The sequence below is a fragment of the Amycolatopsis sp. NPDC005232 genome (assembly GCF_040607795.1).
In the GTDB taxonomy this organism is placed as follows: Bacteria; Actinomycetota; Actinomycetes; order Mycobacteriales; family Pseudonocardiaceae; genus Amycolatopsis.
Window position 1 is genome coordinate 115,343 of record NZ_JBEXHL010000019.1, and the last position, 49,971, is coordinate 165,313.

The 49,971-nt window shown below is 71.2% G+C and carries 57 protein-coding genes and 1 riboswitch (1 of these 58 running past the window's edge); of the genes, 34 read left to right on the forward strand and 23 right to left on the reverse strand.

Annotated elements, in window-relative coordinates; translation table 11 throughout:
• The 5 genes from ABZU76_RS31720 to ABZU76_RS31740 form a co-directional block, all read left to right on the forward strand.
• On the forward strand, window positions 1–439 hold the 3' portion of the coding sequence (locus tag ABZU76_RS31720) for an MBL fold metallo-hydrolase (RefSeq protein WP_354875886.1). It extends 272 nt beyond the left edge of the window; only the last 439 of its 711 coding nucleotides appear in the window; its start codon lies off the left edge, out of view; its stop codon occupies window positions 437–439.
• A gap of 263 nt (window positions 440–702) precedes the next feature.
• Window positions 703–1,536, forward strand: a complete 834-nt coding sequence (locus tag ABZU76_RS31725) for an ABC transporter permease (protein ID WP_354875888.1) — start codon at window positions 703–705, stop codon at window positions 1,534–1,536.
• Window positions 1,521–2,249, forward strand: a complete 729-nt coding sequence (locus ABZU76_RS31730; protein ID WP_354875890.1) for an ABC transporter ATP-binding protein — start codon at window positions 1,521–1,523, stop codon at window positions 2,247–2,249. The genes ABZU76_RS31725 and ABZU76_RS31730 overlap by 16 nt, the downstream gene beginning before the upstream one ends.
• Window positions 2,250–2,274: 25 nt before the next feature.
• Complete coding sequence (locus ABZU76_RS31735; RefSeq protein WP_354875978.1) at window positions 2,275–3,270, forward strand: ABC transporter substrate-binding protein; 996 nt, start codon at window positions 2,275–2,277, stop codon at window positions 3,268–3,270.
• The gene (locus tag ABZU76_RS31740; protein ID WP_354875892.1) at window positions 3,267–4,451 is read left to right on the forward strand and encodes an LLM class flavin-dependent oxidoreductase; all 1,185 of its coding nucleotides are present in this window, start codon (window positions 3,267–3,269) and stop codon (window positions 4,449–4,451) included. Before ABZU76_RS31735 ends, ABZU76_RS31740 begins: the two co-directional genes overlap by 4 nt.
• On the opposite strand, the gene ABZU76_RS31745 is transcribed toward ABZU76_RS31740, so the two are convergent.
• The 4 genes from ABZU76_RS31745 to ABZU76_RS31760 form a co-directional block, all read right to left on the reverse strand.
• Window positions 4,427–5,038, reverse strand: a complete 612-nt coding sequence (locus tag ABZU76_RS31745) for a class F sortase (RefSeq protein WP_354875894.1) — start codon at window positions 5,036–5,038, stop codon at window positions 4,427–4,429. The genes ABZU76_RS31740 and ABZU76_RS31745 overlap by 25 nt on opposite strands.
• Window positions 5,028–5,888, reverse strand: coding sequence for a DUF4397 domain-containing protein (locus ABZU76_RS31750; RefSeq protein ID WP_354875896.1), 861 nt, complete (start codon window positions 5,886–5,888; stop codon window positions 5,028–5,030). The genes ABZU76_RS31745 and ABZU76_RS31750 overlap by 11 nt, the downstream gene beginning before the upstream one ends.
• Before the next feature lie 21 nt (window positions 5,889–5,909).
• On the reverse strand, window positions 5,910–7,754 hold the full coding sequence (locus tag ABZU76_RS31755; RefSeq protein WP_354875898.1) for a phospholipid carrier-dependent glycosyltransferase: 1,845 nt from the start codon (window positions 7,752–7,754) through the stop codon (window positions 5,910–5,912).
• Between the two features lie 111 nt (window positions 7,755–7,865).
• Window positions 7,866–8,624, reverse strand: a complete 759-nt coding sequence (locus ABZU76_RS31760) for an IclR family transcriptional regulator (protein ID WP_354875900.1) — start codon at window positions 8,622–8,624, stop codon at window positions 7,866–7,868.
• 41 nt (window positions 8,625–8,665) lie between these two features.
• On the opposite strand from ABZU76_RS31760, the gene ABZU76_RS31765 reads away from it, so the two are divergent.
• Window positions 8,666–9,568, forward strand: a complete 903-nt coding sequence (locus tag ABZU76_RS31765) for an acetaldehyde dehydrogenase (acetylating) (protein ID WP_354875902.1) — start codon at window positions 8,666–8,668, stop codon at window positions 9,566–9,568.
• Window positions 9,565–10,617 (forward strand): 4-hydroxy-2-oxovalerate aldolase, encoded by a 1,053-nt coding sequence (gene dmpG / locus ABZU76_RS31770; protein ID WP_354875904.1) that lies wholly within the window; start codon window positions 9,565–9,567, stop codon window positions 10,615–10,617. Before ABZU76_RS31765 ends, dmpG begins: the two co-directional genes overlap by 4 nt.
• An 11-nt stretch (window positions 10,618–10,628) precedes the next feature.
• Here dmpG and ABZU76_RS31775 read toward each other — a convergent pair whose 3' ends face one another.
• Complete coding sequence (locus ABZU76_RS31775) at window positions 10,629–11,225, reverse strand: TetR/AcrR family transcriptional regulator (protein ID WP_354875906.1); 597 nt, start codon at window positions 11,223–11,225, stop codon at window positions 10,629–10,631.
• Window positions 11,226–11,314: 89 nt separating this feature from the next.
• Here ABZU76_RS31775 and ABZU76_RS31780 point away from each other — a divergent pair, with 89 nt between their 5' ends.
• The 5 genes from ABZU76_RS31780 (at window position 11,315) to ABZU76_RS31800 (ending at window position 18,752) form a co-directional block, all read left to right on the forward strand.
• Window positions 11,315–12,241, forward strand: a complete 927-nt coding sequence (locus ABZU76_RS31780; RefSeq protein ID WP_354875908.1) for an oxygenase MpaB family protein — start codon at window positions 11,315–11,317, stop codon at window positions 12,239–12,241.
• Window positions 12,242–12,256: 15 nt separating this feature from the next.
• On the forward strand, window positions 12,257–13,282 hold the full coding sequence (locus ABZU76_RS31785) for an LLM class F420-dependent oxidoreductase (protein ID WP_354875910.1): 1,026 nt from the start codon (window positions 12,257–12,259) through the stop codon (window positions 13,280–13,282).
• 134 nt (window positions 13,283–13,416) lie between these two features.
• Window positions 13,417–14,736 carry an MFS transporter gene (locus ABZU76_RS31790; RefSeq protein ID WP_354875912.1) on the forward strand — a complete coding sequence of 440 codons (1,320 nt, stop codon included), beginning with the start codon at window positions 13,417–13,419 and terminating at the stop codon, window positions 14,734–14,736.
• Window positions 14,733–16,151 (forward strand): aminotransferase class V-fold PLP-dependent enzyme, encoded by a 1,419-nt coding sequence (locus ABZU76_RS31795; protein WP_354875913.1) that lies wholly within the window; start codon window positions 14,733–14,735, stop codon window positions 16,149–16,151. Before ABZU76_RS31790 ends, ABZU76_RS31795 begins: the two co-directional genes overlap by 4 nt.
• A 180-nt stretch (window positions 16,152–16,331) precedes the next feature.
• On the forward strand, window positions 16,332–18,752 hold the full coding sequence (locus ABZU76_RS31800; RefSeq protein ID WP_354875915.1) for a hypothetical protein: 2,421 nt from the start codon (window positions 16,332–16,334) through the stop codon (window positions 18,750–18,752).
• A 29-nt stretch (window positions 18,753–18,781) separates the two neighbouring features.
• Here ABZU76_RS31800 and ABZU76_RS31805 read toward each other — a convergent pair whose 3' ends face one another.
• From ABZU76_RS31805 to ABZU76_RS31840, 8 genes are all read right to left on the reverse strand, one after another.
• Window positions 18,782–19,054 (reverse strand): DUF6295 family protein, encoded by a 273-nt coding sequence (locus tag ABZU76_RS31805; RefSeq protein ID WP_220240918.1) that lies wholly within the window; start codon window positions 19,052–19,054, stop codon window positions 18,782–18,784.
• Window positions 19,055–19,081: 27 nt separating this feature from the next.
• The gene (locus ABZU76_RS31810) at window positions 19,082–19,825 is read right to left on the reverse strand and encodes a dienelactone hydrolase family protein (protein ID WP_354875917.1); all 744 of its coding nucleotides are present in this window, start codon (window positions 19,823–19,825) and stop codon (window positions 19,082–19,084) included.
• Window positions 19,822–21,549, reverse strand: coding sequence for an MFS transporter (locus tag ABZU76_RS31815; RefSeq protein WP_354875919.1), 1,728 nt, complete (start codon window positions 21,547–21,549; stop codon window positions 19,822–19,824). The genes ABZU76_RS31810 and ABZU76_RS31815 overlap by 4 nt, the downstream gene beginning before the upstream one ends.
• Window positions 21,546–21,989, reverse strand: a complete 444-nt coding sequence (locus ABZU76_RS31820) for a MarR family transcriptional regulator (protein WP_354875921.1) — start codon at window positions 21,987–21,989, stop codon at window positions 21,546–21,548. Before ABZU76_RS31820 ends, ABZU76_RS31815 begins: the two co-directional genes overlap by 4 nt.
• A 215-nt stretch (window positions 21,990–22,204) precedes the next feature.
• Window positions 22,205–23,299 (reverse strand): GTP-binding protein, encoded by a 1,095-nt coding sequence (locus tag ABZU76_RS31825; protein WP_354875923.1) that lies wholly within the window; start codon window positions 23,297–23,299, stop codon window positions 22,205–22,207.
• Window positions 23,296–23,454: a 50S ribosomal protein L32 gene (gene rpmF / locus ABZU76_RS31830; RefSeq protein WP_220240910.1), complete on the reverse strand. Its 159-nt coding sequence runs from the start codon at window positions 23,452–23,454 to the stop codon at window positions 23,296–23,298. Before rpmF ends, ABZU76_RS31825 begins: the two co-directional genes overlap by 4 nt.
• Window positions 23,454–23,717: a type B 50S ribosomal protein L31 gene (locus ABZU76_RS31835; RefSeq protein WP_220240908.1), complete on the reverse strand. Its 264-nt coding sequence runs from the start codon at window positions 23,715–23,717 to the stop codon at window positions 23,454–23,456. Before ABZU76_RS31835 ends, rpmF begins: the two co-directional genes overlap by 1 nt.
• Window positions 23,714–24,973 carry a GTP-binding protein gene (locus tag ABZU76_RS31840; protein ID WP_354875926.1) on the reverse strand — a complete coding sequence of 420 codons (1,260 nt, stop codon included), beginning with the start codon at window positions 24,971–24,973 and terminating at the stop codon, window positions 23,714–23,716. Before ABZU76_RS31840 ends, ABZU76_RS31835 begins: the two co-directional genes overlap by 4 nt.
• Window positions 24,974–25,051: 78 nt before the next feature.
• On the opposite strand from ABZU76_RS31840, the gene rpmB reads away from it, so the two are divergent.
• Genes rpmB through cobA form a run of 6 tightly spaced genes read left to right on the forward strand, consistent with a single transcriptional unit; the run spans window position 25,052 to window position 27,691 of the window.
• Entirely contained in the window at window positions 25,052–25,288 is a 237-nt protein-coding gene (gene rpmB / locus ABZU76_RS31845; protein ID WP_220240905.1) for a 50S ribosomal protein L28, read from the forward strand.
• Window positions 25,289–25,456, forward strand: coding sequence for a 50S ribosomal protein L33 (rpmG, locus tag ABZU76_RS31850; protein ID WP_220240903.1), 168 nt, complete (start codon window positions 25,289–25,291; stop codon window positions 25,454–25,456). It begins immediately after the preceding gene.
• Entirely contained in the window at window positions 25,456–25,761 is a 306-nt protein-coding gene (gene rpsN / locus ABZU76_RS31855; protein WP_354875928.1) for a 30S ribosomal protein S14, read from the forward strand. Before rpmG ends, rpsN begins: the two co-directional genes overlap by 1 nt.
• Before the next feature lie 5 nt (window positions 25,762–25,766).
• A complete protein-coding gene (gene rpsR / locus ABZU76_RS31860; RefSeq protein WP_354875930.1) occupies window positions 25,767–26,003 on the forward strand; it encodes a 30S ribosomal protein S18 in 237 nt (78 codons plus the stop codon).
• A 40-nt stretch (window positions 26,004–26,043) separates the two neighbouring features.
• Window positions 26,044–26,436, forward strand: a complete 393-nt coding sequence (locus ABZU76_RS31865) for an ankyrin repeat domain-containing protein (RefSeq protein WP_354875932.1) — start codon at window positions 26,044–26,046, stop codon at window positions 26,434–26,436.
• Between the two features lie 28 nt (window positions 26,437–26,464).
• Complete coding sequence (cobA, locus tag ABZU76_RS31870; RefSeq protein WP_354875934.1) at window positions 26,465–27,691, forward strand: uroporphyrinogen-III C-methyltransferase; 1,227 nt, start codon at window positions 26,465–26,467, stop codon at window positions 27,689–27,691.
• Window positions 27,692–27,701: 10 nt separating this feature from the next.
• Here the strand turns inward: cobA and ABZU76_RS31875 are convergent, their stop codons facing one another.
• On the reverse strand, window positions 27,702–28,577 hold the full coding sequence (locus ABZU76_RS31875; RefSeq protein WP_354875936.1) for an alpha/beta fold hydrolase: 876 nt from the start codon (window positions 28,575–28,577) through the stop codon (window positions 27,702–27,704).
• A gap of 113 nt (window positions 28,578–28,690) precedes the next feature.
• Between ABZU76_RS31875 and ABZU76_RS31880 the strand changes: the two genes are divergently transcribed.
• Both ABZU76_RS31880 and ABZU76_RS31885 read left to right on the forward strand, forming a co-directional pair.
• Entirely contained in the window at window positions 28,691–29,533 is an 843-nt protein-coding gene (locus ABZU76_RS31880) for a crotonase/enoyl-CoA hydratase family protein (protein WP_354875937.1), read from the forward strand.
• A gap of 34 nt (window positions 29,534–29,567) precedes the next feature.
• Window positions 29,568–31,292 (forward strand): AMP-binding protein, encoded by a 1,725-nt coding sequence (locus ABZU76_RS31885; protein ID WP_354875939.1) that lies wholly within the window; start codon window positions 29,568–29,570, stop codon window positions 31,290–31,292.
• Between the two features lie 27 nt (window positions 31,293–31,319).
• On the opposite strand, the gene ABZU76_RS31890 is transcribed toward ABZU76_RS31885, so the two are convergent.
• The gene (locus ABZU76_RS31890) at window positions 31,320–31,826 is read right to left on the reverse strand and encodes a hypothetical protein (protein WP_354875941.1); all 507 of its coding nucleotides are present in this window, start codon (window positions 31,824–31,826) and stop codon (window positions 31,320–31,322) included.
• 324 nt (window positions 31,827–32,150) lie between these two features.
• On the opposite strand from ABZU76_RS31890, the gene ABZU76_RS31895 reads away from it, so the two are divergent.
• The 6 genes from ABZU76_RS31895 to ABZU76_RS31920 all read left to right on the forward strand — a co-directional run bounded on the left by ABZU76_RS31895 (window position 32,151) and on the right by ABZU76_RS31920 (window position 35,693).
• Window positions 32,151–32,402 (forward strand): hypothetical protein, encoded by a 252-nt coding sequence (locus ABZU76_RS31895; RefSeq protein ID WP_220240887.1) that lies wholly within the window; start codon window positions 32,151–32,153, stop codon window positions 32,400–32,402.
• A 222-nt stretch (window positions 32,403–32,624) separates the two neighbouring features.
• Entirely contained in the window at window positions 32,625–33,218 is a 594-nt protein-coding gene (locus tag ABZU76_RS31900) for a CDP-alcohol phosphatidyltransferase family protein (protein ID WP_220240885.1), read from the forward strand.
• A 46-nt stretch (window positions 33,219–33,264) separates the two neighbouring features.
• The gene (gene gcvH, locus ABZU76_RS31905) at window positions 33,265–33,648 is read left to right on the forward strand and encodes a glycine cleavage system protein GcvH (protein ID WP_354875943.1); all 384 of its coding nucleotides are present in this window, start codon (window positions 33,265–33,267) and stop codon (window positions 33,646–33,648) included.
• A 132-nt stretch (window positions 33,649–33,780) separates the two neighbouring features.
• Window positions 33,781–34,248: a glycogen accumulation regulator GarA gene (gene garA / locus ABZU76_RS31910; RefSeq protein WP_033287853.1), complete on the forward strand. Its 468-nt coding sequence runs from the start codon at window positions 33,781–33,783 to the stop codon at window positions 34,246–34,248.
• The gene (locus ABZU76_RS31915) at window positions 34,245–35,003 is read left to right on the forward strand and encodes a MerR family transcriptional regulator (RefSeq protein WP_220240881.1); all 759 of its coding nucleotides are present in this window, start codon (window positions 34,245–34,247) and stop codon (window positions 35,001–35,003) included. The genes garA and ABZU76_RS31915 overlap by 4 nt, the downstream gene beginning before the upstream one ends.
• A 216-nt stretch (window positions 35,004–35,219) precedes the next feature.
• Window positions 35,220–35,693, forward strand: a complete 474-nt coding sequence (locus ABZU76_RS31920; protein ID WP_091613264.1) for a bifunctional nuclease family protein — start codon at window positions 35,220–35,222, stop codon at window positions 35,691–35,693.
• Between the two features lie 61 nt (window positions 35,694–35,754).
• Here ABZU76_RS31920 and ABZU76_RS31925 read toward each other — a convergent pair whose 3' ends face one another.
• Window positions 35,755–36,390 (reverse strand): TetR/AcrR family transcriptional regulator, encoded by a 636-nt coding sequence (locus ABZU76_RS31925; RefSeq protein WP_354875946.1) that lies wholly within the window; start codon window positions 36,388–36,390, stop codon window positions 35,755–35,757.
• Window positions 36,391–36,646: 256 nt separating this feature from the next.
• Between ABZU76_RS31925 and ABZU76_RS31930 the strand changes: the two genes are divergently transcribed.
• A complete protein-coding gene (locus ABZU76_RS31930; RefSeq protein ID WP_354875948.1) occupies window positions 36,647–37,228 on the forward strand; it encodes a MerR family transcriptional regulator in 582 nt (193 codons plus the stop codon).
• Window positions 37,229–37,269: 41 nt separating this feature from the next.
• A riboswitch (glycine riboswitch) is annotated at window positions 37,270–37,370 on the forward strand.
• Window positions 37,371–37,708: 338 nt separating this feature from the next.
• Here ABZU76_RS31930 and ABZU76_RS31935 read toward each other — a convergent pair.
• A complete protein-coding gene (locus ABZU76_RS31935) occupies window positions 37,709–38,071 on the reverse strand; it encodes a nuclear transport factor 2 family protein (protein WP_220240878.1) in 363 nt (120 codons plus the stop codon).
• A gap of 181 nt (window positions 38,072–38,252) precedes the next feature.
• Here ABZU76_RS31935 and ABZU76_RS31940 point away from each other — a divergent pair, with 181 nt between their 5' ends.
• Both ABZU76_RS31940 and ABZU76_RS31945 read left to right on the forward strand, forming a co-directional pair.
• On the forward strand, window positions 38,253–39,062 hold the full coding sequence (locus ABZU76_RS31940; RefSeq protein WP_354875950.1) for a helix-turn-helix transcriptional regulator: 810 nt from the start codon (window positions 38,253–38,255) through the stop codon (window positions 39,060–39,062).
• A gap of 102 nt (window positions 39,063–39,164) precedes the next feature.
• Window positions 39,165–39,989, forward strand: coding sequence for an aldo/keto reductase (locus ABZU76_RS31945; protein WP_354875952.1), 825 nt, complete (start codon window positions 39,165–39,167; stop codon window positions 39,987–39,989).
• 82 nt (window positions 39,990–40,071) lie between these two features.
• Here ABZU76_RS31945 and ABZU76_RS31950 read toward each other — a convergent pair whose 3' ends face one another.
• From ABZU76_RS31950 to ABZU76_RS31975, 6 genes are all read right to left on the reverse strand, one after another.
• Entirely contained in the window at window positions 40,072–40,770 is a 699-nt protein-coding gene (locus tag ABZU76_RS31950) for a hypothetical protein (RefSeq protein ID WP_354875954.1), read from the reverse strand.
• A 118-nt stretch (window positions 40,771–40,888) separates the two neighbouring features.
• Window positions 40,889–41,770, reverse strand: coding sequence for a 3-methyladenine DNA glycosylase (locus ABZU76_RS31955; protein ID WP_354875956.1), 882 nt, complete (start codon window positions 41,768–41,770; stop codon window positions 40,889–40,891).
• Window positions 41,767–42,810: a hemolysin family protein gene (locus ABZU76_RS31960; protein ID WP_354875958.1), complete on the reverse strand. Its 1,044-nt coding sequence runs from the start codon at window positions 42,808–42,810 to the stop codon at window positions 41,767–41,769. Before ABZU76_RS31960 ends, ABZU76_RS31955 begins: the two co-directional genes overlap by 4 nt.
• A complete protein-coding gene (locus ABZU76_RS31965) occupies window positions 42,807–44,222 on the reverse strand; it encodes a hemolysin family protein (protein WP_354875960.1) in 1,416 nt (471 codons plus the stop codon). The genes ABZU76_RS31960 and ABZU76_RS31965 overlap by 4 nt, the downstream gene beginning before the upstream one ends.
• A gap of 208 nt (window positions 44,223–44,430) precedes the next feature.
• Entirely contained in the window at window positions 44,431–44,997 is a 567-nt protein-coding gene (locus tag ABZU76_RS31970; RefSeq protein WP_354875962.1) for a TIGR03086 family metal-binding protein, read from the reverse strand.
• A 43-nt stretch (window positions 44,998–45,040) separates the two neighbouring features.
• Window positions 45,041–45,628 carry a TetR/AcrR family transcriptional regulator gene (locus ABZU76_RS31975; protein ID WP_220240866.1) on the reverse strand — a complete coding sequence of 196 codons (588 nt, stop codon included), beginning with the start codon at window positions 45,626–45,628 and terminating at the stop codon, window positions 45,041–45,043.
• A 184-nt stretch (window positions 45,629–45,812) separates the two neighbouring features.
• On the opposite strand from ABZU76_RS31975, the gene ABZU76_RS31980 reads away from it, so the two are divergent.
• The 5 genes from ABZU76_RS31980 to pip are packed head-to-tail and all read left to right on the forward strand — an operon-like array spanning window position 45,813 to window position 49,821.
• Entirely contained in the window at window positions 45,813–46,208 is a 396-nt protein-coding gene (locus ABZU76_RS31980) for a hypothetical protein (RefSeq protein ID WP_354875964.1), read from the forward strand.
• Window positions 46,209–46,249: 41 nt separating this feature from the next.
• Window positions 46,250–46,828: a DUF3558 domain-containing protein gene (locus ABZU76_RS31985; protein ID WP_354875966.1), complete on the forward strand. Its 579-nt coding sequence runs from the start codon at window positions 46,250–46,252 to the stop codon at window positions 46,826–46,828.
• The gene (locus ABZU76_RS31990; RefSeq protein ID WP_354875968.1) at window positions 46,829–48,091 is read left to right on the forward strand and encodes a hypothetical protein; all 1,263 of its coding nucleotides are present in this window, start codon (window positions 46,829–46,831) and stop codon (window positions 48,089–48,091) included.
• A complete protein-coding gene (locus ABZU76_RS31995) occupies window positions 48,088–48,837 on the forward strand; it encodes an ESX secretion-associated protein EspG (protein ID WP_354875970.1) in 750 nt (249 codons plus the stop codon). Before ABZU76_RS31990 ends, ABZU76_RS31995 begins: the two co-directional genes overlap by 4 nt.
• Window positions 48,838–48,870: 33 nt before the next feature.
• Complete coding sequence (gene pip, locus ABZU76_RS32000; RefSeq protein WP_354875972.1) at window positions 48,871–49,821, forward strand: prolyl aminopeptidase; 951 nt, start codon at window positions 48,871–48,873, stop codon at window positions 49,819–49,821.
• Window positions 49,822–49,971 lie beyond the last annotated feature (150 nt).

A 49,971-nucleotide genomic window follows, 5' to 3' on the forward strand; every position in this document is an offset into this window, starting at 1 on the left:
GCTGCTCGCGATCCAGCAAGTACCGATCCACGTCAACACCGAAGAGACCGAGTGGGTCCGCCGCGTCACAGGCGTGTCCGGCACCGACCTGCGCGCGCACGACCACGACGACGTGCTCAGCGTCGGCGCGATCGACATCCGGCTCCTGCACACGCCCGGCCACACGCCGGGCAGCCAGTGCTTCCTCGTCGGCGACCGGCTCGTCTCGGGCGACACGCTGTTCCTCGAGGGCTGCGGCCGCACCGACTTCCCCGGCGGCGACGCCGACGCGATCTACCGCAGCCTCCAGTGGCTCGCGACGCTGCCCGGCGACCCCGTCGTCTACCCGGGGCACCAGTACTCGGCCGAGCCGTCGGCCGCGCTGTCACACGTGAAGGACACGAACTTCGTGTTCCGGCCGCGTTCGCTCGACGAGTGGCACCGGATGTTCGGCGCCTGAGGCCGTCCCACTCCTCGGATCTCCCGCGCCGTTCTGAGCGGGCACAAGCGGAACAAGCGCCGCGCCGGTTCCAGTGCCTGGGAGCCGGCGCGGGCTTTGTTGACGCGGTCCGCCGGATCGGGTGAAGCTCGGGGCATGAACCTCGGCGCGCTGCTCGTGAGCCGCCTGCACGTCGACCTCCGGCAGCAGGCGAGCGCGATCTGCCGTCCGCGCTGAGCGGTTCCCCTTTCCCTGTAGCAAAAACCCGTACCCGGGAGAAATCCGTGTCGATTTCCACCACGGGTGTGCTGACGCGCGCCCGAAAATCCGAAGCCACCGGGCCGCCGAGGCCCGCGCAACAGCCGTCCCGGCGCCGAGTTTCCCTCCGCCGCTGGATCAGCCCGGTGGTGCTCGTGGCCGCGTGGCAGCTCGCGAGCTCCACCGGCGTGCTGCCGCCAGAGAAGCTCAGCGCCCCGTGGACGGTGCTGACCAGCGCGTTCGACCTCGCCCGCACCGGTGAACTGGGCAACGCGTTCGTCGTTTCGCTCGGCCGGGTCGGGGCGGGGTTCGCGATTGGCGCCGTCGCCGGCGTGCTGCTCGGGATCGTCGCCGGGCTGTCGCGGTGGGGCGAGGCGCTGGTCGACCCGCCCGTGCAGATGCTGCGGACGCTGCCGTTCCTCGGGCTGATCCCGTTGTTCATCCTGTGGTTCGGGATCGGCGAGGAGACGAAGATCGTGCTCGTGGCCCTCGGGGTCGCGTTCCCGCTCTACCTCAATGTCCACTCGGGAATCCGCACGGCCGACGCCCGGCTGGTCGAAGCCGCGCGGGCACTGGGATTCACGCGGGGCGAACGGCTGTGGCACGTGATCCTGCCCGGCGCGCTGCCGCAGGCGCTGGTCGGGCTGCGGCAGTCGCTCGGGCTCGCGTGGCTGGCGCTGATCGTCGGCGAGACCGTGAACGCCGACGCCGGCTTGGGCTACCTGATCAACAACGCCCGTGAGTTCCTGCGCACGGACGTCGTGGTGGTCGGCCTGATCGTCTACGCGATCCTCGGCCTCGCGACCGACGCGCTGGTGCGGGTTCTGGAACGGAGGGCGCTGCGATGGCTGGTCCCGTGACGCCGGTGGTCGCGGTGCGCGACCTGACGAAACGGTTCGGCGAGCGCACTGTCCTCGAGGGACTCGAGCTCGAGATCGGCCGCGGCGAGTTCGTCGCGCTGCTCGGCCGCAGCGGCTCGGGCAAGTCGACGCTGCTGCGCGTCCTTGCCGGGCTCGACACGGAAATCGACGGCACCGCGCGCGTCGAGGGCACCGTGTCGGTCGCGTTCCAGCAGCCGCGCCTGCTGCCGTGGCGCAAGGTCTGGCGCAACGTCGTGCTCGGCCTGCGCCGCGACGGCGAGAACCGCTCGCGCGACCGCCGTGTCGCCGAGCAGGCGCTGGAAGAAGTAAGGCTGTCCGGGCACGAGGACGACTGGCCGCTGACGCTGTCCGGCGGTGAGGCACAACGGGTTTCACTCGCCCGCGCGCTCGTGCGCGAGCCGGACCTGCTGCTGCTCGACGAACCGTTCGGCGCGCTCGACGCGCTGACCCGCCTCGCGATGCACCGGCTCGTCGAACGGCTGTGGCGCACGCACGAACCCGCGGTGCTGCTCGTGACCCACGACGTCGACGAGGCCCTGCTGCTCGCCGACCGCGTGCTGGTCCTCGACGAGGGCCGCATCGTCTCCGAACACGTCCTCGGCCACGTGCGGCCGAGGACGGCCACCGACCACGCCGACGTGCGCTCACGCGTGCTGGCCGACCTGGGAGTGACCGAAGGTGCACCTGCGTAACCCTGCCCGCAAAACCGCACTCGCGCTGGCCGTGGCCGTAGCGCTCGGCGGGCTCACCGCCTGCTCGTCCTCCGGGGCGGCGACCGGACCCGCTCCCGTGCCCGCCCCCGTTTCGGCGGCCGACCTGGCGAAGGTGACGCTGCGCGTCGGCGACCAGAAGGGTGGCGTGAAGTCACTGCTCACGGCGGCGAACCTGCTGTCCGACGTGCCTTACCGCATCGAGTGGTCCACGTTCACCTCCGGCCCGCCGCTGCTGGAGGCGGCCTCGGCCGGCGCGATCGACGTCGGCCGCGTCGGCAACACCCCGCCCCTCTTCGCGGCCGCGGCGAAAGCGAAGATCTCAGTGGTCAGCGTCGCGAAGAGCAACGTCGAGCGCGAGGCCATCCTGGTGCCGCCGGACTCGCCGCTGAAGGACGTGGCTTCCTTGCGGGGCAAGACGATCGCGGTGTCGAAGGGCAGCTCCGCCCACGGGCAGCTGCTGAACACGCTCAAGCGCGCGGGAATGTCCACCAAAGACGTGAAGCTGTCGTTCCTTCAGCCGTCGGAGGCGTACGCGGCGTTCACCCAGCACCAGGTGGACGCGTGGGCGATCTGGGACCCCTACACGGCTCAGGCGCAGCTCGACGCACACGCCCGCGTGCTCTCCGACGGGCGTGGCAGCTCCAACGGCCTCGCGTTCGAAACCGCGAGCACCGCCGCACTCGCCGATCCGGGACGCAACTCCGCCATCCGGGACTTCGTGAAGCGCGTGGTCAAGGCGCAGCTGTGGGCGAACACCCACCGCGACGCGTGGGCGAAGGCGTGGGCCGCCGAGACGGGCCTGGAGCCCGCTGTGGCGCAGAAGGCTGTGTCCGCCGGGCGCGACGAGCCGATCCCGCTCGACGACTCGGTCGTCGCGTCGGAGCAGCAGCTCGCCGACGCCTTCACCGAAGACGGCACCCTGCCGGGGAAGGTCGATTTCGCGGCGTTCGCCGACCGCCGCTACGGGCCTGACATCGAAGCCGTGAGGAGCAACGGATGAGCCTGAAACTGCACTGGTTCCTGCCGACGAGCGGCGACGGTCGCACGATCGTGGAACGCTTCCACGCCAACAAGTCCCTGGGCCGAGCCGCGCAGCGACCGGCGGATGTCGACTACCTCGCCCAGATCGCGCGGGCAGCCGAGCAGCTCGGATTCGAGGGCGTGCTCACGCCCACCGGCACGTGGTGCGAGGACGCGTGGCTCACCACGGCCGCGCTGATCCGCGAGACGCGCCGGCTCAAGTTCCTCGTCGCGTTCCGGCCCGGCGTCATCTCGCCGACGCTGGCGGCGCAGATGGCGGGCACCTTCCAGCGCTTGTCGTCGGGCCGGGTGCTGCTCAACATCGTGACCGGCGGCGACGCGGTGGAGCAGCGCCGCTTCGGCGACTGGCACGACCACGACGCCCGCTATGCCCGCACCGACGAGTTCCTCACGATCGTGCGCGGCGTGTGGTCGGGCCGCCCGTTCGACTTCTCCGGCGAGCACCTGGAGGTCGCGGGTGCGACGACGCTGGCCGCGCCCGATCCGGTGCCACCGCTGTACTTCGGCGGCTCGTCGCCCGCCGCGCTGCCGGTGGCCGCGCGCCACGCCGACGTCTACCTGACGTGGGGCGAGCCGCCTGCGCAAGTCGCGGAGAAGATCGGGAAGGTGCGCGCGCTGGCCGCGGCCGAAGGCCGGACCGTCCGGTTCGGCGTCCGCCTGCACACCATCGCGCGCGATACGTCGGCCGAGGCGTGGGCCGAAGCGCAGCGCCTGCTCGACGCGCTCGACCCCGCGCAGGTCGCGCAGGCACAGGCCCAGCTCGCCGCCAGTGAGTCGGAGGGCCAGCGCCGCATGGTCGCGTTGCACGGCGGCCGGCTCGACGCGGGTGCGCGCGGGCTCGAGATCCACCCGCACCTGTGGGCCGGCATCGGCCTCGTGCGCGGCGGCGCGGGCACCGCGCTGGTCGGCAGCCACGAGGAGATCGCCGACCTCATCGAGGAGTACCACGCGGTGGGCGTCTCGGAGTTCGTGCTGTCCGGCTACCCGCACCTGGAGGAGGCGTACTGGTTCGGCGAGGGCGTGCGGCCGGCGCTGGCCCGCCGCGGTCTGCTGGCCGACGAGCCTGTGTTGCGGTTCGAGGAAGAGCTCGCGCAACGGAGTGGCGGCCCAGTAGGTCACGTCCAGCGGGTCGAGGCGTAGACCACCACGTTGTCGCGATAGGACCGGGCGGCGGCGTCGAAGGCGCCGCCGCAGGTGATCAGGCGCAGCGCGGCGCCCGGGGCGGGGCCGTATACGGCGTCGGTCGGGAAGGCGTCCTTCGGGTAGCGCTGCACGGCGTCGACGACGAAGCGGGCGGCGCCACCGTCGGAGCGTTCGACGCGGACCTCGTCTCCGGGCTGAAGCTCGCGCAGGCGGAAGAACGGCGCCGGGCCGGACCGGGAGTCCACGTGGGCGGCGATGACCGCCGGCCCGGGGTCACCCGGTGCCGGGCCGGCGGCGTACCAGCCGACGTCGGCGAAGCTCTCCGGCGCCTGCAGCTCGTGCGCCGGGCCGAGGGCGAGCGGGACCAGATCGCGCACGTCGACCCCGATCGCCGGGATCGTCAGGCGGACCGGGCTCACGCTCGCCGCGGGAGGCAGCGGCCCGACGCTGCCGGCCGGTTCGGTGGCTGTTGCCGCAGGAGGGGAGACGGAGGTCGTCGGGGGGACCACTGTGGACGGTGCGGGTGTGCACGCGGCGCAGACCAGCGCGACCGCGCAGCATACCCGGATCAGGTCAGCGCGCACGGCCTTCCCGAATCCGCCGGACCAGCGGCGTGAGCACCAGCACGAGCAGGAACACCGCGACTCCGCCCGCGAACCACGGTTCGGCGTGGTCGCCGCCGGACGCCGTGCCGCCGCCCCCGGTCTCGACGCCGAGCTTCGGCGGGTTCGGCAGGTTGGCGCCGTCGGAGATCGGGGTCGCCTTCAGCGTTCCGTTGTCCTGGGTCACGAGCAACGTGGTCGACGAACCGGCCGCCACGGGGACGTCGGCGTTCGCCTTGACACTGCCGCTCGTCAGCTGGAGGGGCACGGTGCCCTCCGGCACTTCGGCGTACGGCGTGGTGTCGCCGTAGGCCGCGTTCGTGGCGAGCGTCATGCCGTCCGGCCCGCCGACGCTCACCGGCGCGGGGGTCGCCGACCCCTCGACCACGCGTACGCGGCCCTTGCCCGCGCCCGGCGCGGTGAGATCGTCGGTCACGAGGGCGCCGTGCAGCGTCCCGTCCGGACCGTTCTCGAACACCAGCAGCGAGTATGCGGTCTGCTGTGCCACGGAGATCGTCGCGCTGAGCGCGGGCGCGGTCGTCGGCGCGGCGTCGGCGGGCCGCATCGAGAGCGTGTACTGGCCCGGGTCCAGCGACGAGTACGGCGTGACGGCGCCATAGCCCGCCTTGCGGATCACCACCTTCTCGGGCTGTCCGAACGGCGCGAAGTAGATGTCGACCGGCGGCACACCCGGCGACAGGTGCCCGACGCGGATCCAGCCGACGCCGGGTCCGGGGCCGGTGGCCGCTCCCGCGGTGGGAGTGGTCGTGAGCAGCAGCAGCGCGGCGGCCGCGAGGAGACCGGTGGGTCTGAAAAGGGTTCGAAGGCGCATCGGAGGTGACCTTTCGGAGGATCAGGGTGCGGTGAAGGAGGTGAGCAGGCCGGGCGGGGCGAACGGCGGGTAGCTGACGAGCACGCCGCCGGCCGTCCGCACGACCGAGGCCGGGCGGAACACGGCGCGCTGCCCGGCGTAGAACCGGGAGGCCGCGTCGTCGGCGCCGGTGACGAGCACCTGCCGGCGCGGCTGTCCCGCCGCGTCCTCGCCGGGCACGGGCGGGAACGCCGCGATCCGCACCGGCTGCTGCGACGCGAACGCCGCCAGCGTCGAGATCAGCCGGGGATCGAGATCGCCCCGGCCGAGCACGGCACGCGTTTCCGGCACGCAGTTGATGCGCCCGGACCTGGTGAGCGCGGCACCCGCGTGGGCCCGCGCGGTCTTCTCGCCGTTCTCGTCCGGCACGAGCACGGGCGACCCGAGCCGGGCGACGGTGACCTGTCCCGCGCCGCTGCCGAAGACCGCGGCCGCGTCGGGGGAGTCCACTGTGGAGGACTGGGCCAGTGCCGGTGGGGTGAGCGCGGCCCAGTCCGGTGGCGGGTTCGCGGCGGCCGTCGTGACGAGCAGGCCGGTCGGCCAGCCGCCCGCCGCGAGCGTGGTCCAGGTGGCGTCGTCGACGAGCACGCGGGAGCCCGCCGCGTTGGCCTGCAACCAGGTGCGGGCCTCGACCGCCGGGGCCGGGCCCGCGGGCCCGGGGCGCAGCGTGGTGAACCCGTGGGCCCAGCTCAGCGCGAACATCGCGGGCAGGACCACCACGCCCACGGCGACGCCGGCCCCGGGCCGGGCGGGCGCGCGCCGGTGCTCCGGTTCGTGGTGCGCGGAAACCACGGCGTGCGCCACCCCGGCGGCGACCAGCGGCGTGAGGGGCAGCAGCAGGGCCAGCACCGCGGTGGCCGGCAACCCGGGGACCGCGAGCAGACCGGCCACGAGGAGGCCGGACACCGCGAGCGGGCGCACCGTCGCGACGAACAGGCCGGCGATCAACGCGAGTGCCGACACCGCCGTGAGGGCCGGATCGAAAACCAGCCACTTCGGCAGGGCCGGCTCGCCGCCGGTGGCGAGGGCGGGGCGTAACCACGCGGCCAGCGGCCCGAAGGCGAGGCCAAGGCCGAGGTTCACCACCACGGCGACGAGCCCGGCCCGCGCCGGAGAACGGCGCAGCAGCAGCCAGCCCGCGGCGGGCAGGAAAAGCAGCGTCAGTGGTGAGGTCAGCACGGCGGCCAGCAGGCAGCCCGCGCCCAGCAGGTCCTGGGCAAGGCCGTGGCGGGAAGGTCCACTGTGGTCGCCGGCGGAGTCGGAAGAACGGAGAGGTGCGGCGACGAGGTACAGCCCGGCCAGCGCCCACATCACCGCGAGGTGTTCGACGACCACCACGTGCTGGAGCCCGATCGCCAGCGGCGACACGGCGAGCAGCACCGCGGCGACCACGCCCGCCCAGCGCGGAAGGCCGAGCCTGCGGGCGAGCAGCCACACCAGCACCGTCGTCACCACTGTGGCGACGATCATCGCCTCGCGCACGGCGGCGACCGGCGTCGCCGCGCGGTCGAAGGCGTGGGACGACATCGTGTACCCGGCGAGCTGCAGCTGCGCGAACGGGCTGGCGCCGGCCGTGGTCGTACCGCCGTACGCCGTGAGGTGGCCCAGCGCGTAGGCGCGGGCGACGGTCGTGGCTTCTCCGGGCAGGGAAGGCGTAGTGGCCGCGAGGTAGACCACGCGCAGACCACCGGCGAGGGCGAGCAGGCCGAGCACGAGATCGAGCGACAGCAGCCGGGTTCCGGCCGCCGCGACGGGATCGCGGCGGACCCTGGAGATCGGCGTGGGGGACCGGCCCGGGAACGTGATCCCCCAGCTCTGCTGGGCCATCCGGACGATCGTAGTTACGGAGAATCACGTGACCAGACCTGTGCCTCCGACGTCATCCGAACGGCCTAACCCTCACGTAACCCGTTGTGCGGCAAGAATTTTTCCGACCGCTCAGGTCTGGACAAACGAACGTGACAACGCGAGCGCGACCGTGCGCACTGCCGGGGCGACACGCTCCGTGCGCATCCGGGTCGCCCAGCCGGTGATGGAGATCGCCGCGACCGCCGTACCCGCCGCGTCGAGCAGGGGACTCGCGGCACAGACCACTCCGACGCCGGACTCCTCTCGTTCGAACGCCACGCCCTCGGCGTGGATGCGCGCGAGCTGACGGCGCAGCAACCCCGGTGCGGTGATGGTGCGCCGGCTGATGCGGGGGAGACCGGCGTCGATCACCCGCGCCACCAACGGTTCCGGCGAGAACGCGAGGATGGCCTTCCCGACGCCGGTGGCGTGGGCCGGGAAGCGGCCGCCGATGCGGGACGGCACATCCGGGGCGTCCGGGCCACGCAGCACGTCGAGGTAGACCACCTCGGTGCCCTCCAGCACGGCGAGGTGCACGGTGTTGCGCGTGGCCTCGCGCAGGTCGGCCAGCGACGGGCGCGCGGCCTCGACCAGACCACGGCGCCGGATCGCGAGCTGGCCGATCTCGAACAGCCGCAGCCCGAGCCGCAGCGCGGTGCCGTCGGGTTCGAGCAGGCCGTTGTCGCAGAGGTGGCGGGTCAGGCGGTGCACGGTCGTCTTCGCCAGCCCCGTCCGGCGCGCCAGCTCCGACACGCCGACGGTGTCGTCGCCCGGGCGGAAGGCACCCAGGATCGCCGCGACGCGCGAGGCGACCAGGCCTTCGCCGCCGTTCCGTCCAGTGGTACGCACCGGTTGAGTGTGCACCGTCGCGGCGAGGACCGTCGGAAAACATGGCGGAACGCAAGGTGACGGCCGCGATCGTCGGCCCCGGTAACATCGGCACGGACCTGCTCGCGAAGCTGCGGCGCAGCGAGAAGATCGACGTGCGGTACATGGTCGGCGTCGACCCGGCGTCCGACGGGCTCGCCCGCGCGGCGCGACTCGGCCTGGAGACTTCGCCGGACGGCGTCGACTGGCTCCTGCGCCAAGCCGAGCTTCCGCAGCTCGTTTTCGAGGCGACGTCGGCGAAAGCGCACCTCGCGCACGCGCCGCGCTACGCCGAAGCGGGCATCCGCTCGATCGACCTGACGCCCGCGGCCGTCGGCCCGTTCACCTGCCCCGCGGTGACGCCGCCGGACCGGCTCGACGTGCCGGACCTCAACCTCATCACCTGCGGCGGCCAGGCGACGATCCCCATCGTGCACGCCGTCGCCCGCGTGACTCCGGTGCCGTACGCGGAGATCGTCGCGTCCGTGTCCTCGCGCTCGGCCGGCCCGGGCACGCGCGCGAACATCGACGAGTTCACCGAAACCACCGCACGGGGCCTCGAAGAGGTCGGCGGCGCTGCGAAGGGCAAGGCGATCATCGTCATCAACCCGATGGACCCGCCCATGATCATGCGCGACACCGTGTTCTGCGCGGTCGGCGCCGACGCGGACTTCGCGGCGATCACCGACTCGATCCACCGCATGGTCGCCGAGGTCCGCCGGTACGTGCCCGGCTACACACTCAAAGCCGATCCGCAGTTCGACCCGCCGCGTCCCGAGTGGAACGGCGTCGCGCGAGTCGGCGTGTTCCTCGAAGTGGCGGGCAACGGCGACTACCTGCCGACCTACGCCGGCAACCTCGACATCATGACGGCCGCCGCGGCCCGTGTCGGCGACCTGGTGGCCGCGGAGCTGGTGTCGGCATGAGCGCGCCCATCCGGAACCAGCCGGCGGAGAACGCGCCGGTGCGACTGGTCGACACCACCCTGCGCGACGGCAGCCACGCCATGGCCCACCGCTTCACCGAACGCCAGGTGCGCGACACCGTCCGCGCGCTCGACGACGCCGGGATCTCGCTCATCGAGGTGACCCACGGCGACGGGCTCGGTGGTTCGACCTTCACCTACGGCTTCTCCCTCACCGACGAACGCGAGCTGATCGCCGCCGCCGTCGACGAGGCGAACCGCGCCAAGATCGCCGTGCTCCTGCTGCCCGGGCTCGGCACCGTCACCGACCTGCGCGTCGCCGCGGACCTCGGCGCCGGGGCCGCCCGCATCGCCACACACTGCACCGAAGCCGACGTTTCCGTGCAGCACTTCGGCGCGGCCCGCGACCTCGGTCTGGAAACCGTGGGATTCCTGATGCTGGCGCACATGGCGGCGCCCGAGGATCTCGCGAAGCAGGCGCGGATCATGGCCGACGCCGGCTGCCAGTGCGTCTACGTGGTCGATTCCGCCGGCGCGCTCATCCTCGAAGAAGCCGCCGTTCGCGTCGCCGCGCTCGTCGCGGAGCTGGGCGACGACGCGCAGGTCGGCTACCACGGTCACCAGAACCTCAGCTTCGGCGTCGCCAACTCCGTGCTCGCCTACCGCGCCGGCGCGCGGCAGATCGACGGTTCGCTCGCCGCCCTCGGCGCGGGCGCGGGGAACTCGCCGACGGAGGTGCTCGCGGCGACGTTCGAACGCCTCGGCGTTCCGACCGGCGTCGACAAGGACGTGCTGATGGCCGCGGCCGAGAACGTCGTGAAGAAGTACCTGACCCGGCTGCCGGTGATGGACCGCTCGTCGATCGTGCAGGGCTTCGCCGGCGTGTACTCGAGTTTCCTGCTGCACGCCGAGCGCGCGGCGGAACGCTACGGCGTGCCGGTGCACGAGATCCTGTACCGCGTCGGCGCGGAGCGCTACGTCGGCGGCCAGGAGGACATGATCATCGACATCGCGTTGCGGCTGCGGGCGGAACGCGCCCCGGCACGTTGAGCTCAGTGAGCTCAGTGATCGAACTCGTCCGCTCCGAGCACCAGCCGGACGCAGTGCGCGACGAGCCGTTCCCGGCTCACCCGCAGCGTGCCGTCGAGGTAGGCGATGAACACGTTGCTCAGCGCGCCGACCAGCCCGATCGACACCAGCTGCCGGTCGGTCTCGTCGCCGTGCGAGAGCTGTTCGCCGACGAGCGCCGCGAACGCCGGCAACAGGTGCAGGCCGCGGCGCGTCAGCGCGGGATCGGTCAGCGGCGCCAGCAACAGCACCCGCCCCTGGCGCGGGTCGTCGACCAGGAGGGCCACGAACGCCCGCACCGCGCGTTCCGCCCGCTGCCGCGGATCGGGTGCGTCGCGGATCGCGTCGACCAAAGCCTGGCGCGCCCGCTCGCCGACGTGCTCGTACACGGCCGCGACGAGCTCCTCGCGGTCGGCGAAGCTCTCGTAGAAGTAGCGCTCGGTCAGGTGGGCCTGGCGGCAGACCGCGCGCACGCTGACGGCCGCGGAGCCCTCGGTGCCGAGCAGGTCGAGGCCCGCGGCGACCAGCTGGTCCCGCCGCGCCGCCTTCCGATCGTCCAGCGTCGTGCCCGCCCACGTGCGGCCCGGCATATCCACTCCCGTAGTTGACTACGCCCGTTGTCACATCCTAACCTGACAACAGGCGTAGTCAGTTCATCGACCCGACCGCAGGAGCCGCCATGCCGGGGGAGGAGCCCGAACCGCTGGGACCGGACTCGCTCACGTGGCGCTACTTCGGCGACTGGCGGGGGCTGCTGATCGCCCTGTGGGCCGGGTCGATGCAGAACATGCACCCGGGTCTCGGCGCCGGCGTCGAGCAGCACTCGCGGTTCTTCGAGGAACGCTGGCAACGGCTGTTCCGCTCGCTCTACCCGATCGGCGGCGTGGTCTACGACGGCCCGCTCGCCCACCGGACCGCGCTCGAGGTGCGCGGGTACCACGACCGCATCAAGGGCGTTGACGCGAAAGGCCGCCGCTACCACGCGCTCGACCCGGACACGTTCTACTGGGCCCACGCCACGTTCTTCGTCAGCACGATCCTCATCGCCGACCACTTCATGGGCGGCATCGGCGAAGAGGAGAAGCGCAAGCTGTTCGACGAACACGTGAGCTGGTGGCGGATGTACGACATGACGATGCGGCCGGTCCCCGAGTCCTGGGAGGACTTCCGGCGGTACTGGAAGCACATGTGCGCCGAGGTCCTGGAGGACAACAAGGCCACGCGCGACGTTCTGGATCTGCGCGGCATCGCGAAACCGCCGAACCTGGCGTGGCTGCCCGACCTGCTGTGGCGGCCGGTCTCGATGGTGATCGCGCGGCAGTTCGTCTGGCTCACGGTCGGGCTCTACGACCCGGAGATCCGCGATCTGCTCGGCTTCACCTGGACCGCCCGCGACGAACGCCGGCACCGCTTCGCCGGGCGCGCGATCAACGCCGTGTTCTCGCTCGTCCCGCACGACCGCCGCTACCACCCGCGGGCGCGCGCCGGCCGGCGCCGGGCGAGGGGTGAGGTGGCCGCGAGCGTGCCCGTGGTCGAGACTCCACGGAGGAACCTGCCGCCCGTGGGGGAACGCGGCAAGCCGGAGCACTACTCGCCGAACATCTGAAGCACGGAGGGCCGCATGAAGCTGGGTTACCACCTCGGGTACTGGGGGAGCGGCCCGACGCCGGGCGCGCTGGAGGCGGTGGTCGAGGCCGAGCGCCTCGGGTTCGACTCGGTGTGGTCGGCGGAGGCCTACGGCTCCGACGCGTTCACCCCGCTCGCCTGGGCCGGTGCGTCGACCAGCCGCGTGAAGCTCGGCACCAACATCGTGCAGATGTCCGCGCGCACGCCCACCGCCACCGCGATGACAGCGCTGACGCTCGACCACCTCTCCGGCGGCCGGTTCGTGCTCGGGCTCGGTGCGTCGGGCCCACAGGTGGTGGAGGGCTGGTACGGCCAGCCGTACCCGAAGCCGCTGGCCCGCACCCGCGAGTACGTGGCGATCATCCGCCAGGTGCTGGCGCGCGAGGCACCCGTGACGCTCGACGGGCAGTTCTACCAGCTGCCGCTGCAAGGCGGAGCGGGGCTGGGCAAGGCGCTCAAGCCGACCGTGCACCCGCTGCGCGCCGACCTCCCGATCTACCTCGCAGCCGAAGGCCCCAAGAACGTCGCGCTGTCGGCGGAGATCTGCGACGGCTGGCTGCCGCTGTTCTTCTCGCCCAAGGCCGACGCGTTCTACCGGGCCGCGCTCGCCGAGGGGTTCGCCCGGCCGGGTGCCCGGCGCAAGCCCGAGGACTTCGAGGTGCCCGCGTCGGTGCCGGTGATCGTCCACGACGACGTGGAGGAGGCGGCGAGCTGGATCAAGCCGGCGCTCGCGTTGTACATCGGCGGCATGGGCGCCAAGGCCGTGAACTTCCACCACGACGTGTTCGCACGCCTGGGTTACGAGGAGGTGGCCGACAAGGTGCAGGAGCTCTACCTCGCCGGGCGCAAGGACGAGGCCGTCGCCGCGATCCCGACGTCGCTCGTGGAGGACACCTCGCTCGTCGGCCCGGCCGCGAAGATCCGCGAGGAGCTCGCTGCCTGGGAGGACACTGTGGTCACGACGCTGCTGCTGCGCGGCGACGCGGGGTCGCTGGCGAAGGTGGCCGAAGCCCTGTCGTGAGCAGGGCACGGGGCGAGGTCGGCCCGGTACTCGCGGTGCATTACGACGGTGGCACGATTCCCTCCGACCACTACCGGGGAACGGCGAAGATCCACTAGGTATTGCGTTCGTCGGACCGCCCTCGAGGAGGACCCTTGGCGCCGCTGCCCCGCCGGACGCGTTTCCGTTACTCGCTCGGCTCGTTCGTCACCGGCTCTTTCGGCACCGTGCCGGGCTTGCTGCTCCTGCCTTACCTCACGGACACGATGGCGGTGCCCGCCGCGGCGGCCGGCGTGATCGTGTTCGTGCCGAAGGCGTGGGACGTGGTGTTCAACCCGATCGCGGGCCGGCTGTCCGACGCGGACCTCGTGCGGACCGGCAGCCGGCGGCGGTTCCTGCTGGGCGGCGGCGTCGGCGTCGCGATCCTGTTTTTCGCGTTGTTCGCGCACCCGGGCTTCGGCAAGCCGGCGATCGACGCGACCTACGTGGTGATCGTGTTCTTCCTGTGTGCCACCGCGTACGCGTTCTTCCAGGTGCCGTTCAACGCGCTGCCGGCCGAGCTCACGGACTCGGCCGAGGAACGCACGAAGCTCACCAGCGTGCGCATCGGCGTGCTGGCCGTGGCGATCCTCGTGTCCGGCGGCGCCGCCCCGGCGATCACCGACATCCTCGAAGGCGTGGCCGGCTACCGGGTGATGGGCCTCGTGATGGCCGTGATCATCCTGCTCGCCACCCTGGGCGTCTACTTCGGTCTGCGCGGCGCGCCCGTCGGTTCGCTGCGGCCCAACGCCGTGAGCTTCAAGCAGCTGATCCGCACGATCGCGCAGTGGCGCCCGTTCTGCTGGCTGATGGGCTCGTACTTCATCCAGGCGCTGGGCATCGGCACGGTGCTCGCCGCCATCCCATACTTTGCCGAGCACGTGCTGGGCGACCCGAGCTACCGCACGGTGCTGTTCGTGGGCTTCGTCGGCCCGGCGCTGATCACGATGCCGCTGTGGCCGCGGCTGGGGCACCGCTGGGGCAAGCTCGTGGGCTTCCGCATCGCGACGGTCTCGTTCACCGTCGGCCTGCTCGGGATGCTGTTCGCCAAGGACATCCCGTTCGCGGTGACGATGGTGTTCGTCGCGCTGTCGGGCATCGGGTACGCCGGGATCTCCGTGTTCCCGCTGGCGATCCTGCCCGACCTCATCAGCGCCGAAGAGGAACGCACCGGCGAGACCCGCGCGGGCATCACGGCCGGCGTGTGGACGGCGTCGGAGACGCTGGGGCTGGCGCTCGGACCGGGCCTGTTCGGGCTGGTGCTGCAGGCCGGCGGTTACGTGTCGAGCACCGACGCGACGACCGCGCAGCCGTCCTCGGCGATCACGGCCATCACCGTGGGCTCCTCGGTGTTGCCGGCGGTGCTCATCGCGCTGGCGATCCCGCTCCTGCGCCGCAAGGTGCTCGAGCCGCGGCCGGTGGAGCCGCAGCGGTGACCGACGTCCTGGCCGAGCTGCGGGCGCTGCGCGCGGGCGACCTGCCGACGCATGGCGGGCACACGCTCGCCTACGTCTACGACAGCGGTCTGTCCGAAGTGGACGAGATCGCGGCGGCCGCGCACGCGCTCGCGTCGTCGGCCAACGGCCTGGACCCCACGGCGTTCCCGAGCCTGCTGCGCCTGGAGAACGACCTTGTCGGGCGCGCGGCGGGGCTCCTGGGCGCAACCGCGGAAACGGTCGGCACGGTGACGTCCGGCGGCACCGAGTCGTGCCTGCTCGCGGTGCTGGCCGCGCGCGACGCCCGGCCGGACATCTCCGCGCCGAGCATCGTGCTGCCCGACACCGCGCACGCGGCTTTCCACAAGGCGGCGCACCTGTTCGGGCTGCGCAAGATCGTGGTGCCGGTCGACGCGAAGACCTTCCGCGCGGTGCCGGACGCCATGGCCGCGGCGATCGACGAGTCCACCGTGCTCGTCGTGGCGAGCGCGCCTTCCTACGCCCACGGCGTGGTCGACCCGATCCCGGAGATCGCGGCCGCCGCGGCCGCTCGCGGTGTGCGGATGCACGTGGACGCGTGCATCGGCGGCTGGGTGCTGCCGTACTTCGCGAAGCTGGGCGCGGACGTGCCGCCGTTCGACTTCCGCGTGCCAGGCGTCACGAGCATCTCGGTGGACCTGCACAAGTACGCCTACTGCGCGAAGGGCGTCTCGGTGCTCCTGCACGCGAACGCCGAGCTGCGGCGCACGCACTACTTCGCCAGCGCGGCCTGGCCGGGCTACACGATGCTGAACCCGACGCTGCAGAGCACCCGCTCCGGCGGCCCGCTCGCGGCCGCGTGGGCCGTGGTGAACCACCTCGGCGAGGACGGCTACTTGCGCCTCGCGGAGGTGACCCGCGAGGCCGTGACCCGGATCCGCGCGGGGGTCGAGACCCTGCCGGGCCTGCGGATCCTGGGCGACCCGGACTCGACGCTGATCGCCTTCGCCACGACCGGCACGGCCGACGATGGGTTCGACCTGTTCACGGTCGCGGACGAGATGAAGGTGCGCGGCTGGTACGTACAGCCGCAGTTCGCCCACGGCGACTCGCCGCTGAACCTGCACCTCACGATCACGGCCGCGAACCACGGCAGCGAGGCAGAGTTCCTCGCGGACCTGACCGCCTCGGTCGCCTCGGCACGCGAAGCCGGTCCGACGTCGGTGGACCCGGACGTGGCCGCGTTCGTGGCGGCCCTGGACCCGGAAACCCTGACGGCGGAGCAGTTCGCGGGCCTGCTCGCCGCGGCCGGCCTCGTCGGCGACGCCGGCCTGCCCGAGCGGATGGCACCGATCAACGCACTGCTGGCGACAGCGGCGGAACCGCTGCGGGAACGGCTGCTGCTGGAGTTCCTCGGCGCGCTCTACACGCCCTGACCGGCTGGCCCGGATGTCCGAAATCGAACCCGCCAAACCGGGTTTTGGGTGCAAACTGGTGCGGTGCCGACGCCCTCTCTAACAGATCACTCCGAGCAGGGACCGCGCCTGGGCTTCGTGCCTGCACGCAGATCGACGCTGCGTGTCCTCACGGCGGGTGGACTTTCCCTCATCCTGATCGTGACGCTGCAGGACACGCTGGGGTTCGCGTCCATCCCGATGCTCGGTCTGGGTGTCGGGTGTTGCGCCGCGTCCGGCTTTGTGACATTGACAGTCCGACGGAGCATGGCTGCGTCGGCGCGCGAAATGCAGCCGGACGACGAAGTCACGGAATCCCTGCGGAGCGTCGACTTCGACGACTTCGATGCCTGGACGGCCAGGCTCGCTCTTCTCATGCTGCTCGACGAAGCCCTCGCCGACAAAAAAGTCGTTGCGGCCTTGGCTGGTGAAGAGGTACCGCGCCAGGAAGTTCATGCGCAGTTGGTTGCCGATGATGCACTCCTGACTCGGATTCGAATCGAGCAAGATCGGTCGGTCAGTGCGGGCAAGCACCAGTTGTCGGTGACCTCGCCGCTGGCGTCTTTGCGCGGCGGCCAGTACTTCTGGCTCGCGATTACAGCGATACTCGGAGTCGGCTACATTTCCTTGATGCGGGCCGCTTGGCCCCTGCTGTCGTTGCCGATGCACGTGTTCGCGATCGTGGGGTTCTGTGCGGTTGCCGCGCTGTCGACCCGGATGTTGGCGCGGCGAGTACCGGACGTACTCGCGATCCCGCGACCGTCACATCAGACCGAGCCACATCCCGACCTTCTGCGAATCGGTGACCGCGGTGGTTACCTATTGGCTGAGGTCGTTGTGCCGGCCGTCCTGGACTACGCCCGAGTTCACCGTTCGCGCCGCCATGGCACCGCTCTCGTTCTCAACGGCGTGTCTGGCCTCCGTGAAGCTGAGAGCGCGGAGACCTTGATGACCGCCGGGGCAGAACGGCTCCGGCGGATCATCGAGCGGACGGATTCGGGGGCGGTGGCGCTCGCCGGATCGCGAGGAGTCGGCAAGACGACGGCAATCGAAGCCATGCGCCATGGTCGGTTGACCACCGCCGGCGAGCCACCGCTCGTAGTCATGGCGTCCGCTCCTGCCAACTACGAGGCCCGGGACTTCGTCCTGCATCTGCATGCGCTGCTGTGCCGGACGGTGATCGACAAGACCAATGAGGCGCTGCTGCCATTCTGGCCGCTCAGCAAACGCAGCATCGGGGCGGTGCTGCGTCAGGGTGCCGCCAGGCTGCTGAGGTTCCTCCTCTTCGCGGGTTTCGCTCTCGGCGCCGCCGTCCTGTTGTGGGGCGCGCCGTTGTCCAGATTCCCGGTGGAGATCGCAGCTCTGCTCACCACCGCGGTCGCGGACCTGCCTGTGTCCGCCGGTGTGCTGTGGGAATCTCAGCCGACAGCTCACATCATCACCTTGGCACTGATTGCCCTGGTCGCGTGGAGACTCACGCTTGCATTGGTGCTCGCGCCGTTCGACCTACTCACCCGTTCCGGGATACGCCGACGTCACCGCGACCTCTTCGAATTGCGCAGCGCTGCTGTGCGTCAGCTGGCTCAGACAAGATTTCTTCAGACGTACACCACGGGCTGGTCGGGCAAGCTGAGCCTGCCGTTGAAGGGCGAGGCCGGCCGGACCTGGTCGACGCAGCGGGCCGAGCAGCAGCTCACGCACCCGGAAGTCGTCGAGACGCTGCGATCCTTCGCCGCCGAAACGTCACGCGCGTTGCGGAAGGCCGGCCTGATCGAGCGCATGGTGATCGCCATCGACGAGCTGGACAAGATCGGCGAGCCGGAGAAAGCCCACCAGTTCATCAACGACATCAAGGGCGTCTTCGGTGTGTCAGGCTGCCTGTTCTTCGTGTCGGTGTCGGACGACGCCGTACTGAACTTCGAGCAGCGCGGGTTGGGGATTCGCGACGCGTTCGACAGCGCGTTTTCCGAAATGGTGCGGCTGGACCACTTCACGCTCGACGAGAGCAGGCGTTGGATGGCATCGCGGGTAGAGGGGATCACGGAGCAGTTCTGCTACCTCTGTCACTGCCTGTCCGGCGGACTGCCCCGAGACCTGCGGCGGTACGCCGTCGAAATGGTCGACGTGGCGGCAACGGTCCACCAGCCGAGCCTCGCGACCGTGACCGAGACGTTGGTGCGAAGGGATCTCTCCAGCAAGATCCACGCGCTGACCGCGCTCACCACCACCCTCGACACAACGCCCGAGCATGTAGCACTCACCGCTCGGCTGCTCGCCATCCCTGACACGGGGGGCCCACTCGAGCTCGCCCGCATCGCCGTGGACCTTGTCGAAGAATCAGCGGAGGGATCGGTGAACGAGACCGACGCCCTTCGCTGGAACGCGGCCTGCTTCACCCTGTTCTGCGCCACGCTCCTGGAAGTCTTCGGCAACGACCTCGACCAGGACCAGCTCTCCAGGGAATTCCACCACCTCGCCCTCGCGCGCCGGCAGATGGCGGCGCACCCGCATCTGGCGTGGCGGCGGATCGTGGATTTCCGCAAGGCCCGCGACCTTGACCCGGGCGTGCAGGTCGAGGCATGACCTGCACACCCGGGTAGCCGCGGCCGGGGTTACTGGTTACGCGAGGCCAGCCCGGCCGGCGCGGAGGCCAGCGCGGTGTGGATCGCGTCGGCGAGAGCGAGCGCGTCTTCTTCGGTCAGTTCCAGCGCGACGCGCGCGGCCGGGCCCATCGCCGGGTTGCGGAAGTCGATGTTCACGGTGTGGGCGAACCGGGCGTGCGTCGGGTGGTCGACGTAGACGGTGGCTTCGTTGACGCTGTGCCAGCCGGTCGCGCTCTTGCCGCTGCCCTCCACGGCGAACTTCTCGGTGAGATAGGTGCACATGGGAAACGTCCTTCCTGCGAAGCGGAATCAGGCCGCGAGGTGCCGGCCGTAGAAGTCGAGGATCTTGGCCCAGCCGTCCACGGCGGCTTCCGGCCGGTAGCTCGGGCGGTCGACGGCGAAGAACGCGTGGCCGGCGCCGTCGTAGGTGTGGAACTCGTGCTCCTTGCCGAGGCGGTCGAGCTCGGCGGCGAGCTTCGCGGTCTCCTCGGGCGCGGGGTACTGGTCGTCGGCGCCGAAGATGCCGAGCAGCGGGGCCGACAACTGCGGCGCGAGGCCCAGCAGTGGCTTCATCGACGCGGGCATGCCGGCCGGCGGCTCGTTCACCACGAACGCGCCGTAGCAGTCCACCGCGGCGTCGACCTGGGTCGAGCACGCGACGAGGAACGTCTGGCGGCCGCCGGAGCAGTGGCCGATCACGCCGATCTTGCCGTTGGCGCCGTCCAGCGCCTTGAGGTACGCGGCCGCACCTTCGACGTCGCCGACGAGGCGCTCGTCGGGCACGCCGCCGTTGGCGCGGACGGTCGCGGCGGCGTCGTCCGGGCTCGCGCCCGGCGCCTCGCGCGAGTACAGGTTCGGGCACAGCGCCGCGAAACCCTCGGCGGCGAAGCGGCGCACCATCTCCTTGGTCGCCGGGTCGTAGCCGGGCATGTGGTGGATCACCACGACGCCGCCGCGCGGAGCGGGGTCGAGCGGGTGCGCCAGGTACGCCTCGATCTCGTCACCGCCGTGGCCGGTGATCGTGACGGTGCCGGCGGTGAGCGTGTCGTTCATCCGTTCTCCTTGTCCGGGGTGCTGCGTTGCTCGCCCGCGCGCGGGGCGAGGTCGGGGTGGAAGTAGCGCTTGCCGCGCGACACCGAGGCGAGGCCCGCGACGAGCGCCATCACGGCGGCCGCCGTGAAGACCGTGACCAGTCCGTTGTGGAACGGGCCGGAGATGAGCTGCGGGAAGAACTCCTTGCCGGTCAGCGCCGCCGAGTCGCTCGGCGACAGTCCGGAAAGGACACCCGGGCCGAGCAGGTGCGCCATCGGGTTGCTGCCGAGGAACGCCGCGAACAGTGTGCTCACGGGCGGCAGCTGGGCGACGTTCGCCGCGACGTCGGCGGGCACGCCGTGGGCCTGCAGCCCGCCGGTGAGCGTGGCGGGCAGCGAGCCGGCCAGGCCCGCGATCATCAGCGAGAAGAACACGCCGATCGACAGCGCGGTCCCGGAGTTCTGGAACGTCGAGCGCATGCCCGACGCGACGCCGCGCTGGTGGTCGGCGACGCTGCTCATGATGGCCGAGGTGTTGGGCGCCGAGAACATCCCCTGCCCGATCCCGCTGATCACGAGCAGCAGCGCGAACACGGGGTAGGAGAAGTCGACCGGCAGCGCCAGCAGGCCGAGGAACGACCCGGCGACGAGCACGAGCCCGCCGGTGGAGAACAGCCGCGCGCCGAACCGGTCGGACAGGTAGCCGGACATCGGGCCGGCGATGAGGAACCCGACCGTGAGCGGCAGCAGGTAGATCCCGGCCCACAGCGGGGTTTTCTCGTACTCGTACCCGTGAAGCGGCAGCCAGATGCCCTGCAGCCAGATGATCAGCATGAACTGCAGCCCGCCGCGCGCGATCGACGTGAGCAGCACCGCGAGGTTGCCCGCGGTGAAGGCCCGGATCCGGAACAGCGAGAGCTGGAACATCGGTTCCTTCACGCGCGTCTCGATCACGCCGAACGCGACGAGCAGCAGCACTCCGGAACCGATGCCGCCCAGCACCCACGGGCTGCCCCAGCCGGTGGCCGCCCCGCCGTAGGGCTGGATGCCGTAGGTGATCGCGGCGAGCAGCACACCGGTGCCGAGGGCGAAGGTGACGTTGCCGCCCCAGTCGACGCGCGCCCGGCGCGGCTTGCCGATCTCGCGCAGGCTGCGGATCGACCACACCGTGCCGAGGATGCCGAAGGGCACACTCACCCAGAACACCGCGCGCCAGTCGATCTCGGCGAGCAGGCCGCCCGCGACGAGACCGAGGAACTGCCCGGCCAGCGCGGTGATCTGGTTGATGCCGAGTGCCATGCCGCGTTGTTCACGCGGGAACGCGTCGGTGAGGATCGCGGCGGAGTTGGCCGTGAGCATGGACCCGCCGACGGCTTGGATGATGCGCCAGCCGATCAGCCACAGCGCGCCCTGCCCGCCGTGGAACGGGTCGAACGACAGCGCCACCGACGCGACGCTGAAGATCACGAACCCGACGTTGTACATCTTCACGCGGCCGAACATGTCGCCGAGTCGCCCGAGCGTGACCACGAGCACCGCCGACACCAGCAGGTAGCCCAGGATCATCCAGAGCAGGTAGCCGATGTTGCCCGGCGCGAGCGGATCGAGCCCGATGCCGCGGAAGATCGCGGGCAGCGAGATGATCACGATCGACCCGTCGAGGGCCGACATGAGCACGCCGAGGGTGGTGTTGGAGAGGGCGACCCACTTGTAGCGGTCTCCGCGGTTGGTGGTTGTGGTTGTCACAGTTGGTCTGCCAGGCGTTCGAGCAGCGGGATCACCTCGAGAAGTCGGTGGCGTTCCTCGGCGGTGAAGCCGCCGGCCAGGGCTTGGGCGACGCGTTGGGTGCTCAGCGAGCGCCGGTCGGTCAGGAGCTTGCGGCCGGTCGCGGTCACGGACATCAGGACGCGGCGGCCGTCGGCGGCGTCGGGGCTTCGGCTCACGAGCCCGCGTTCGACGAGCCCGGCCAGGGTCGCGCCCATGGCCTGCGGCTTCACCCGCTCCTGCTCGGCCAGGTAGCCGGGCGTGGAGGGCCCGTCGCGGTCGAGCCGCGAGAGCACGGAGCTCTCCGAGAGCGTGGCCTCGCCCGCCACGTAACCCTGCCGCATCCGGCGCACCAGCCGCCCGAGCGCGATCCTCAGGTCGGCGGCGGCCTCGACGAGATCTTTGGTGATCCGATCCGGCATATTAGTCAACCTAGACTGATAAACCTGGATTGATCAACCTTCGCGAAACACCCCTAACCCCAACGAATCGCCCAGTTCAGACGTGGTGTGTCCGGCGTGGACCGAGCCTGATCCGCATGATCACGCGGCCAGGTGAACGATCAAGGAACTCCCGGGAACACGAAGGCCGCGCGCCCGGTGTGATCCGGGTCGCGCGGCCTTCGGTGCGTCTGTCCTCAGTGGACGTGCATGGGCTCCCAGGCGGGGAAGGGATCCGCCGTCACCGGCTCGTCGGTGAGGCACGCCTCGAGCGCGGCCAGCAGTGGACCGCCGGCGAGCCCGACGCCGATGAAGACCAGCTCCTGCCGCGGCGCGTCGGTCACCCCCTGTGGTTCGAACCGCGCCACCGAGCCCGCCTGCGACCACAGGCCGAGCACACCCGGTCGCGACGCGAGCGTGAAGAACCCCTTGGAGCGCAACACCGTGCCGAACTCGCCCGAGTCGAGGCGGGTCGTGACGAAGTCCCACAGTGGTGCCGGGTCGAACGCCCGGGTGGCGCGGAACACGACGCTGGAGATGCCGTACTCCTCCGTCTCCGGCACGTGGTCGCCGTTGAGCTCCGCGACCCAGCCCGGGGCCTGCTGCGCCCGCAGCGGGTCGTGACGACCGGTGCCGACCACCCGCCCGAGCGGCACCCGGCCGAACTCCGCCGTCACCACGTCGGCGCCCGGGTTGAGCCGGCGCAGCGCCGCCACCAGGCGGTCGGCCTCGGCGGGGGAGACGAGGTCGGTTTTGTTCAGCAGCAGCACGTCGGCGAACTCGACCTGGTCCACGAGCAGGTCGCTGACCGTGCGCTCATCGCCGTCGTACTGGTCGAGGCGGCGCTCGGCCAGGGAATCGCCACCGGCCAGCTCACGGCCGAAGTTCACGGCGTCGACCACGGTCACCATCGTGTCCAGCCGGGCGCCGGAGAGCGCCGGGCTGCCGTCGTCGCCGGGGAAGGAGAACGTGGCGGCGACCGGCATCGGCTCGGAGATCCCGCTCGACTCGATGAGCAGGTGGTCGAATCGCCCCTCCGCCGTCAGGCGCGCGACCTCGTCGAGCAGGTCTTCGCGCAGGGTGCAGCAGATGCACCCGTTGGTCAGCTCGACCAGGCGCTCCTCGGTGCGGGAGACGCTGTCACGCACGAGCGCGGCGTCGATGTTGACCTCGCTCATGTCGTTCACGATCACCGCCACCCGCAGGCCTTCGCGGTTGGCGAGGATGTGGTTGAGCAGCGTCGTCTTGCCCGCGCCGAGGAACCCCGACAGGACGGTGACGGGCACGCTCACCGGTCGAGCCGCTGGAAGTGCTTGATCAGGCGGCGCGGCACAAGCTTGCGCTCGCCGTCGACCGTGATCGGCACCAGGTCGGGCACCGCGGCCTTCCACTGCGCGCGGCGCGCGCGGGTGTTGCTGCGGGACTTCTTCCGCTTCGGCACGGCCATCAGCGCGCACCGCCCTTCTCGCGACGGCCGTAACGGCGGTGGAACTTCTCGACCTGGCCCGCGGAGTCGACGATCCGCTGGTTGCCGGTCCAGAACGGGTGCGACCACGAGCTGATGTCCACGACCACGAGCGGGTAGGTGTTGCCGTCGCTCCACTCGATCGTCCGCTCGGACGTGGCGGTGGAGCGGGTGAGGAACGCGTCGCCCGTGGACGAGTCGCGGAACACCACGGGGTGGTAGTCGGGGTGGATGCCGGGTTTCACTGCGGTTCTTCCTTTCGGTTCGCGGCGTTGACGTGCCGCTCTTCGTCTTCGTCGTCGGTTTCGATGGCCTCGCACGGGTCTTCGTGCCACTCGCCGAACGGGTCGGGGTAACTGCGCCAGGCAGCTTCTCCTTCGGCCAGCTCGGCGTCGGTGAGCAGCGCGGCGTGCAGCGCGTCCTCGATTTCCTTCGGTGCCACCAGATCCGTGACCACGACGAGCTCCTGTGCGCGGTCGCCGTGCACCGGGTGCCAGCGCAGCGACGCGAGCGTGCGGCGTTCGGGGGAGACCTCGGCCCAGTCCGGGCCGTCGGGCGAGGCGAGCCACGGCCCGGCGTGCCCGATCGCGAGGCCGCCGCCCGCCGACTCGAGCCAGAACGCGATGTCGGGCTGGCTCGCGACCCACGCGCGGCCGCGGGTGCGGATCACGCCGCCCAGCAGCGTGTCGATCGCCTCGTGCAGGCGCTCGGGGTGGAACGGCCGCTGCGAGGTGAAGGTGAGCACCTCGATCCCGCAGTCGGCGTGCAGCGGCGGCTGGCCCCGCAGGAGCGCGCCGTGCAGGTCGATCACCTCGCCGCGCCGCGATTTCGCGGGCACGGCGGCGAAAAGCAACGCGGCGTTCGCGCCCTTCAGCACGACGCGCGGGACCGACGGCGCGACGCGGTCGAGCACAGCCGCGGTTTTTGCGGCGCACCACGCATCGGGCACTTCGCCCGCGAGCACCAGCACGTCGGCGAACTCCACCTGCGCGAGCGCGACCTGCGCGACGCTGCGCTCGTCCTCGGGGCTGCCCAGCAGGCCGCGTTCCAGGAGCAGCTCGTCGCCGGACGCGTCGGCGAGCCAGGCCGCGCGGTCGACGGTGGTGAACACGGCCTCGATCTCGACGTCGTCGCTCACGGGCCGGTCACCGACGAGCACGTTGGCGATCGCCCAGCTCACCGGCTCGGGCTCCATGGCCTCGTCGAGGCGCAGCACGATCCTGTCCACCTCCGGCAGCCGGGCGAGCCGGCGAAGCAGCGGCAGGAGGTCTTCGCGCAGCGTGCAGTTCACGCAGCCGTGGGCGAGCTCCAGTGCGGTGAGCTGGTCGCGGGGGCCGAGGCGGATCCGCCTGCGGACGATGCCGCTGCCGATCTGCCGCAGGTCGTGGTGGACCACGGCGACGCCGGGGCCGGCGCGGCGCAGCAGTTCGGCGAGCTCGTCGTTGTCTTCGGCGGCGAGCCCGCTGACGAGCACGAGCGGGACACGCGGGTGTGGGGTCACTGAAGCTCCAGTCGACGGGACGGGGTACGGTTGCCAGCGTAATTGAAAACGAATATCACTATCAACTCGGGAGGGTCCGTGTCAGCCGTGTGCCAGGTCACCGGCCGCAAGCCGGGCTACGGCAAGCAGGTCTCGCACTCGCACCGCCGCACGTCACGGCGCTGGGAGCCGAACCTGCAGACCCGCCGCTACTACGTGCCGAGCCTCGGCCGGACCGTGCGGCTCAAGGTGTCGGCGAAGGGCATGAAGACGATCGACAAGCGCGGGATCGACGCGGTCGTCGCAGAACTGGCCGCGAAGGGGGTGAAGCTCTAGATGGCGAAGAGCACCGACGTCCGGCCGATCATCAAGCTGCGCTCCACCGCGGGCACCGGCTACACGTACGTGACGAAGAAGAACCGGCGCAACGACCCCGACCGGATGGTCCTGCGCAAGTACGACCCCGTGGTGCGCAAGCACGTCGAGTTCAAGGAAGAGCGCTGATGGCGAAGGAGTCGAAGATCGCGAAGAACGAGCAGCGGAAGGTGATCGCCGCCCGCCACGTCGAGAAGCGCCGCGCGCTCAAGGCTGTGATCGCCTCGCCGCACTCGTCGGCGCAGGACAAGGCCGCCGCGGTCGTGGCGTTGCAGCGCATGCCGCGCGACGCGAGCGCCACGCGGATCCGCAACCGCGACGCCGCCGACGGGCGCCCGCGCGGCTTCCTGCGCAAGTTCGGCCTGTCGCGCGTGCGGATGCGGCAGATGGCGCACAACGGCGAGCTGCCCGGCGTCAGAAAGTCGAGCTGGTGAGGCGCATGCCGAAGCACGAACGCGTGCCCCGCAAGCGGGCGAACCCGTTGCACGCCCGGGGGATCACGGCCGTCGACTGGAAGGACGTCGACCTGCTGCGGATCTTCATCTCCGACCGCGGCAAGATCCGCGCCCGCCGCGTGACGGGGCTGACGCCGAATCAGCAGAAGCAGGTGGCGTCGGCCATCAAGAACGCGCGGGAGATGGCGCTGCTGCCCTACCCGAACTCCGCCCGGGGTTGAGCACCCGGCGTCCCGGGAGCCGGCGTGCCAGACTCGGCGCATGGCTTCCGGGACGCCGTCGGACGAGGAGCTCGACCTCTGCGCCCGCGTGTTCACCATGGCGCGTGCGGGCGACACGGAGCGCCTCGCCGCGTACGTCGACGCCGGCATCCCCGCGAACCTCACCAACGACCGCGGCGACACCTTGGTGATGCTCGCCGCTTACCACGGGCACGCGGAGACGGTGGCCGCGCTGCTGGCGCGCGGCGCGGATCCGAACCGGGTCAACGACCGGGGCCAGAGCCCGCTCGCCGGCGCCGTGTTCAAGCACGAGCCCGAGGTCGTGAAGGCGCTGGTGGCGGGTGGTGCCGATCCACGGGCGGGCACACCGTCCGCGGTCGAGTCGGCGACGATGTTCGGCAACACCGGGCTGCTGGCCCTGCTGCAGCGCTGAGCGGGCCGGGCAGGCAGACTTTCGGGCTATGGACGACCCGCACTACCTCTCCGGACTCCAGCTCGCCGGCCGCCGCGTCGTGATGGTCGGGGGCGGCTCGGTCGCCCAGCGCCGCCTCCCGCGGCTCATCCGCGCGGGCGCGCGGGTGGAGCTGGTCTCGCCCCACACCACGCCGTCGGTGAGCGCGATGGCCGACGCGGGCGAGCTGGTCTGGCACGAGCGCCGCTACGCCGAGGGCGACCTCGCCGACGCCTGGTACGCGCTCGCCTGCACCGACGACCCCGAGGTCAACGCCGCCGTGTGCGCCGAAGCCGAACGCGAGCGCGTGTTCTGCGTGCGCGCCGACGAGGGGGAGTCCGGCAGCGCCGTGACCCCGGCTTCGGGCCGCCACGGCGGGCTGCTGTTCGGCGTCCTGTCCGGCGGTGAGCCGCTGCGCTCGGCCGCCGTGCGCGACAGCATCCTCGACGCCCTGCACGCCGGCACCGTCAAGGATGCTGCCGGCGGCCGCGCGCCGCGAGACTCCGACACCGAGCTGCCTGGCGTCGCCCTGGTCGGCGGCGGCCCGGGCGACCCGGACCTGATCACCGTCCGCGGCCGCCGGCTGCTCTCGCGCGCCGACGTGGTGGTCGTCGACCGGCTCGCGCCGCGCGAGCTGCTGGACGAGCTCGCGCCCGAGGTCGAGGTCGTCGACGCGGCGAAGATCCCGTACGGCCGCGCCGCGAGCCAGGACGTGATCAACAGCACGCTGATCGAGAAGGCCAAGGAGGGGAAGTTCGTCGTCCGGCTCAAGGGCGGCGACCCCTACCTGTTCGGCCGCGGGTTCGAGGAGGTCCTGGCCTGCGCCGAGGCGGGCGTGCCGGTGACCATGGTCCCGGGCATCACGAGCGCGTTCGCGGTCCCCGCCGTGGCCGACGTGCCGGTCACCCACCGCGGCGTCGCCCACGAGGTCGTGGTCGTTTCGGGCCACGTCGCGCCCGGTGACCCGCGTTCGCTGGTCGACTGGTCCCTGCTGGCCGGCCTGCGCGGCACGATCGTGCTGATGATGGGCGTCGAACGGCTGCCCCAGTTCGCGGCGGCGCTGCTGGACGGCGGCCGCCCCGCCGGCACGCCGGTCGCCATCGTCGAAGACGGCACCATGCGCACACAGCGCACCCTGCGCTCCACGCTGGGGAAGGTGGCCGGCGAAGCGGCCGCCGCCGGTGTCCGGCCGCCGGCGGTGATCGTGTTCGGCCCGGTGGCCGGCCTCGCGAAGTGACCCGGCCGGGTCAGCTTTCGTAGCAGCGCTCGGCGAAGTCGGTGATCGCCGAGGTCAAGCGTTTCGGGTCGGAGCGGAGCTCGACCGGGCTGCGCGCCTGGACGAACTCCGCACCGGGCATGTCGGCGGCCAGGGTGTCGGCGTCACCGAAGGGGTGGATCGGATCGCCTTCGTGGCCGATCACCAGCGCGGGCGTGGCGATGGCCCGGCGTACCGACTTCGGCGGCGCGATGCGGCCGAACAGCACGCCGTGCAGGAGCGCGGCCATCGGCTCGGGCTGCTGGGTCAGGGTGTCGGTGACGACGTCGACCCACTGGCTGCCGTGGGGCACGAGGTTGGCGGCCAGCGCGACGCCGCGCACGGTCACGGGCAGGAAGCGCGCGGCGAACAGCAGCGGGGCGAACGTGAGCAGCCCGGCGACGATCGCGTTGTCCAGCACCGGCATCTCCACGACCAGCCCGCGGGCGCGGGACGGCTGCGCGACCGCCACCTCGAGCGCCACGTTCGCGCCGAGCGACGTCCCGCCGAGCACGGCGTCGGGCAGGTCGAGGTGGTCGAGCAGCGCCACGGCCTGCTCCCCGAACGCCGGCATCGAGTAGCGCCACGACTCGGTCGGCCGGTCGGACTCGCCGTGGCCCAGCAGGTCGAGGGTGATCACGCGGAAGCCCGAGCGGGCGAGCCGGCGGGCCAGGGGAGCGTGCATGCGGCGGGTGAACATGATGCCGTGCATCAAGACCACCACGCGCTCGCCCGAGCCGTACTCGGTGTAGGCCAGGCGGTGGCCGTCGCAGGTGAACGAGCCGGACAGCTCGATCGGACGCGAGCGGCGCGCCGGCGGGGGATCCGCAGGCAGGTCGTCGACGGCAAGAACGGGGGCCGGGGCCATGCGCCACCTTCCTCTCGTGGTCGAGGGCCGCTTCGATCTCTCGTGGCCCTCCCAGGAAAGCATCCCGCGACCGAATTGGCACAGCGTCAACCGGATGGTTCAAGATGACAGACATGACCGGACCTGCCGACTCCCTGCCCGATCTCGTCTCGCTGAAGGTCGACCTCGACGGCCACGTCGCCGAAGTCACCCTGCTCGGCCCGGCGAAGGGCAACGCCATGGGCCCCGACTTCTGGCGCGAGCTGCCGCTGGTCTTCGCCGCCCTCGACGCCGACGCGCGCGTGCGCGCGATCGTGCTCACCGGCAGCGGCGCGCATTTCTCCTACGGCCTCGACCTGCCCGCGATGATGGGCGGCTGGGCCCCGATGCTCGCCGGCGACGCGCTGGCCGGCCCGCGCACGGACTTCCACCGCGAGGTCCGCCGCCTGCAGGAGGCCGTGAGCTCGATCGCCGAGTGCCGCAAGCCCGTGATCGCCGCGGTGTCCGGCTGGTGCATCGGCGGCGGCGTCGACGTGATCAGCGCCGCCGACGTGCGCCTGGCCAGCGCCGATGCGAAGTTCAGCGTGCGTGAGGTGAAGGTCGCGATCGTCGCCGACCTCGGCAGCCTGCAGCGGCTGGCCACGATCGTCGGCGAGGGCCACGTGCGCGAGCTCGCCCTCACGGGCAAGGACGTCGACGCCGCGCGCGCCGAGAAGATCGGCCTGGTCAACGACGTCTACCCCGACCAGGAGACCCTTCTGGCCGAGGCCCGCCAGCTTGCCGCCGACATCGCGGCGAACCCGCCGCTGGTCGTACAGGGCACCAAGCAGGTGCTCGCCGCCAACACCGAGCGCCAGGTCGCCGAGGGCCTGCGGTACGTCGCGGCGTGGAACTCCGCGTTCCTCCCGAGCAAGGACCTCGCCGAGGCCGTGCAGGCGTTCATGGAGCGCCGCGCGCCCGAGTTCAAGGGCGAGTAGAACAGGCACGTACGCGAGCACGAGGGAGCACGACGTGAGCAATGGCGCTTCGGGGAACCAGCGGGCCGGCGAGGCCTACCAGGTCTTTCGGGAGGCGCGGGACTACCTCCAGTCCCACCGCGAGGACTACGACACCGCCGTCCAGGAGTTCGCGTGGCCGCAGCCCGCGGAGTTCAACTGGGCGCTCGACTGGTTCGACGTGGTGGCCCGCGACCCGGCGAACGCGCAGCGGTACGCGCTCTGGATCGTCGAGGAGGACGGCACCGAGAACCGCTGGACCTACCCGGAGATGGCCGCCCGCTCGGACCAGGTCGCCACGTGGCTGCGCCGCCTCGGCGTCTCGCGCGGCGACCGGCTGATCCTCATGCTGGGCAACCAGGGCGAGCTGTGGGAGACGATCCTCGCCGCGATCAAGCTCGGCGCCGTGATCATCCCGGCCTCGACGCTGCTCGGGCCGGCCGACCTCGTCGACCGCGTGGAGCGCGGCAAGGCCAAGCACGTGGTGGTGCGCTCGGCCGACGCCCCGAAGTTCGCCGACGTGGCGGGCGACTACACGCGCATCGCCGTCGGCGAGCCGGTCGAGGGCTGGCACGCCTACGCCACCGCGTACGCCGAGCCGGCCGATTTCACCCCCGAAGGCGTGACGGCCGCGGGCGACCCGCTGTTGCTCTACTTCACCTCGGGCACCACGGCGAAGCCGAAGCTCGTGCAGCACACGCACGTCTCGTACCCGGTCGGGCATCTGTCTACAATGTACTGGATCGGCCTCGAACCGGGTGACGTGCACCTGAACATCTCCTCGCCCGGCTGGGCGAAACACGCGTGGAGCAACGTGTTCGCGCCGTGGAACGCCGAGGCCACGGTGTTTCTGTACAACTACACGCGCTTCGACGCCACAGCGCTCATGGCGCAGATGGACCGCTGCGGGGTCACGAGCTTCTGCGCGCCGCCCACGGTGTGGCGCATGCTCATCCAGGCCGACCTGACGGCGCTGAAAACCCCGCCGCAGAAGGTGGTCGGTGCGGGGGAGCCGCTCAACCCCGAAGTGATCGAGCAGGTCGAGAAGGCCTGGGGCGTCACCATTCGCGACGGGTTCGGCCAGACCGAGAGCAGCGTTCAGATCGCAAACACTCCCGGCCAGGAAGTGGTTCCCGGCTCGATGGGCCGGCCGCTGCCGGGCTTCGTGGTGGCGCTGGTCGACCCGGTCACGGGCGAGCGCGCCGGCGAGGGCGAGATCTGCCTCGACCTCGCGCACCGGCCGGTCGGCCTGATGACGGGCTACGCGGACGACGACGAGCGCACCTCGGAAGCCTTCCGCGACGGCTACTACCACACGGGCGACGTCGGTTCGGTGGACGAACGCGGCTACATCACCTACGTCGGGCGCACCGACGACGTGTTCAAGGCGTCGGACTACCGGATCTCGCCGTTCGAGCTGGAGAGCGTGCTGCTGGAGCACGAAGCCGTCGCCGAGGCCGCCGTGGTGCCCGCGCCGGACCCGATCCGGCTCGCCGTGCCGAAGGCCTACGTCGTGCTGGCCGCGGGCCACGAGCCCACCGCGGACACCGCGCGCGCGATCCTGGCGTACGCGCGGGAGCACCTCGCACCGTACAAGCGGATCCGGCGCCTGGAGTTCGCGGAGCTGCCGAAGACGATCTCCGGCAAGATCCGCCGCGTCGAGCTGCGCGGGCGCGAGCACGAGAACACCCGGCCCGAGGGCGAGTACCGCGAGGACGACTTCCCGGACCTCAAGGCCTGAGTCGCGCGGCCGTCGTCCCCCTCGGCTTCACTCCGAGGGGACGACGGCCGCGAACACCGTCTGCTCGCCCTTGCTGCACGTCGTGCCGCCCTGCGCCGCGGGCGGACCCGAGGTGCACAGCCAGCCCGACACGGTGTCGTTCACGGCGTCGTTGGACCCCGTGCCCTGCCGGCCGGCGATCTTCGCGTGGAAGTCGCGCACGAGCGCCATGGCCTCGGCGCACGGCACGCCGCCCGCCCGGCTGTCGAACACGTACAGGGTCAGGCCGCTCGCGGCCGTCACGGTGCCGCAGGAGCCCGGAACGGCCGCCGTGGTGCGCGGGGCCTTGGTGTGCGTGCTCGGCGGCGCCTGTGTCGTTTCAGGCGGCGGGGGAGGAACCGCCCCCGCCGACGAGGTCGTCGGCGGGGGCGTGGTCGCGGACGGTGGCGGCGGTACCGCCGCCCGGGGCTCGGGTTCCCCCGAACAGGCGGCGAGCGCCGGCAGCACGAGCCAGGCCGCGAGCAGCGGCCGCCACGCGGGCTTCGACGGGGGCACCGGGGTCCTTTCGCCAGGGGTCTTCCCCGGCATTCTGGCCCGCCGCCGGCGCTGTGACCCGGACCGACACCCGGCGCGGCGGGCGGAGGTTACCGGAACCGGGGCTTCCGCCTCGCCGGGCTCCCGCGAAAGTCTGTCTATTGTGGACGGTTAACATCGCGTTCACGCAGTGAGACACCGGGAACCGCTCGCTCATCGATCGGACGAATCTCCGGCGCGGACGTTAACGTCTGGCGCTTTCGGACCGAAATAGGTGAGGAGCGCTCCGGCGCGTTCCCGTCCCCGATCACCCGCCGACCCCGAGAGACAAGAGCACCGCACAGCATGACCACCGAAACGGCCAGCGAGCCCGCCATCCCGTCAGCGTCCGCCCTCACCGACCCGTCCGAGCGGCCCACCGAGACCACTCCGCCCACCGCGCCCTGCAGCGTCGTGTGGTGCTGCGGCCGCCCGTACGTCCTCGAAGGCCGAGCCGGCCGAGCCCGCTGGGTCGGCAACGACGACCGCGGCCGCCCCGAGCGCCTCAGCAGCGCGGAGCTGCAGCGCCGCGGCTGGAGCCACCGCCGCGCCGGCTGAGCACGCCCGCGGCTTTCCCGGCCGACCGCTTCGAAGCCGCACGGTTTGAGAGCTCACGGCCTGAGAGCCCACGGGTTTGATGCCCGGCGGCTTTTCGATCCACGGCTTTCCACCCACGGCTTTTCCACCCACAGCCCCGCGGTCGGGTCGCGCGCCACGAACCCGCGACCCGACCGCGTGACCACCGGCGTCGGCGCCGGTACTCACCTCTAGGCTGAGCGAGTGACCACGGTCCCCGAGCCCAAGACGGAGCCTTCCCTGCTGCGGCAGGCGTTCAACGTTCCCAACCTCCTGTCGCTGCTGCGGCTCGCGGGCGTGCCCGTGTTCCTCTGGCTGCTGCTCGGCCCGAAGGAGGACGGCTGGGCGCTCGCGCTGCTCGTCTTCTCGGCGCTGACCGACTGGCTCGACGGCAAGCTCGCCCGCTGGCTCGACCAGATGTCGCGGCTGGGCCAGCTGCTCGACCCCGCCGCCGACCGGCTCTACATCCTCGCGACCCTCGTCGCGTTCCTCATCCGCGACATCATCCCGTGGTGGGTCGTCGTGCCGCTGGTGCTGCGCGAGGCCGTGCTCGCGATCTGCGTGCTCGTGCTCCGCCGCGGCGGGTTCGCGCCGCCCGAGGTGACCTACATCGGCAAGGGCGCGACCTTCGTGCTCATGTACGCCTTCCCGTTCCTGCTGCTCACGCAGGGCGGCTCGACCGTGGCCGTGGTGGCCCGGCCGATCGCCTACGCCTTCATGGTCTGGGGCGGGGTGCTCTACGTCTGGTCCGGCGCGCTCTATGTCGTGCAGGCAGTGCGCGCGCTTCGCAGCCGGTGATGGAAGACTGCCCGCGACGAAGTCGGTTCCAGGAAGGGGAGGGGCGTTGACCACTCCAGAAGAGCTGCGTTACACCGAGGAACACGAGTGGGTGGCCACGCGTGAGGGTGTGCTGGTCCGCGTGGGCATCACGGAATACGCCCAGGACCAGCTCGGCGACGTGGTGTTCGTCGACCTGCCCGAGGTCGGCAAGCACGTCGACGCGGGCGACGTCTTCGGCGAGGTGGAGTCCACCAAGAGCGTCTCGGAGCTGTTCGCGCCGGTCGACGGCGAGATCGTCGCGGTGAACGCAGCGGTCTCCGATTCGCCCGAGTTGATCAATTCCGACCCGTACGGCGAGGGCTGGCTCGTGGAGATCCGCCTCGACGACCCCGCGGGGCTCGAAGCCCTGCTCGAAGCCGAGGCGTACCAGGCGCTCATCACCGGCTGAGGCGGGTTCGGCCTGGCCCGGGGGTTCCGCCCGCACAAGGGGGAGCCCCGGGGTTCCGAACCGATCAGGCACGGTACGTTGGCAGCTACACGTTCTTGGTCATAGCAACATTGTGTGTAGAGGAGAGCTCAGGTGAGCACGAACGACGGGCCCGGCGTTCCCCCGGAGCAGTCTCCGGAGCGGACCTCTGTCTTCCGGGCCGACTTCCTGGCCGACGTCGAAGGCCAGGAGTCCGCACCGGCCGCCGAAGCACCGGTGCAGGGCGTCGACGCCCTGCCGCCGGGTTCCGCCCTCCTGGTCGTGAAGCGGGGCCCCAACGCGGGGTCGCGCTTCCTGCTGGACCGCGACACCACGAGCGCGGGCCGGCACCCCGACAGCGACATCTTCCTCGACGACGTCACCGTTTCCCGCCGGCACGCCGAGTTCCGGCGTGAGGGCGGGGAGTTCGTGGTGATCGACGTCGGCAGCCTGAACGGCACCTACGTCAACCGCGAGCCGGTCGACCAGGCCGTGCTGGCCGGCGGCGACGAGGTGCAGATCGGGAAGTTCCGCCTCGTCTTCCTGACGGGCCCGGGGCACGGGGGCCAGGGGGCACAGTGACGGCGGCCGGGCAGCCCGGTCGTTCGGAGGCCCGGCGTGACGGGTTGAGCATCGGGGCGGTCCTGGCGCAGCTGCGCGGCGACTTCCCCGATGTCACCATCTCCAAGATCCGGTTCCTCGAGGCGGAAGGCCTGGTCCGGCCGGGCCGCACGCCCTCGGGGTACCGGCAGTTCGCCCCGGCGGACGTGGAGCGGCTTCGCTTCGTGCTGTCCGCGCAGCGGGACCACTACCTCCCGCTCAAGGTCATCAAGGAACAGCTGGACGCGGCGGACTCCGGAGCGGAGCCCGCCGCGGTCGCTCCACGCCTGCCCCGGAAGCTGGTGTCGCTCGACCCGGCCGACACCGGCGGGCTGCCCGACGCCGACGACTTCGAGACCGGTCCCGAGATCCGGCTGACGCAGGAGGAGTTGCTGGCGCAAGCCGGCATCACCGCCGCGACGCTCACCGAACTGCAGCAGTACGGGCTCGTACGGCCGGGCGCGGCGGGATTCTTCGGCCCCGATGCGGTGCTGATCGCGCGCACGGTGAAGGCGATGACCGAATTCGGTATCGAGCCGAGACATCTGCGTGCCTTCCGCGCCGCGGCCGACCGCGAAGTCGGCTTGCTGGAGCAGATCGTGACCCCCGTGTATCGCCACCGTGACGAGGACGCGAAAGCGAGGGCAGACGAGGTGGTCCGCGAGCTCGCCGCGCTGTCCGTCACGCTCCACACGCTCCTCGTGAAAGCGGGGATCCGGGGAGTCACCGGCGGTTGAACCGGACGTAACGGGCTGAACACCGGTGTGCGTCACATGTCAATGACTGAATGTTCGGGACCGTATGCCGTACCGTGAGAGACGGTTTGCGGTGCAGTGAACCGAGAATGTCCGCCACTAGCGAGCACAGCGCCCGGATGACGGGTAGCGTCGAACCCAACGGCGCGAGTACGTCGAGCGCTGCAGCCCGTGTGCACGAGAGGGAGGCGAAACCCGATGAGCGAGATGCGCGTCGTCGGTGTGCGGGTGGAGCTGCCCGCCAATCAGCCGATCTTGTTGCTGCGGGAAACCGACGGCGAGCGCTACCTGCCGATCTGGATCGGCTCGGTCGAGGCCACCGCCATCGCCTTGGAGCAGCAGGGAGTACGACCCGCCCGGCCACTGACCCATGACCTCCTCAAAGAGGTCATCGGGGCGCTCGGCCGCGAGCTGGAGCAGGTCGTGATCACGGACCTGAAGGAAGGCACCTTCTTCGCCGAGCTCGTCTTCGACGGTGACATCCGGGTGTCCGCGCGCCCCAGCGACTCGGTCGCGCTGGCGCTGCGGATCGGGGTCCCCATCCACGCCGTGGACGCGGTGCTGGAGGAGGCGGGCCTGATCATCCCGGACGAGCAGGAGGACGAGGTCGAGAAGTTCCGCGAGTTCCTCGACTCCGTGTCCCCCGAAGACTTCCGCGGCGCCGACACCTGAGCCGCCGGCGGCGGGAACGCGGTCGTGCACCACGTTCCCGCCTTGCTTTCGGGCGGCGCATTCACCGCTTCGGAGCAGTCGCCCGCTCGAAGAGGTCGGCGATTTCCCGCCCGTAGCGGTCGAGGTCGGTCGACGGATCGGCCGCATAGGCCGTCGCCACCCCGTCGATGGCCTGTGCGATCGACATCGCCATCACCTCCGGCGCGAACTCTCCGAACACCCCCTCGTCCTGGCCCTGTTTGAGCTGGCGCTGCACCCCGCCCACCCGCAGCTGGCCCACGAGCACCGAGGTCATCGCCCAGCCGTCCGCGTCGTCGGCGTTCGCCGAGAGCTCCGCGAGCACCCGGACGCATTCCGGGTAGTCGCGCAGGAACGCCACCGACGTCTCGATGTGGGCCCGCAGGTTGCCCGGCCGGTCGCCGGGGTCGAGGTCCTTGCTGCGCTCCTGCAGGAACATCGCCTTGGTCTCGGACACCGTGCTCAGCACGGCCTGCATGAGCCCGGCCTTGTTCGTGAAGTGGTAGGAGATCATGCGCGTGCTGCTCAGCCCCGCGCGTTCCTTGATCTTGGCGAACGTGGTGCGCGCGTAGCCGTGGTCGGCGATCGTGGCGATGGTCGCCGCGATGATCTGCGCCCGGGTCGTCGCCTCCGTGACGCTCAGCCCGAGTTCCGCTTGCGTGTCGAAATTTACTCGCATGAGTAATAAGTTACTCAGGCGAGTAATAAGTGTCAACCCGTACGGCGAACGGACTAAAGGCTCAAGACGAGCTTGAGGTGCGCCGCGCGTCGCGTTGACCGGCCCGCGGCGCGGCCTTACCGTCGAAGGCGGTAAATCGTCACGATGTGATTCTCCGACCGGAGCACGATCGTGGCGGTTGTCCCCGGCCGATCCCGCTCCTGGGCTCGACCGGCTGTCATTCGCCGGCCGCCAGGTCGGGCGAAGGGAGGCTTGCGTGGTCGAGGCTGGTAGTCCGGAGAGGCCGCCCGTTCGTGCCGCCGATGGCGAGCAGGGCGAGCTGTTCCCCGACGCCTCCCTTCCGGACGAGCTCGTGGGGTACCGCGGTCCCGCCGCGTGCCAGATCGCGGGGATCACGTACCGCCAACTCGACTACTGGGCCCGGACGAAGCTGGTCGCGCCGAGCATTCGCACCGCGCACGGTTCGGGCTCGCAGCGGCTGTACTCGTTCAAGGACATCCTCGTCCTGAAGGTCGTGAAGCGGCTGCTGGACACCGGGGTCTCACTGCACAACATCCGGGTCGCGGTGGAGCACCTGCGCGTGCGCGGCGTGCGCGACCTCGCGAAGGTCACCCTGTTCTCCGACGGCACCACGGTGTACGAGTGCACCTCACCCGAAGAGATCGTGGATCTGCTCCAGGGAGGGCAGGGCGTGTTCGGCATCGCCGTGAGCGGCGCGATGCAGGAGATCAGCGGCACGATCCACGAGTTCACCGCCGAACGCGCCGACGGCGGCGTGATCGAATCGGTCGTCCCGGACGAACTCACCCAGCGCCGCAACTCCCGCCGCACCGGGTGATCACCGCCCGCGAGGGCAAGGTATTCTGAACTCGCGGTCGACGAACCCGCGCGGGAGAGACCGAGCCGGCATCCACGAGCTCGGCGCCGAAGGAGCAAGTCCTCCCCGGAACCTCTCAGGCACCCTGGACCGCGCGGACGAGACGCCTCTGGAAAGTGGGCCCGCTGGACACCACCAGCCGGTTCCGCCGACGGTGCAAACCCGCGTATCCACGCGGGTGAAACTCTCAGGCGCCCCACGGGGTACGGACAGAGTGGGGAGGACCTCGGACCCGGCGGTCATCGGGTCCGAGGCCGGATGGTTCAGACCTCCGGACCACGATCTTTTCCGAGCACGCTTCGCCGTGGTCTGAACCTCGCGAGGCCGCCGGATTTCGCGCCGCTGGCACGCATTCCTGTGATCCACGTCTCATCGGCCGTCCACTGTGGAGCAACGGCGGACCCGCCCGATCGCGAGTCCGCCGCGCTCGTGCCCACGACCTCAGCCCGGGATCTTGTCCAGGAACCCGTGCACCTTGGCGATCCGGCCGTCGGCCAGCTCGACGACGTCGAACCCGATCGCGATCGGCTCGTCGGCGCCCGGCGCCGTGAGGTACCACTGGAACCGCGCCAGGTCGTGGTGGGCGTCGGGCGCCTTCGGCAGGCTGAAGGTCAGCCCGGCGAACTGCGCCTGCGCGCCGCCGATGAACCCGTCGATGCCGTCGTGGCCGGTCACCGAGCCCAGGGGATCGGTCATGGACGCGTCGGGCGTGAAAACCTCGGCGACGAGGGCACGCCGGCGCTCGGCGTCGGTCTCGTTCCAGATCGCGATGTACTGCTCGACAGTGCTCGTCACGTCGGACACGGGGAAACTCCCTTTGCTTGGCGGACAACGGGTTCGCCGTCCTGATGTCACCAACACTGCTGCGCCGGGCGCGGTTCGTCGATTACGCCGGAGGTAACGGCCGCACCCTTGCCTGCGCTCCCCCCGGCGATTACCCGCAAGGTAATGGCCTGAGCGCGGGCGGACCCGTAGCGTCGGGGGCGTGACGACTTCGGTGAAGGCCCCGGCACGGCGGGCGGTCGGCGAGCTCCTGCGGGAGTGGCGCGACCGGCGCCGCATCAGTCAGCTCGACCTCTCGATCGCCGCGGACATCTCCACGCGGCACCTGAGCTTCGTCGAGACCGGCCGCTCGAAGCCGAGCCGGGAGATGGTGCTGCGCCTCGGCGAGCACCTCGAAGTGCCGCTACGCGAACGCAACCGCCTGCTGCTGGCCGCAGGCTACGCCCCCGCGTACGGCGAGACCGAGCTGAGCGCGCCGGAGCTGACGGCCGTGCGCGACGCCGTCCGGCTGCTGCTCACCGGCCACGAACCGTATCCCGCGGCCGTGGTCGACCGTGGCTGGAACCTCGTCGACGCCAACACGAGCCTCGGCGTGCTCATCGAGGGCGTGGCGCCGGAACTGCTGGCACCGCCGGCGAACGTCCTGCGCGCGACCCTGCACCCCGACGGCATGGCCCCGAACGTGCTGAACCTGGGGGAGTGGCGGGCCCACCTGCTGGGCCGCCTGCGCCGTCAGGTCGAGCAGACGGCCGACGGGGGTCTCGCCGAGCTGCTGGCGGAGCTGCGGGAGTACCCGTGCGACCAGCCGGTGCCCGAGGTCGAGATACCTGGGCCGGGTGACATCTTCGTCCCGTTGCGCTACCGACACCGTGGCACGGAGCTCACGTTCTTCAGCACGGTCGCGACCTTCGGCACCCCGCTCGACGTGACGGTCGCCGAGCTGGTCATCGAGTCCTTCTACCCGGCGAACCCGGAGACGGCCGAGTACCTGCGCGCCCAGGCGAGCGCCTGAGCCGGACCGCTCGATCGTGCGGCGGGGTGACGAGCCGGTGGGCCGGGGGAGTGGAAGGATCGGAGAGGCCACCCCAGGACACCGCAGTGAGGATCCGCCTTCATGGCCAACCCGCCCCTGCTCACCCTGAACAACTCCGTCACCGTCCCGCAGCTCGGCTTCGGCGTCTACCAGGTCCGCGCCGCGCAGGCCGGGAAGGTGATCGGCGCCGCGATCGAAGCGGGTTACCGCAGCATCGACACCGCCGCGATGTACGGCAACGAGGCCGAGGTCGGCGAAGCGATCCGTGCCTCGGGCCTGCCCCGGGACGAGTTCTTCGTGACCACGAAGCTGTGGAACGACCAGCACGGGTACGACAACGCGTTGCGCGCCTTCGACCACAGCGCCGTCGCGCTCGGGCTGGAGCAGATCGACCTGTTCCTCATCCACTGGCCGCAGCCGCGCCGCGACCGCTACGTGGAGACCTGGCGGGCGCTGGAGCGGCTCTACCAGGACGGGCGAGTGCGGGCGATCGGTGTGTCGAACTTCGGCATCACGCATCTGCGCCGGCTGCTCGACGAGACCGACGTGGTCCCGGCCGTGAACCAGGTCGAGCTGCACCCGTGGCTGCAGCAGCTGCCGCTGCGTACGTTTCACGCCGAGTTCGGCATCGCCACGGAGGCCTGGAGCCCGCTCGCGCGCGGCCGGCTGCTGGGCGACCGCGTGATCACTGCGCTCGCGGCCAAGTACGGCAAGACGCCCGCCCAGCTCGTGCTGCGCTGGCACCTGCAGATGGGCACGATCGCCATCCCGAAGTCGGCGACGCCGGCGCGGATCCGGGAGAACTTCGCCGTGTTCGACTTCGAGCTCGCCGACGACGACCTCGCGGCGCTGGCCGAGCTCGACAACGGCACCCGCACGGGCGCCGACCCCGACACCTTCGGCTGAGTCATGCCGCCCGGTGAACGGAAAACGGCCGGCCCCGGGGAGTTCCGGGACCGGCCGTTTCGGCGCTTTCGGCTGAAGCGACTCAGGACGCCCGGATGCCGGCGGCCGCGAAGTCGGCCAGCTGGGCGGGTTCCTTGAGGTACGCGCGGAAGCTCTGTGTGGCGCGCTGCTGGTTCTCGTCGGTGGTGCCGCCGACGGACGACACCGCGAGGCCCACGAACGGGTAGTCGGCGGGCGGGCCCGAGCCGATCGGCATCGCCGGCGAGCCGATGAGCTCGGGCTTGGCGGCGGTCAGCTGCGTGACCCAGTACGACGACTCGGGGACCCAGCCGTCGGGCAGACCGCCGATGGTCGAGAGGTCGGTTTTGCCCGTCAGCGCGTCCAGCACCTCCGACGACGACTTGGTCGTGACGTTGACCTGGAAGCAGGCGCCGTGCACCGGGGTCAGATCGGCGTCCCAGCGGTGCGCGGCGGCCTCGACGGGCTTCGCGATCTGCGGGGTGACGACCAGCTTGATGGTGGTCCGGTTCCCGCCGCAGCTGGCGGCTTGGGCCTCGGCGCGGTTGTTGAGCACGCTGTCGGCCCAGTTCCAGCCGAAGACGCCGAGTGCGACCAGGACGACGAGCCCGGCAACCGCGATGGGCCACTTGGCGATCCGGCGGCGCGGAGCCTTCGCGGCGACGATCCGGTGTGAGCCCGTCGTCTCGCTGCGGCCTTGCTGGCGCTTCGGCGGATCGAGAGGGTGCGGCACCGGCTCTTCGGCCAGTGTGTGTCGCCCCATCGTTGTCCTTTCGAGATGTGCGCACACGCGCTGCTATGCAATCAAACCGTTATCACTCTAACAGGTTAGCGACCCTCGGTGAATATTGTTACTCAGAGTTGCACGGTCTGTACACAATTCACCAGGTGCCGCCGAGCAGGTGACGGCAGAGCGCGATGAGCCGAGCCCGCAGCGGCGCCGCCCGGCGCGCGAAGCCGCCTTGCGCGCGGGCGTACTCGGCCCGCCCTTCGGGCGTCTCGATGCGCACAGGAGAGTAGCCGTAGGCCAAAAGGTCGTACGGGCTGGCCCGCATGTCGAGCTCCCGGACGTCGGCCGCGAGCTCGAAGCAGTCGGCCACTAGCTCCGCCGGGACGAACGGGTCGAGCTTGTACGCCCACTTGAACAGATCCATGTTCGCGTGCAGGCACCCTGGCTGCTCCAGCTCGACCTGGTTCTCGCGGACCGGCTCGAGGGTGTTGCGCGGCCGTGCCGGGTCGGTGAAGAACCGGAACGCGTCGTAGTGCCCGCAGCGGATCTCGAGCGACTCGACCACCGTGTCCGTGGCGGCCGAGCCGAGCCGCAGCGGCACCTGCGAGTGCCGTACGGAGTCGACCGGCTCGCGGTACACCATGGCCCACTCGTGCAAGCCGAAGCAGCTCAACCGCGGGGAACGGCTCGCTGTGGCTTCCAGCAGCCGCAGCACGAACTCCGCCGTCCGGACCCGGCGTTCGGTGAAGGCGGCCGGGTCGAGCGTCACTCCGGCGGCCGTCTCGACGAAGGCCGGCCGGTCGAGGAAGCGCCGCGCGGCCGGGCCGGCGAGCACCACGCCCGGGCCCGGCTGCCAGCGTTCGAGGTGCCCGGGCCGGTACGAGTAGTACGTGAACAGGAAGTCGAGCACGGGGTGCTTCTCATCCCGCGCCCGGCGTTCCTGGTGCGGCACCGTCCACGCGCGCATGCGCTCGACGTGCTGGGCCTGACGTGCCTGCCACTCCGGTTCCGCGAGGATGAGCGGCCCGGTCATGCCGTCACGTGCGTGCCGTCGCGCACGGTGCCCACGTACTCCTCGACGAGGTCCTCCAGGGCCACGACACCCACGGCCTCGCCGGCGGCGTCGAGCGCCCGCGCGAGGTGGCTGCCTTCCTTCCGCATGGCCGAAAGTGCCACGTCGAGCCGCGCGTCGGCCCGAAGCTCCGTGAGCGGCCGGGTCTTCGAGTCCGGCACGCTCGTGTCCGGACTCTGGCCGACGAGGTCGAGCACGTCCTTCACGTGGATGTAGCCGGTGAGGGTGCCGTCGTCGGTGCAGACCGGGAACCGCGAGAACCCGGTCGAGGACACCGCGCGTTCCACGTCGCCGAGCGTCGGTCCACAAGGGAGGGTGGTCAGCTGCGCGGTGGGCACGAGCACGTCGGACACCGTCTTCGCGACCGACGACAACGTCTGCGAAAGCCGTTGGTGCTCCGACTGTTCGAGCAGTCCCTCGCGCCGCGACTCACTGAGCAGCTCGGCCAGCTCGTCGGAGGTGTAGGCCGTTTCCAGCTCGTCCTTCGGCTCCACCTTCACCACTCGCAGGAACGAGTTCGCCACGAGGTTGAGGAACCAGATCACGGGGTTCGCGAGCTTCACCCACGCCACGTGCGCGGGCACCAGCCACAGCGCGAGCCGTTCCGGCTCGGCGATGGCGAGGTTCTTCGGCACCATCTCGCCGATCAGCACGTGGAGCATCGTGATGAACGCCAGCGCGATCGCGAACGAGATCGGGTGCAGCAGCTGTTCGGGCAGGTTGAGCAGGTCGAAGAACCCGGAAAGCCGGTGCGCCACTGCGGGTTCGCCCAGCCGGCCGAGCAGCAGCGAGCAGATGGTGATGCCCAGCTGCGCGCCCGCGAGCATCCGCGAGACGTTCCTGCTCGCGTTGATCACGATCCGTGCGCGCGTCTTTCCCTGCTCCAGCAACGCTTCCAGGCGGTCGCGCCGCGAGGAGATCAGGGTGAACTCGGCGCCGACGAAAAACGCGTTGGCGAGCAGCAGCACCACGACCAGGGCGATGTTCAGCCAGTCGTTCACGCGACCACCTCGCGTTCGGTGACCGGCTGCGGCGCAGGGTTCCGCTTCGGCGCGGCGGCCGGGTCGTGGCCGGTGTTCTGGTCGGTGTTCTGGCCCGGCCCGGGTTCCACGGGCCGCACCTCGACCTCGGCGATGCGGTGGCGGTCCATGCTCGTGACGGTGAGCCGCCAGCCGTCGACGACGGCGGCGTCACCCTCGGCGGGGATGCGGCCGAGGCGTTCGAGGATCAGGCCGGCGATCGTCTCGTAGTCGCCGTCGGGCATGCGGAAGCCGGTGACCTCGCTGACCTCGTCGGAGCGCAGCTGGCCCGACACGAGCCAGCTGTCTGAGCCGACCTGCTGCGACGCCGGGGCTTCGCGGTCGTCGTGCTCGTCGCGGACGTCGCCGATGATCTCCTCGACCACGTCCTCCAGCGTCACCAGCCCGGCCGTGCCGCCGTACTCGTCGACGACGATGGCGAGCTGGTAGCGGGAGTCGCGCAGGCGGTTGAGCAGGTCGTCGCCCGAGAGCGACTCGGGCACGGTCGGCACCGGGCGCATGACCGAGCCGATGCGCACGGTGGCGCGCTCTTCGCCGGGCACGGCGAAGGCCTGCTTCACGTGCACAGCGCCCTGCACGTCGTCGAGGTCCTCGCGGTAGACGGGAAACCGCGAGAAGCCGGTGCGGCGCGAGATCTCGATGAGGTCGTTGATCGTGTCGTCCACGGTCAGCGACTCGACCTGTACGCGCGGGGTCATGAGCTCGTCGGCGGTGCGCTCGCCGAAGCGCAGCGAACGGTCCAGCAGCTCGGCCGTGGACGTGTCCAGCTTCCCGCTCTCGGCGCTGGAGCGCACGATCGAGCCGAGCTCCTGGGGCGAGCGCGCGGACCGCAGCTCTTCCTGCGGCTCGACGCCGAACTTGCGCACCACGAAGTTGGCGCTGTTGTTCATGAGTGTGATGAGCCAGCGGAACAGCGCGGAGAACCGCGAGTGGTAGCCGGTCACCGCGCGGGCGGTCTGCAGCGGGCGCGCGATCGCGATGTTCTTCGGCACCATCTCGCCGAGGATCATCGACAGGAACGTGGCCAGCACCAGCGCGACGGCGATCGACGCGCCGGCCGCGACGGCCTCGGACAGGCCGAACGCGTCGAAGGCCGGCCGCACGAGCTCGCCGATGAGCGGCTCGGCGAGGTAACCGGTGATCAGCGTGGTGAGGGTGATCGCGACCTGGGCACCCGAGAGCTGGAAGCTCAGCGTGCGGTGCGCCTTCTGCACCGCGAGCGAGCGGCGGTCGCCCACCTGGCGCACGTCGGCGTCGACGGTGCTGCGCTCGAGGGCGGTCAGCGAGAACTCGGCGGCGACGGCGAGGCCGGTGCCGATCGTGAGGAGGATGAAGACCAGCACACCGCCCACGGAGAGCAGGACGTGGGTCATGCCGCACCGTCCGGGACGCGAGAGGGAGCGGTGGAGGCTAGCGGGCAGCCGGGTTGTCGACCCGGCCCGGTACTGTCACCGGGCGATTGCGCGGCGCGCACGTGTGGAGTCACTCCTAGCAAGGGAATCGGCTTGTACTGCGACGATGCCGACAATCTTAACGTGCTCCGGACGTCGGACGGGTGACAGCCGGGTGAAGCGGTGTGGCTCAGCGCGGCTGCCGGCCCAGGAGCGCCACGAGCCGCGTCGCGTCGTCCGCGGAGCGCCCGACCGCGACCGGCGGCTCGAACAGGCCGATGCCCTGCCAGTCGTCGACCCACGGGCGCACGACCTCGAGCAGGCGGGCCGCCAGGTCCGCCGGGATGGGGTTCGGCTTGCCGAGCGCCGTCGAGAGGTCCCAGGCGTGCACGGCGAAGTCGATGGACATCTGCCAGCCGTACTCTTCGGCCGGGATCAGCCCGAAGGAGACGTGGACGGTGCGCTGCGGCACGCCCGGCACCAGCCACGCCTCGCGCGCCGTGGCCGCCGACGTCTCCCAGGCGGCGACGGGATCGTCGCCGAGCCGGTCGCCGTCGAAGCGGTCGCCGACGTCGTCGAGGGTGGCGCCGTCGAGCAGTGGCGGGACCCACAGTTGTTCGACGACGAGGTGGTTCACGAGGTCGCGAACGGACCAGTCGGCGCAGGGGGTGTCGCGGCCCCAGTCATCGGGTCCGATCTCGTGCACGGCCCGGTCGAAGAGGGCGAGGGACTGTCCGTGCGCGTCGAGGATCTCCACGGCCACATTCAACACGAAAGTGACCGCCGCGCAGTGTGAGCACCTATCGGGTGGCCCCGGGCCGGTGGCGCCGGACGGTCTCCTCGACCAGGTCGAGCACGGGGCCGAGGTCGTCGCCGGGCAGTCCCATCGCGAGGTGGGAGACCAGGCCTTCGAGCACGAGCTCGAGGAACGCGGTGAGCACGTCCACGTCCACGTCGTCGCGCAGGTTGCCGGCCTCGCGCTGGCGCATGAGCCGTTCGCGCGTCGCGGTGGTCAGCTGCTCGGAGCGCTCGGCCCAGCGGCCGCGGAACTCCGGGTCGGTGCGCAGCCGCCGCGACACCTCGAGCCGCGTGCCCAGCCAGTCGGCGGGGTGCTCGCTGTCGCCGGAGAGCAGCTCGCGCATGACCTGCACGAGGCCCTGTTCGGCGACGACGTCGGCCATCCGCACGGCGTCGTCCTCTGCGAGTGCGAGAAAAAGCGACTCCTTGTCGCGGAAATGGTGGAAGATGGCTCCGCGGGACAGACCCGTGGCCTCCTCGAGGCGGCGGACTGTGGCACCCTCGTATCCGTAGCGGGCGAAGCACACGCGCGAACCGTCTAGGATCTGGCGCCGGCGTGCGTCGAGGTGATCCTGGCTGACCCGGGGCATCCTGGAATCCTGGCATCTGGGACGGGGTTCTTGCAATCCGTACGTACGTACTGTGACGTGGAGTCGCCGGAACCGCCACCCCCTTTTCTTCGTCTCACCTCGGCCACGTTCTGCTGACACGGACGTGGCCGGTGACTACGCTGTGCGCCATCACGGTGAGTGAGACTGGGGAGAGGGACGAGCCTTGATCATCGGCGAAGCGGGCCGCGCGGCCCAAACCGTCTTCGGCGACGTCTCCGCCGGTGGCCCCGTGTACGGCGGTGGGAGCGGTGGCGGCGGCACCTTCGAGATGGAGCCCGCGGAGCTCGAAGCCGTGATCGGCCTGTGGGAAGACCAGTTGACGAAGATCACCGCGGACGGCCGCAAGATCGTGGACATCGTCGCGGCGTTGAAAGCTCCCGGGAAGGATCCCGCCAGCAGCGGTTACGCCACCACCGGTGGCGACTCGTTGCGCGCGCTGCAGGAGCAGAACGATTCGATGCGCCAGTACGTGCAGGGCTACGTCGCGAAGCTGAAGGCGGCGAAGGACAAGACCGTGGCGACCGACCAGGCGAACGCCGAGCTCGGCCAGGCACGATGAGGGGAACAAGCGCGAGCGCGGCGTGCGCCGCGCTCGTGGTCGTGGGCGCCGTGGTGGCGGCCGGGTGTTCGGCACCCACCGCGGGCACCGCGCAGCCGGCTCCGGGCAGTGCCTCCGGCACCGCCCCCGATTCCCGTGCGCCGAAGGTGACGGACCCCCTCGATCCGGCCGCGTACCTGGGCAAACCTTGCGCGCTCGTGCCGGAGAGCGTGCTGGCCCCGCTGCGCTATCCGGCGCAGGGCGAAGCAACGGTGAGCGGGCCGTTCGCCGAGGCGGGGCCCGGCTGCGGCTGGCAGATCGGTGCCGAAGGGCTCAGCGTCCAGATCATCATCGGCACGGGGAACCGCGACCAGGGGATGGGCGGCCTCGCCGGTATCTACCGCGCGAAGGACGCGGGGCAACTGGGCTTCGTGGACCCCGCTCCCTCGGTGGCCGGTCACCCCGCGGTGTTCAGCGATCTCAGCGACCGCAGGGCTCACGGCAACTGCACCCTCTGGGTGGGTCTCTCGGACGACCTCGCCTTTGCCACGGCAGCCCAGGGTTATCAAGGCGAAAAGGATTCGTGCCAGGTCGCGGAAACCGTGGCGGGCGCCGTCGTCGGCACACTCAAGGGGGCATAGGTGGACGGCAAGCAGATCTACGAGAACTTCAGAACCGGCAACACCTCGGGGCTGCGGACCGCGGCCACGCAGGTGCAGGAGCTGTCTTCGGCATACCTGGAGCGGGCGCAGAGCATCAAGGACCTGCAGGACCGCATGGCGAAGTCGTGGACAGGCAACGGTGCCGACGCCGCCAACGCCGGCGCGGGGCCGCTGGAGAAGGCGTTCGCGGACACGGCGGACCCGCTCGACATGACCAACGCGTCGGTGGAGATGCAGGCGAGCAGTTTCGAGGACTCGAGCCACACCGTGGTCGAGGTGCCGCCGAAGCCGGACAAGCCGAGCCCGTGGACGACGGGGCTGAAGGCGGCGATCCCGATCGCGGGGCCGTTCATGGCGGCGCACGACCAGAACTCGTACCAGGACAAGCTGAACAAGTACAACGCCGCCAACGACACCAACGTGCGCGTGATGGACCAATACAACGGCGTCACCACGAGCACGAAGTCGGTGCTGCCGACGCAGTACGGCACGCTGGAGTCCGACGGCGCGGCGATTCGGCTGTCCACACCGGCGCCGCCGGGGCACGTGAGCATCCCAGGGTCGCTCGGGAGCACCACGCCGGGCGGGACGACGGGGACCGGGACCGCCGGGCACGCCCCGGCCGCCGGGTTCCACGGCACCGGCGAGCAGGTGATCACGGGCGGCCACACCGGCACCGGCCACACCGGCGGGACGGGCGGCACCGGCCACACCGGGGGCACGGGCGGTACGCACCACCCGGCGGACACGACCACCACGCAGAGCAGCACCGGCGGCACCAACACGGCGGTCCCGCCGGCCACCTCGACCCTGCCGGACCTGACCTCGAGCCGGGGTGGCACGGCGTTCGTTCCGGACCCCGGCCAGATCCCGGCGTCCGGCCCGACCGGCCTCATCGGCGGCGACCCCGCGGGCACCGCGGGCCGAGGCGCGTCCGGCGGCCGGTTCGCGGGCGGCACGGGGGGCGAAGCCGGCGCGGCAGAAGGCCGCGCGCTGCGTGGCGGTGCCGGTGCGCGGTCCGGCGTCGGTGGTCTGAACGCCGTCGCGGCCGAAGAAGCCGCTGCCGCACGGGGCGCCGGGGGGAGCCGTGGGACATCGATGGGACCGGGGGGTGCCGCCGGCCGCCGCGGGGAAGAGGAGGAGGACGCCGAGCACCGCCGTCCCGACTTCCTCGTCGAACCCGACCCCGACGCCCTCTTCGGCACCGATCAGCGGACGATCCCGCCGGTCATCGGCGAGTGACGGCCGTGGCCGGACGGGTCGACGTGCCGCTGGAGGCACTCGCGGCGCTCGCCGAGCGCGAGCAGGTCGGCTCGTTGCACGTGACGCTGCGCCCCGAACCGGTGTGGCTGTCGGACCTCGAACGCGAGGAGGCCGCCAAGCGGATCGACGACGCGCTCGCCGTGGCCGGCCTCGTCGACCGGCGCGGCCGCGCCACCGTCGACTTCCTCGACTGGCTGCCGCTGCTGTCGCGGCCGGTGGAGGAGTTCTACGGCTGGGTCGCCACGGGCGGGCGCACCTACGGTGTGCTCGTCGCCGCGAGCGGGCTGCAGGCGGTGCTCGCCGTGTCCGACGGCGAGCACGTCGGCGTGCAGGAGATCGACCGGCAGCGGCTGGTCGAGACCCTTGTGGAGCAGCTCCCGGTCGTCGGGGCCGGTGGCGGCGTCCCGCGTTCGGTCCGTGTCTCCGACCTCGCGGACGCCGCGCGCCGCGGCGAGGACGCGTACCCGCTCGAACCCGAGCTGGCCGACGTCGTCAGCCTGGTGCAGCGCCCGGTCCACGGCAGCGGTGAGCTGTACGTCGCCCGCCGCGACGAAGTCGGCCGCCGCCTGTGTGCGGACGAACCCCTGCACTACGCCGACACCGACTGGGGCCGCTATCTCAGCCATACCGCCGGCTCCGGCGCCGAAGCCGTGATCCACCTCGGCCCTGCCGCACCCGCCCAGCTGTGCCGTGCGCTGTGGGAGCTGGCCGCGGACCTGCTCTGACCCGCCGGAAGGCTCCGTCGAAAAGGACGTGCCGTGCCTGGACTGCACCCCGAGACCACCCCGTACCGCACCGGAATGCTCGACGTCGGCGACGGCCACGCCGTGTACTGGGAGGAGTGCGGCAACCCCGCCGGAAAACCCGCCCTCGTCGTGCACGGCGGACCCGGCAGCGGCTGCCTGCCGGCGCACCGGCGGTTCTTCGACCCCGATCGCTACCGCGTGGTGCTGTTCGACCAGCGCGGCTGCGGGCGCAGTACTCCGCACGCGGGCGAGCCCGTCGCCGACCTCTCGGCCAACACCACCCCGCACCTGCTCGCCGACATGGAACTGCTGCGGAGGACGCTCGGCATCGACACCTGGCTGCTGTTCGGCGGGTCCTGGGGGTCGGCGCTCTCGCTGCTGTACGCCGAACGCCACCCGGAGCGCGTCAGCGAGTTCGTGCTCCTCGGCTTGGCCACCGACCGGCAGTCCGAGCTGGACCTGCTCACGCGGGGGCTCGGCGCGGTGTTCCCGGCGGCGTTCGCGAAGTTCCGCGACGGCGTGCCGGAGGCCGAGCGCGACCGTGACCTGGCCCGCGCGTACCACCGGCTGCTGATGGATCCCGACCCCGCCGTCCACGAAGCCGCCGCCCGGCGCTGGTGCGAGTGGGAAGACGCGATGCTCTCGATCGAACCGGCGGCGTCGCGGTTCACCGACCCCGCGTACCGGCTGGCGTTCGCGCGGCTCGTCACGCACTACTTCGCCAACGGCTGCTTCAGCGAGGACGGCGCCATCCTGCGCGACGCCCACCGGCTCGCGGGGATCCCTGCGGCGCTGGTCCAGGGCTCGCTCGATCTCGGCAACCTGGTCGGCACGCCGTGGCTGCTGGAACGGGCGCTGCCGGACGCGGAGCTCCTGCTCGTCGGCGACTCCGGGCACACCACGGCCACCGGCTCGATCAGCGAGGTCCTCGTCGGCGTGCTCGACCGGTTCGCCCGGACCTGAGCTCCCCGAAATTCTGGAACACCGGGAAGTTCCGCGCGGTGCCCCGCCCCGTCTCGGGGCCCCCCCCCGCCCCCCCGGCCCCGGGGCGGCCGCCGGCGACGGGCAGTGAAGGGCAGGGGGCTCCACGTTCGCCGTCGTGTCCGCCGCCCC

Coding starts and splice junctions, on each gene's coding strand:
- ABZU76_RS31805 (WP_220240918.1), bottom strand. CDS start 19,054: ATGTGCACCTATCTCACCGAGAAGTTCGCCGTGGAGGGCAGCGGCAAG.
- rpmG (WP_220240903.1), top strand. CDS start 25,289: ATGGCGAAGAGCACCGACGTCCGGCCGATCATCAAGCTGCGCTCCACC.
- ABZU76_RS31785 (WP_354875910.1), top strand. CDS start 12,257: ATGAAGCTGGGTTACCACCTCGGGTACTGGGGGAGCGGCCCGACGCCG.
- ABZU76_RS31945 (WP_354875952.1), top strand. CDS start 39,165: ATGGCCAACCCGCCCCTGCTCACCCTGAACAACTCCGTCACCGTCCCG.
- ABZU76_RS31750 (WP_354875896.1), bottom strand. CDS start 5,888: ATGCGCCTTCGAACCCTTTTCAGACCCACCGGTCTCCTCGCGGCCGCC.
- ABZU76_RS31865 (WP_354875932.1), top strand. CDS start 26,044: ATGGCTTCCGGGACGCCGTCGGACGAGGAGCTCGACCTCTGCGCCCGC.
- ABZU76_RS31875 (WP_354875936.1), bottom strand. CDS start 28,577: ATGGCCCCGGCCCCCGTTCTTGCCGTCGACGACCTGCCTGCGGATCCC.
- ABZU76_RS31730 (WP_354875890.1), top strand. CDS start 1,521: ATGGCTGGTCCCGTGACGCCGGTGGTCGCGGTGCGCGACCTGACGAAA.
- rpmF (WP_220240910.1), bottom strand. CDS start 23,454: ATGGCCGTGCCGAAGCGGAAGAAGTCCCGCAGCAACACCCGCGCGCGC.
- ABZU76_RS31950 (WP_354875954.1), bottom strand. CDS start 40,770: ATGGGGCGACACACACTGGCCGAAGAGCCGGTGCCGCACCCTCTCGAT.
- cobA (WP_354875934.1), top strand. CDS start 26,465: ATGGACGACCCGCACTACCTCTCCGGACTCCAGCTCGCCGGCCGCCGC.
- ABZU76_RS31810 (WP_354875917.1), bottom strand. CDS start 19,825: ATGAACGACACGCTCACCGCCGGCACCGTCACGATCACCGGCCACGGC.
- ABZU76_RS31895 (WP_220240887.1), top strand. CDS start 32,151: ATGACCACCGAAACGGCCAGCGAGCCCGCCATCCCGTCAGCGTCCGCC.
- ABZU76_RS31780 (WP_354875908.1), top strand. CDS start 11,315: ATGCCGGGGGAGGAGCCCGAACCGCTGGGACCGGACTCGCTCACGTGG.
- ABZU76_RS31755 (WP_354875898.1), bottom strand. CDS start 7,754: ATGGCCCAGCAGAGCTGGGGGATCACGTTCCCGGGCCGGTCCCCCACG.
- ABZU76_RS31965 (WP_354875960.1), bottom strand. CDS start 44,222: ATGACCCACGTCCTGCTCTCCGTGGGCGGTGTGCTGGTCTTCATCCTC.
- dmpG (WP_354875904.1), top strand. CDS start 9,565: ATGAGCGCGCCCATCCGGAACCAGCCGGCGGAGAACGCGCCGGTGCGA.
- ABZU76_RS31975 (WP_220240866.1), bottom strand. CDS start 45,628: ATGCCCCGGGTCAGCCAGGATCACCTCGACGCACGCCGGCGCCAGATC.
- rpsR (WP_354875930.1), top strand. CDS start 25,767: ATGCCGAAGCACGAACGCGTGCCCCGCAAGCGGGCGAACCCGTTGCAC.
- rpsN (WP_354875928.1), top strand. CDS start 25,456: ATGGCGAAGGAGTCGAAGATCGCGAAGAACGAGCAGCGGAAGGTGATC.
- ABZU76_RS31920 (WP_091613264.1), top strand. CDS start 35,220: ATGAGCGAGATGCGCGTCGTCGGTGTGCGGGTGGAGCTGCCCGCCAAT.
- ABZU76_RS31765 (WP_354875902.1), top strand. CDS start 8,666: ATGGCGGAACGCAAGGTGACGGCCGCGATCGTCGGCCCCGGTAACATC.
- ABZU76_RS31775 (WP_354875906.1), bottom strand. CDS start 11,225: ATGCCGGGCCGCACGTGGGCGGGCACGACGCTGGACGATCGGAAGGCG.
- ABZU76_RS31740 (WP_354875892.1), top strand. CDS start 3,267: ATGAGCCTGAAACTGCACTGGTTCCTGCCGACGAGCGGCGACGGTCGC.
- ABZU76_RS31955 (WP_354875956.1), bottom strand. CDS start 41,770: ATGACCGGGCCGCTCATCCTCGCGGAACCGGAGTGGCAGGCACGTCAG.
- ABZU76_RS31820 (WP_354875921.1), bottom strand. CDS start 21,989: ATGCCGGATCGGATCACCAAAGATCTCGTCGAGGCCGCCGCCGACCTG.
- ABZU76_RS31880 (WP_354875937.1), top strand. CDS start 28,691: ATGACCGGACCTGCCGACTCCCTGCCCGATCTCGTCTCGCTGAAGGTC.
- ABZU76_RS31925 (WP_354875946.1), bottom strand. CDS start 36,390: ATGCGAGTAAATTTCGACACGCAAGCGGAACTCGGGCTGAGCGTCACG.